53 protein-coding genes and 1 riboswitch (1 of these 54 running past the window's edge) are annotated in these 56,963 nt (G+C 51.7%); of the genes, 31 read left to right on the top strand and 22 right to left on the bottom strand.

Translation table 11 applies throughout. The annotated features are described in order from the left end of the window. Nucleotides 1–1,030: the 3' portion of a nitrogen regulation protein NR(I) gene (gene glnG, locus IOQ59_RS17870; protein WP_193954826.1), read on the top strand. The gene continues 401 nt to the left of window position 1, outside the view; 1,030 of the gene's 1,431 nt are visible here — the last part of the coding sequence; the start codon falls outside the window, past its left edge; its stop codon occupies nt 1,028–1,030. Nucleotides 1,031–1,137: 107 nt separating this feature from the next. After that, nucleotides 1,138–1,602 (top strand): tRNA (uridine(34)/cytosine(34)/5-carboxymethylaminomethyluridine(34)-2'-O)-methyltransferase TrmL, encoded by a 465-nt coding sequence (trmL, locus tag IOQ59_RS17865; protein WP_193954825.1) that lies wholly within the window; start codon nt 1,138–1,140, stop codon nt 1,600–1,602. A 20-nt stretch (nt 1,603–1,622) separates the two neighbouring features. On the opposite strand, the gene IOQ59_RS17860 is transcribed toward trmL, so the two are convergent. Continuing rightward, nucleotides 1,623–2,099: an MEKHLA domain-containing protein gene (locus IOQ59_RS17860; protein WP_193954824.1), complete on the bottom strand. Its 477-nt coding sequence runs from the start codon at nt 2,097–2,099 to the stop codon at nt 1,623–1,625. A gap of 70 nt (nt 2,100–2,169) precedes the next feature. On the opposite strand from IOQ59_RS17860, the gene IOQ59_RS17855 reads away from it, so the two are divergent. Together IOQ59_RS17855 and IOQ59_RS17850 are read left to right on the top strand one after the other, a co-directional pair. Continuing rightward, a complete protein-coding gene (locus IOQ59_RS17855; RefSeq protein WP_193954823.1) occupies nt 2,170–2,490 on the top strand; it encodes a hypothetical protein in 321 nt (106 codons plus the stop codon). A 47-nt stretch (nt 2,491–2,537) separates the two neighbouring features. Next, complete coding sequence (locus IOQ59_RS17850) at nt 2,538–3,437, top strand: M14 family zinc carboxypeptidase (RefSeq protein WP_193954822.1); 900 nt, start codon at nt 2,538–2,540, stop codon at nt 3,435–3,437. 72 nt (nt 3,438–3,509) lie between these two features. Here the strand turns inward: IOQ59_RS17850 and secB are convergent, their stop codons facing one another. Genes secB through IOQ59_RS17835 form a run of 3 tightly spaced genes read right to left on the bottom strand, consistent with a single transcriptional unit; the run spans nt 3,510 to nt 4,691 of the window. Further along, nucleotides 3,510–3,989: a protein-export chaperone SecB gene (gene secB / locus IOQ59_RS17845; RefSeq protein WP_193954821.1), complete on the bottom strand. Its 480-nt coding sequence runs from the start codon at nt 3,987–3,989 to the stop codon at nt 3,510–3,512. Between the two features lie 30 nt (nt 3,990–4,019). Then, on the bottom strand, nt 4,020–4,274 hold the full coding sequence (gene grxC / locus IOQ59_RS17840) for a glutaredoxin 3 (protein WP_193954820.1): 255 nt from the start codon (nt 4,272–4,274) through the stop codon (nt 4,020–4,022). Between the two features lie 3 nt (nt 4,275–4,277). Beyond that, nucleotides 4,278–4,691 carry a rhodanese-like domain-containing protein gene (locus tag IOQ59_RS17835; RefSeq protein ID WP_193954819.1) on the bottom strand — a complete coding sequence of 138 codons (414 nt, stop codon included), beginning with the start codon at nt 4,689–4,691 and terminating at the stop codon, nt 4,278–4,280. A 248-nt stretch (nt 4,692–4,939) separates the two neighbouring features. Here IOQ59_RS17835 and gpmI point away from each other — a divergent pair, with 248 nt between their 5' ends. Genes gpmI through IOQ59_RS17815 form a run of 4 tightly spaced genes read left to right on the top strand, consistent with a single transcriptional unit; the run spans nt 4,940 to nt 9,879 of the window. Then, nucleotides 4,940–6,493, top strand: a complete 1,554-nt coding sequence (gpmI, locus tag IOQ59_RS17830; protein WP_193954818.1) for a 2,3-bisphosphoglycerate-independent phosphoglycerate mutase — start codon at nt 4,940–4,942, stop codon at nt 6,491–6,493. 30 nt (nt 6,494–6,523) lie between these two features. Beyond that, complete coding sequence (locus tag IOQ59_RS17825) at nt 6,524–7,693, top strand: murein hydrolase activator EnvC family protein (RefSeq protein ID WP_228050996.1); 1,170 nt, start codon at nt 6,524–6,526, stop codon at nt 7,691–7,693. Nucleotides 7,694–7,720: 27 nt separating this feature from the next. Then, nucleotides 7,721–9,028, top strand: a complete 1,308-nt coding sequence (locus IOQ59_RS17820; RefSeq protein WP_193954816.1) for a S41 family peptidase — start codon at nt 7,721–7,723, stop codon at nt 9,026–9,028. A 2-nt stretch (nt 9,029–9,030) separates the two neighbouring features. After that, nucleotides 9,031–9,879 carry a divergent polysaccharide deacetylase family protein gene (locus IOQ59_RS17815; RefSeq protein ID WP_193954815.1) on the top strand — a complete coding sequence of 283 codons (849 nt, stop codon included), beginning with the start codon at nt 9,031–9,033 and terminating at the stop codon, nt 9,877–9,879. On the opposite strand, the gene IOQ59_RS17810 is transcribed toward IOQ59_RS17815, so the two are convergent. The 6 genes from IOQ59_RS17810 to coaBC form a co-directional block, all read right to left on the bottom strand. Further along, nucleotides 9,847–10,623, bottom strand: a complete 777-nt coding sequence (locus IOQ59_RS17810; RefSeq protein ID WP_193954814.1) for a sulfite exporter TauE/SafE family protein — start codon at nt 10,621–10,623, stop codon at nt 9,847–9,849. The two genes, IOQ59_RS17815 and IOQ59_RS17810, sit on opposite strands and share 33 nt — an antisense overlap. A gap of 75 nt (nt 10,624–10,698) precedes the next feature. Beyond that, nucleotides 10,699–11,304, bottom strand: a complete 606-nt coding sequence (slmA, locus tag IOQ59_RS17805) for a nucleoid occlusion factor SlmA (RefSeq protein ID WP_193954813.1) — start codon at nt 11,302–11,304, stop codon at nt 10,699–10,701. Between the two features lie 10 nt (nt 11,305–11,314). Then, nucleotides 11,315–12,217, bottom strand: a complete 903-nt coding sequence (gene argB / locus IOQ59_RS17800) for an acetylglutamate kinase (RefSeq protein ID WP_193954812.1) — start codon at nt 12,215–12,217, stop codon at nt 11,315–11,317. 105 nt (nt 12,218–12,322) lie between these two features. After that, nucleotides 12,323–13,711 carry a phosphomannomutase/phosphoglucomutase gene (locus IOQ59_RS17795; RefSeq protein WP_193954811.1) on the bottom strand — a complete coding sequence of 463 codons (1,389 nt, stop codon included), beginning with the start codon at nt 13,709–13,711 and terminating at the stop codon, nt 12,323–12,325. 25 nt (nt 13,712–13,736) lie between these two features. Further along, on the bottom strand, nt 13,737–14,192 hold the full coding sequence (gene dut / locus IOQ59_RS17790; protein ID WP_193954810.1) for a dUTP diphosphatase: 456 nt from the start codon (nt 14,190–14,192) through the stop codon (nt 13,737–13,739). 24 nt (nt 14,193–14,216) lie between these two features. Further along, nucleotides 14,217–15,422: a bifunctional phosphopantothenoylcysteine decarboxylase/phosphopantothenate--cysteine ligase CoaBC gene (gene coaBC / locus IOQ59_RS17785; protein WP_193954809.1), complete on the bottom strand. Its 1,206-nt coding sequence runs from the start codon at nt 15,420–15,422 to the stop codon at nt 14,217–14,219. Nucleotides 15,423–15,603: 181 nt separating this feature from the next. On the opposite strand from coaBC, the gene radC reads away from it, so the two are divergent. From radC to IOQ59_RS17770, 3 genes are all read left to right on the top strand, one after another. Further along, nucleotides 15,604–16,278, top strand: a complete 675-nt coding sequence (gene radC / locus IOQ59_RS17780) for a RadC family protein (RefSeq protein WP_193954852.1) — start codon at nt 15,604–15,606, stop codon at nt 16,276–16,278. A gap of 150 nt (nt 16,279–16,428) precedes the next feature. Further along, nucleotides 16,429–17,811 carry an efflux RND transporter periplasmic adaptor subunit gene (locus IOQ59_RS17775; RefSeq protein ID WP_193954808.1) on the top strand — a complete coding sequence of 461 codons (1,383 nt, stop codon included), beginning with the start codon at nt 16,429–16,431 and terminating at the stop codon, nt 17,809–17,811. Next, nucleotides 17,808–20,951, top strand: a complete 3,144-nt coding sequence (locus IOQ59_RS17770; RefSeq protein ID WP_193954807.1) for an efflux RND transporter permease subunit — start codon at nt 17,808–17,810, stop codon at nt 20,949–20,951. The genes IOQ59_RS17775 and IOQ59_RS17770 overlap by 4 nt, the downstream gene beginning before the upstream one ends. 23 nt (nt 20,952–20,974) lie before the next feature. Here the strand turns inward: IOQ59_RS17770 and IOQ59_RS17765 are convergent, their stop codons facing one another. After that, nucleotides 20,975–21,826, bottom strand: a complete 852-nt coding sequence (locus tag IOQ59_RS17765; RefSeq protein WP_193954806.1) for an HDOD domain-containing protein — start codon at nt 21,824–21,826, stop codon at nt 20,975–20,977. A gap of 15 nt (nt 21,827–21,841) precedes the next feature. Further along, nucleotides 21,842–24,589 carry a bifunctional diguanylate cyclase/phosphodiesterase gene (locus IOQ59_RS17760; protein ID WP_193954805.1) on the bottom strand — a complete coding sequence of 916 codons (2,748 nt, stop codon included), beginning with the start codon at nt 24,587–24,589 and terminating at the stop codon, nt 21,842–21,844. Nucleotides 24,590–25,059: 470 nt separating this feature from the next. Between IOQ59_RS17760 and rpmB the strand changes: the two genes are divergently transcribed. Beyond that, entirely contained in the window at nt 25,060–25,296 is a 237-nt protein-coding gene (gene rpmB / locus IOQ59_RS17755; protein ID WP_193954804.1) for a 50S ribosomal protein L28, read from the top strand. 11 nt (nt 25,297–25,307) lie between these two features. Beyond that, a complete protein-coding gene (gene rpmG / locus IOQ59_RS17750) occupies nt 25,308–25,475 on the top strand; it encodes a 50S ribosomal protein L33 (protein WP_193954803.1) in 168 nt (55 codons plus the stop codon). 402 nt (nt 25,476–25,877) lie between these two features. Here the strand turns inward: rpmG and IOQ59_RS17745 are convergent, their stop codons facing one another. Beyond that, nucleotides 25,878–26,063: a hypothetical protein gene (locus IOQ59_RS17745; RefSeq protein WP_193954802.1), complete on the bottom strand. Its 186-nt coding sequence runs from the start codon at nt 26,061–26,063 to the stop codon at nt 25,878–25,880. 279 nt (nt 26,064–26,342) lie between these two features. Between IOQ59_RS17745 and IOQ59_RS17740 the strand changes: the two genes are divergently transcribed. From IOQ59_RS17740 to rlmF, 3 genes are all read left to right on the top strand, one after another. Further along, a complete protein-coding gene (locus IOQ59_RS17740) occupies nt 26,343–26,768 on the top strand; it encodes a hypothetical protein (RefSeq protein WP_193954801.1) in 426 nt (141 codons plus the stop codon). Nucleotides 26,769–26,840: 72 nt separating this feature from the next. Next, the gene (locus IOQ59_RS17735) at nt 26,841–27,746 is read left to right on the top strand and encodes an MBL fold metallo-hydrolase (protein ID WP_228050994.1); all 906 of its coding nucleotides are present in this window, start codon (nt 26,841–26,843) and stop codon (nt 27,744–27,746) included. Between the two features lie 137 nt (nt 27,747–27,883). Further along, entirely contained in the window at nt 27,884–28,855 is a 972-nt protein-coding gene (gene rlmF, locus IOQ59_RS17730; RefSeq protein ID WP_193954800.1) for a 23S rRNA (adenine(1618)-N(6))-methyltransferase RlmF, read from the top strand. On the opposite strand, the gene IOQ59_RS17725 is transcribed toward rlmF, so the two are convergent. Then, nucleotides 28,852–30,264 carry an aminotransferase-like domain-containing protein gene (locus IOQ59_RS17725; RefSeq protein WP_193954799.1) on the bottom strand — a complete coding sequence of 471 codons (1,413 nt, stop codon included), beginning with the start codon at nt 30,262–30,264 and terminating at the stop codon, nt 28,852–28,854. The genes rlmF and IOQ59_RS17725 overlap by 4 nt on opposite strands. Before the next feature lie 140 nt (nt 30,265–30,404). Between IOQ59_RS17725 and IOQ59_RS17720 the strand changes: the two genes are divergently transcribed. From IOQ59_RS17720 to thiC, 8 genes are all read left to right on the top strand, one after another. After that, a complete protein-coding gene (locus IOQ59_RS17720) occupies nt 30,405–31,283 on the top strand; it encodes a DMT family transporter (protein WP_193954798.1) in 879 nt (292 codons plus the stop codon). A gap of 55 nt (nt 31,284–31,338) precedes the next feature. After that, complete coding sequence (mutM, locus tag IOQ59_RS17715; protein ID WP_193954797.1) at nt 31,339–32,151, top strand: bifunctional DNA-formamidopyrimidine glycosylase/DNA-(apurinic or apyrimidinic site) lyase; 813 nt, start codon at nt 31,339–31,341, stop codon at nt 32,149–32,151. A 9-nt stretch (nt 32,152–32,160) separates the two neighbouring features. Beyond that, nucleotides 32,161–33,066 (top strand): alpha/beta hydrolase, encoded by a 906-nt coding sequence (locus tag IOQ59_RS17710; RefSeq protein ID WP_193954796.1) that lies wholly within the window; start codon nt 32,161–32,163, stop codon nt 33,064–33,066. An 87-nt stretch (nt 33,067–33,153) separates the two neighbouring features. Then, the gene (locus IOQ59_RS17705; RefSeq protein ID WP_193954795.1) at nt 33,154–33,681 is read left to right on the top strand and encodes a phosphatase PAP2 family protein; all 528 of its coding nucleotides are present in this window, start codon (nt 33,154–33,156) and stop codon (nt 33,679–33,681) included. Between the two features lie 20 nt (nt 33,682–33,701). Beyond that, nucleotides 33,702–34,730, top strand: coding sequence for an MJ1255/VC2487 family glycosyltransferase (locus IOQ59_RS17700; RefSeq protein WP_193954794.1), 1,029 nt, complete (start codon nt 33,702–33,704; stop codon nt 34,728–34,730). 83 nt (nt 34,731–34,813) lie between these two features. Further along, entirely contained in the window at nt 34,814–35,713 is a 900-nt protein-coding gene (locus IOQ59_RS17695; protein WP_193954793.1) for an EamA family transporter, read from the top strand. An 876-nt stretch (nt 35,714–36,589) separates the two neighbouring features. Further along, nucleotides 36,590–36,690, top strand: a riboswitch (TPP riboswitch). A gap of 64 nt (nt 36,691–36,754) precedes the next feature. Next, nucleotides 36,755–37,576 carry a bifunctional hydroxymethylpyrimidine kinase/phosphomethylpyrimidine kinase gene (gene thiD, locus IOQ59_RS17690; RefSeq protein ID WP_193954792.1) on the top strand — a complete coding sequence of 274 codons (822 nt, stop codon included), beginning with the start codon at nt 36,755–36,757 and terminating at the stop codon, nt 37,574–37,576. A 43-nt stretch (nt 37,577–37,619) separates the two neighbouring features. Next, the gene (gene thiC, locus IOQ59_RS17685; RefSeq protein ID WP_304621446.1) at nt 37,620–39,500 is read left to right on the top strand and encodes a phosphomethylpyrimidine synthase ThiC; all 1,881 of its coding nucleotides are present in this window, start codon (nt 37,620–37,622) and stop codon (nt 39,498–39,500) included. A gap of 232 nt (nt 39,501–39,732) precedes the next feature. Here thiC and IOQ59_RS17680 read toward each other — a convergent pair whose 3' ends face one another. Beyond that, the gene (locus IOQ59_RS17680; RefSeq protein WP_193954791.1) at nt 39,733–40,539 is read right to left on the bottom strand and encodes a hypothetical protein; all 807 of its coding nucleotides are present in this window, start codon (nt 40,537–40,539) and stop codon (nt 39,733–39,735) included. 261 nt (nt 40,540–40,800) lie between these two features. Here IOQ59_RS17680 and IOQ59_RS17675 point away from each other — a divergent pair, with 261 nt between their 5' ends. Further along, nucleotides 40,801–41,691, top strand: coding sequence for an HD-GYP domain-containing protein (locus IOQ59_RS17675; RefSeq protein ID WP_193954790.1), 891 nt, complete (start codon nt 40,801–40,803; stop codon nt 41,689–41,691). A gap of 1 nt (nt 41,692) precedes the next feature. Here IOQ59_RS17675 and IOQ59_RS17670 read toward each other — a convergent pair whose 3' ends face one another. From IOQ59_RS17670 to IOQ59_RS17655, 4 genes are all read right to left on the bottom strand, one after another. Further along, entirely contained in the window at nt 41,693–43,807 is a 2,115-nt protein-coding gene (locus IOQ59_RS17670; RefSeq protein WP_193954789.1) for a putative bifunctional diguanylate cyclase/phosphodiesterase, read from the bottom strand. Continuing rightward, nucleotides 43,804–44,802: an ABC transporter substrate-binding protein gene (locus IOQ59_RS17665; RefSeq protein WP_193954788.1), complete on the bottom strand. Its 999-nt coding sequence runs from the start codon at nt 44,800–44,802 to the stop codon at nt 43,804–43,806. The genes IOQ59_RS17670 and IOQ59_RS17665 overlap by 4 nt, the downstream gene beginning before the upstream one ends. 281 nt (nt 44,803–45,083) lie before the next feature. Further along, nucleotides 45,084–45,347 carry a DUF5062 family protein gene (locus IOQ59_RS17660; RefSeq protein ID WP_193954787.1) on the bottom strand — a complete coding sequence of 88 codons (264 nt, stop codon included), beginning with the start codon at nt 45,345–45,347 and terminating at the stop codon, nt 45,084–45,086. Nucleotides 45,348–45,510: 163 nt separating this feature from the next. After that, complete coding sequence (locus tag IOQ59_RS17655; RefSeq protein WP_193954786.1) at nt 45,511–45,975, bottom strand: aminoacyl-tRNA deacylase; 465 nt, start codon at nt 45,973–45,975, stop codon at nt 45,511–45,513. A gap of 112 nt (nt 45,976–46,087) precedes the next feature. Between IOQ59_RS17655 and IOQ59_RS17650 the strand changes: the two genes are divergently transcribed. Both IOQ59_RS17650 and IOQ59_RS17645 read left to right on the top strand, forming a co-directional pair. Beyond that, the gene (locus IOQ59_RS17650) at nt 46,088–46,978 is read left to right on the top strand and encodes a CHAD domain-containing protein (RefSeq protein WP_193954785.1); all 891 of its coding nucleotides are present in this window, start codon (nt 46,088–46,090) and stop codon (nt 46,976–46,978) included. An 81-nt stretch (nt 46,979–47,059) separates the two neighbouring features. After that, a complete protein-coding gene (locus tag IOQ59_RS17645; protein ID WP_193954784.1) occupies nt 47,060–47,701 on the top strand; it encodes an MBL fold metallo-hydrolase in 642 nt (213 codons plus the stop codon). On the opposite strand, the gene IOQ59_RS17640 is transcribed toward IOQ59_RS17645, so the two are convergent. From IOQ59_RS17640 to pfkA, 3 genes are all read right to left on the bottom strand, one after another. Next, nucleotides 47,698–48,306 carry a DUF502 domain-containing protein gene (locus IOQ59_RS17640; RefSeq protein WP_193954783.1) on the bottom strand — a complete coding sequence of 203 codons (609 nt, stop codon included), beginning with the start codon at nt 48,304–48,306 and terminating at the stop codon, nt 47,698–47,700. The genes IOQ59_RS17645 and IOQ59_RS17640 overlap by 4 nt on opposite strands. A 117-nt stretch (nt 48,307–48,423) precedes the next feature. Further along, complete coding sequence (gene zapE / locus IOQ59_RS17635) at nt 48,424–49,569, bottom strand: cell division protein ZapE (protein WP_193954782.1); 1,146 nt, start codon at nt 49,567–49,569, stop codon at nt 48,424–48,426. A gap of 34 nt (nt 49,570–49,603) precedes the next feature. Then, nucleotides 49,604–50,608, bottom strand: coding sequence for a 6-phosphofructokinase (gene pfkA / locus IOQ59_RS17630; protein ID WP_193954781.1), 1,005 nt, complete (start codon nt 50,606–50,608; stop codon nt 49,604–49,606). Between the two features lie 171 nt (nt 50,609–50,779). Between pfkA and aceK the strand changes: the two genes are divergently transcribed. From aceK to IOQ59_RS17610, 4 genes are all read left to right on the top strand, one after another. Further along, on the top strand, nt 50,780–52,510 hold the full coding sequence (gene aceK, locus IOQ59_RS17625) for a bifunctional isocitrate dehydrogenase kinase/phosphatase (protein ID WP_193954780.1): 1,731 nt from the start codon (nt 50,780–50,782) through the stop codon (nt 52,508–52,510). Nucleotides 52,511–52,678: 168 nt separating this feature from the next. Then, on the top strand, nt 52,679–53,659 hold the full coding sequence (locus IOQ59_RS17620) for a TAXI family TRAP transporter solute-binding subunit (protein WP_193954779.1): 981 nt from the start codon (nt 52,679–52,681) through the stop codon (nt 53,657–53,659). 104 nt (nt 53,660–53,763) lie between these two features. After that, on the top strand, nt 53,764–56,289 hold the full coding sequence (locus IOQ59_RS17615; protein ID WP_193954849.1) for a TRAP transporter permease: 2,526 nt from the start codon (nt 53,764–53,766) through the stop codon (nt 56,287–56,289). Between the two features lie 25 nt (nt 56,290–56,314). Beyond that, nucleotides 56,315–56,740 carry a universal stress protein gene (locus IOQ59_RS17610; protein WP_193954778.1) on the top strand — a complete coding sequence of 142 codons (426 nt, stop codon included), beginning with the start codon at nt 56,315–56,317 and terminating at the stop codon, nt 56,738–56,740. Nucleotides 56,741–56,963: the final 223 nt, after the last annotated feature.

Below are 56,963 nucleotides of genomic sequence, written 5' to 3'. Positions count from 1 at the left end.
CGCAGACGCGGAGACCGAAATTATCGGCGAGGCCCCTGCGATGCAGGAGGTGTTTCGCGCCATCGGACGTTTATCGCAATCCAATATTACCGTGTTGATCAATGGTGAATCGGGAACCGGTAAAGAGCTGGTCGCTCATGCATTGCACAAGCACAGTCCGCGTCGTGAACAATCGTTTATACCGCTGAACATGGCCGCGATTCCTCATGATTTGATCGAGTCAGAGCTGTTTGGTCATGAAAAAGGGGCATTTACCGGCGCAGCCGCTGCACGGCGAGGGCGCTTTGAGCAGGCGGATGGTGGCACGCTGTTTCTTGATGAGATTGGTGATATGCCCGCCGATGCGCAGACCCGATTGCTACGCGTGTTGGCAGACAGTGAGTTCTACCGGGTGGGTGGCCACACGCCGGTGAAAGTTGATGTCCGTATTATTGCCGCGACCCATCAGAATCTGGAGCAACTGGTACAGGAGGGGCGTTTCCGTGAGGATCTGTTCCATCGCCTTAACGTGATACGTATTCATCTGCCTACCTTGTCCGAGCGTCGTGAGGATATTCCGCGTCTGACGCGCCATTTTCTGACAAGCTCTGCGGAAGAGTTGGGCGTTGAACCTAAAACGCTCAGCGATGAAGCGGAAACCTATATATGTGGTTTATCCTGGGCTGGTAACGTGCGTCAGCTGGAGAACACTTGTCGCTGGTTGACGGTGATGGCATCCGGTCGGGAAGTGCTAATTTCTGACCTGCCGCCTGAGCTGTTGGAGTCTGAGGCTGGCCAAACGGTCACCAGCAATAACTGGCAGGGAGCGTTGCGAAACTGGGCTGATCAGCAGCTATCTTTAGGGCAGAGCAGTTTGCTGGATGAGGCTGTACCGACCTTTGAGCGGATCATGATCGAGACCGCGCTGAAGCATACTGCCGGACGTCGTCGTGATGCGGCTAATCTGCTGGGGTGGGGGCGCAATACCCTGACCCGTAAGATCAAAGAACTGGATATGGATGTGGCGACAGGCAGTGCCGATCAAGAGTAATATACTGTTTGTTTAGTTTTTTAAGGGGCTGTTGAACCGCAGCAGCCCCTGTCTTACACTCCCGCCACGTTTTATCTTATTTGCCTATCGCTGCTACGGGTGTGACTATGCTGCATGTTGTTCTCTTCGAACCTGAAATTCCGCCGAATACCGGCAATATCATTCGCTTGTGCGCGAATACCGGGTTTCAGCTTCATCTTGTAGAACCGCTGGGTTTTGATTTTGATGACAAAAAACTGCGCCGTGCGGGACTGGATTATCATGAGTTTGCGGCTGTGCAAGTACATAAAGATCTAGACGCTGCGCTGGAGGCGATTCAGCCGCAGAATGTTTGGGCGCTGACAACCAAAGGCACAGGTAACTACTGCGACGCTCAGTTCCTGCCGGGTGATGTGCTATTGTTTGGCCCGGAGACGCGAGGATTGCCACCTGAAGTGCGGGAATCGCTGCCACAGGAAACGCTGCTGCGTTTGCCGATGAAGGAAGAGAGCCGCAGCCTTAACTTATCGAATGCCTGTGCTGTTGTTGTATATGAAGCATGGCGGCAGTTAGGTTTTAGTGGCGGTCAGTAAATCTGCATCTCTGCGGTTGCCTACAGCGCCGTCCATTCACTGAAGGTGGCGGCCTGACCACAGGCAACTCCTTCAGTATCCTGTAAATTCCAGACAACCGTTTTGCCCAACTCAAAGCGCTGACCTGTTTTGCTGATACGGATGCCACGATAGTCATCGATGTAGCCATCCCTCTGTACCCGTTCCAGCATCGCAGCACGTACTTCTCTCAGATCCGGTTCTGCTGAGTACCGTGATGGCATGCCGATAAACTCCTCCCACTCCAGCTCCCATAACTGCTGCGCGGTCAGGTTTGCGTAGGTAAAGCAGGGGTCAGTTGCACCATCATGGGCCAGTATCACAAAAGGGGCTTCGTACAGGGCTTGAGCCAACTCCTGTCCGGTGGCTGTAGCAGGTAGATTGTTCAGCGGATGACCCAGGCGTTCACGAAAGCTCTGGATAATGATCTGGGATAAATGAATGATCGATTCGTTTTGCCACGGTTGCATAGGAGACATGGAGCCCTTGTCAGAATGAAGCATGGACTGCGATACTAACGCTTAACATGAATAGAATGAACCTAAAATCATGAAGCAGGATGCTATAATCCTCACCCAGTTCGACCCTTTAATGTCGTCGCCAAGCTGTCTTGCAGCAGTTGACCACCTCGGCGGACGGATTCTCTTTCAGGCTGGTGAAACTCAGCGTATCAATATATTGGCACTTCAGCAGCAGGTGTTACCTTGTGTTGTGCTGGTGGATACGTTGCAGCAGTTGGCTGATTTCAGGCAAGTGCCCGCAAACGCAATGCTCAGTGTTATACCCATGCAAGCAGCGGAGATTGAATCGGTGCTGACGACAGGGGCGGCAGAGACGTTGTTGCGAATGGCGCGTGGCGAGCGCAGCTGAGGCTGCCTTGTCAGTGCGTTTTGATTGACTTAATAACAGGTACTAAGATGCGGGTGATTGTTTCCCTTCTCGCGTTGTTGCTGATCGGATCTCAGGTACAGGCCAAGGCCCAGACCGACAAGTCCGATGAAGTGGCACAGATGTGTAAAAAAATCAGTGGCCGACTGGCGAGTGTTTCTTATCAAGAGTGCTCTAATATCCAGTTCTACCAGCCGCGATTTTATTCCGCCAGTAATCAGCCTATTCTGGAAGCGCATTATGCGGCCAAACCGGGTGTGAAGAATCCGGTGCGGATCTTGTTTATTGGTGGTATCCACGGTGATGAGTTATCCAGTGTCAGCGTGACCTTCAAGTGGCTGAATAAACTGAATCAGCATCACAGTGGTTCGTTCGACTGGCATTTCCTGCCGCTGGCAAATCCTGACGGACTGCTACGTCGCCCGGCGACCCGTGTGAATGCCAACAATGTTGATCTCAATCGCAACTTTATACCGGCTGAGGCCAAGCTGACACCGCTGGAATATTGGAAGCAAGCAAGCAAGCGTAAGCGTTATTACCCGGGCGAGAAGCCGCTCAGTGAACCAGAAAGCAAAATGATTCATACACTGATCGAAGAGTACAAACCTAGCGTAATTGTATCGGTGCATGCACCTCACGGCATTCTGGATTTTGATGGTGATAAACAGCCACCACAGAAGCTGGGACCATTGTATTTACGTCACCTGGGGACCTATCCGGGATCTTTGGGCAACTATGGCTGGTACGTTAAAAATGTACCGGTGATGACGATTGAGCTACCGTATGCGGGCATTATGCCGTCTGCAACCGATATCAGTCGCATGTGGGTTGATCTGGTACGTTGGGTGCGGGTTAAAGCGCAACCTGAAAGTCAGATTGCCGAGGGGGGCGATGAAAAGGGTGTGGTTCCTGCGAGTTCAGATAAGTGATTGCCTGTATTTAGATATAAAAAAGCCGGCGCATCTGCTCCGGCTTTTTTGTGCGTGATCAGCAATCGCTGATTAGTGGCTTGCGCCTTCCGCCTGTGACTGCTGTTGAGCCAGCTGCTGTGCGTACAGTGCATCGAAGTTAACCGGAGCCAGCATCAGTGGAGGAAAGCTTGCTTTGGTCACCATGTTGTCGATCGCTTCACGTGCGTACGGGAACAGGATGTTCGGGCAGAATGCACCCAGTGTGTGGTGCAGTTCAGCTTCTTCCAGACCTGAGATGGAGAAAATGCCTGCCTGCTGAATCTCAGTCAGGAATGCAGTCTCATCTTCATTTTTAACAGTCACCGTCAGCGTCAGGACAACTTCGTACGCGCCTTCACCGAGCTGCTGTGTGCGGGAGTTCATATCCAGGTTGATCTCTGGCTGCCACGCTTTAGTGAAGATTTCTGGTGCGTTTGGGGACTCCAGAGACGCGTCTTTCAGGTAAACGCGCTGTACTGCAAACTGTGGGCCCTGTGCTTCAGCCGCCTGATTCTGTTCGTTCTCAGCCATCGTACTATCCTTAAATTTTTGAATTAGCTTTTATTCGGCCAGCAGGGCGTCAAGTTTGCCCTGATGCTCAAGTGCAAAGAGATCGTCGCAGCCGCCTACGTGTGTATCGCCAACAAAAATCTGCGGTACAGTGTGGCGGTTCGCGCGCTGCATCATCTCCTGACGAGCACCTTGCTGCCGGTGAATATCAATTTCTGTATATTCCACGCCTTTATGATCCAGCAGCATTTTTGCACGGACACAAAAAGGGCAGATTGCGGTGGTGTAGATCAGCGTGTCTTTCATGACTTACTTAACCACCGGCAGGGACTGTGCTTTCCACTCTGTCATACCACCGGACAGGCGTACAACATTAGTGAAGCCGCCGGCCAGCAGTTTCTTCGACGCACTGCCTGCTGTCTGACCCAGGTTGCAGACAACAATGATCGGCTTCTCTTTGAACTTGTTCAGTTCGTCCATACGACGATCGAGTTCGGCGATAGGCAGGTGGCGAGCGCCAGTAATATGGCCGGTCTCCCACTCTTTCTTCGGACGAATGTCCAGAATCAGAGCGCTTTCTTTGTTGATCAGCTGGGTCGCAATGGCTGGAGTGACCGCCTTGCCCGCTTTGCGGTTTTCGTTCCACAGCAACATAACCAATGTCAGCAACCAGGCTGAAACCAGAAGGACATGGTTACCAATAAACTCGATCACTTGTTCCATTGTTTTTCCCGACTCGGATGACCGCTTAGGTCTGGCGTTAAATCAAAGCCGGTAAGTATACAACGCGATCAGTGCGGGTATAAGGCGGAGAGCGAAATTCTCTGCATTTGTCCGTTTTTTTCTGTCGCTTATGTCTATAAAAGGGGCGCTCTGAATGAAGGGGGGAGTGATTCGCGTTCAGGGGCTGATATGCGTAGAATAGCGGGCAATCGGAACTCTATATTTTATGGCGGAAAGACAGGCCCACTATGACCAACGCGCGCGCACCTAAAGCTCTTATTATTCTGGATGGTTTCGGTATCGAAGCGTCCGAGTCTTCAGCGATTGAAGCGGCTAATACCCCGGTATGGGATTCGCTACTGGCGAACAATCCTGTTTCCCGTATTGCGACTTCCGGTCTGGCCGTGGGTTTGCCTGAAGGCCAAATGGGCAACTCTGAAGTGGGGCACATGAACATCGGTGCGGGCCGCACGGTGTATCAGAACTTTACCCGTATCTCTAAGGCGATTGCCGATGGTGATTTTTTCGACAACGAAGTACTCGTCGAGGGAATGGATAAAGCCATTGCGGCCGGTAAAGCGGTGCATCTGTTGGGTTTGCTGTCTCCGGGTGGTGTACACAGCCATGAAGATCACATTATTGCGCTGATCGATATGGCTGCGAAACGTGGTGCAAAAGCAATCTACCTGCATGCCATTCTGGACGGACGCGATATGCCACCACGTTCGGCCGAGCCATCGCTGCTAAAAATGCAGGCGAAATTCGATGAGTTGGGCTTTGGCGGCATCGCAACGGTTGTTGGGCGTTATTTTGCGATGGATCGTGACAACCGCTGGGATCGTGTGCAGCAGGCGTACGATGCCATGACACTGGGTACTGCTGCACAGACTGCAGAGTCTGGACAGGCCGCACTGGCGGCAGCGTATGCCCGTGATGAAAATGACGAATTTGTACAGGCCACGGTGATTAGTGATGCGTCTGGCGCAGCGTTGGCGAAGGTGGAAGACGGTGATGTGCTGATCTGTGCCAATTTCCGCCCGGATCGTGCTCGTGAAATCACCCGTTGTTTTGTTGAAGGCACTGAATTTGAAGGTTTTGAACGTAGCGTTACTCCAGCGCTATCCAGTTATGTGATGATGACCGAATACGCAGCAAGCATCGATGCTGCGTGTGCATATCCGCCGCTGACGATCACCAACGATCTGGGCGAGTATCTCTCCGGTTTGGGTAAAACCCAGCTGCGCATCGCGGAAACGGAAAAATATGCCCATGTGACATTCTTCTTTAATGGCGGTCAGGAAGCGGTATATCCGGGTGAAGAACGTATTTTGGTGCCATCCCCCGACGTGGCAACCTACGACCTGCAGCCTGAAATGAGCGCGCCGGAAGTGACCGCAAAGCTGGTTGAAGCGATTAAAAGCGGCAAGTTTGATCTGATCGTCTGCAACTTTGCCAATGGCGATATGGTGGGTCATACCGGCGTCTTTGACGCGGCAGTGAAAGCCGTCGAAGCGGTGGATGACAGCATTCGCCAAGTGCTGGAAGCGATGGCAGAAGTGGGTGGTGAGGCGCTGATTACGGCGGACCACGGGAACGTGGAGATGATGGTAGATCCGAAAACCGGACAGCCACACACGGCCCATACAATCTGGCCGGTGGCGCTGGTTTATGATGGCCCACGTGCTGCTGACATCAGCTTAAAAGATGGTGCACTCTGCGACCTGGCGCCGACCTTGCTGGATCTGATGGCGGTTGATGCGCCAGCAGAGATGACCGGCAACTCCCTGCTACTCGCTAAGTAAGGCAGGGCCGGGATCAGGATGGAGCCGTACTTGACCCGGCAATCAGTGGTGGGCTGTTTGTTGCTATTACGCAAGCTTTGCCTGCCGCTGTTACTCCTCTTTTCGCTGACCTCTGTTGCGCTTGCGGCGGATGGTCAGGCCTCTGACGCTCAGATTCGCAAACTTAAAAAAGATATTGCGAGTCTGCAGAAACAATTGTCTAAAAGTGAAGGTCAGGCCTCCAGTCTGAGCAGCAAGCTGCGAAAAAGTGAGGTGTCCATTGGCCGGATCAGTAACCAAATTCGTGCACTGGATAAGCAGCTTTCCCGTCTTGGATCCCATGCCGGTTCGCTGGAAGGCAAGCGTGATAAATTACGCAACGAGCTGAATAAGCGTGCTGTTTCCATCAGCCGACAGTTACGCGAACAATACAAACAGGGACACCAGCCCTGGTTGCAGGTGTTGTTGATGCAGCGTGATCCGGAAGAGATCTCACGCATGATGCGTTACTTTGGGATCATCAATGGTGAGCTGGCCAATCAGATTAAAAGCTTCAAATCCCGCCTTGAACAGCTGAACAATACGGAAACTGAATTGTCCGACACTGAACAGAAGATGGTGGTAAAACGCCGTCAGCTGAAGTTGGAAAGGGATGACCTGGAAAAAAAACGTAAAGAGCGTGGCAGGACGTTGGCAGCAATTCAGGGAGACATTAAGTCTGACCAGAAACGTTTAGCCCGTTTGAAAGCAGATCGCCAGCGAATGGAAAAGGTGCTGAAACAAGTTCAGCGCACAATCGATAAAGCCGCATTGGCCCGGGATGGTAAGGATTTTCGGGAGCTGAAAGGTAAGCTGGCCTGGCCAGTGACCGGTAAGATCCGCCGGGGCTTTGGTAGCGTAGCGGATAATATTCGTTATGATGGCGTTTGGATCGCCGCGAAGGCTGGGCGCGACGTTAAAGCGGCCCATCATGGGCGCGTGGTGTTTTCTGACTGGTTACGCGGACATGGACTGGTACTGATAATTGACCACGGTGGTAATTACCTCACCCTTTACGGCTACAATGAAACACTACAGCGTGATGTGGGTGATTGGGTATCTGCCGGTGAAACTGTGGCAACGGTGGGTGCCAGCGGCGGCCGGGCTCAACCAGGGCTATATTTTGCGATCCGTTACAAAGGAAAGGCGACCAATCCAAAACGCTGGCTCACCCGACGCTAGCCGCGTCTGGACTATAAGGAACAAACTATGAATCTGCATAAAACAGTGCAGCGCGCGCTGCGTTCACTGGTGATGGTATCTCTGTGTGGTGTTGCCTTTACTGCAGCGGCTGAGACGCCGGCGGTACCTGATGAAACCGCTAAGCAGCTGCCCCTGGAAGAGCTGCGTCTCTTCGCCGAAGTGTATGAACGCATCAAGAATGCTTATGTAGAACCCGTCGATGACGCCAAGCTGTTGCAGGATGCCGTACGTGGCATGCTGGCGGGTCTTGATCCTCATTCCAATTATATGGACAAGGAAGAGTTTGAAGCCCTGCAGGTGCATACCAGTGGCGAGTTTGGGGGATTGGGTATCGAAGTGGGTATGGAAGAGCCTTATATCCGTGTCATCACCCCCATTGACGACACTCCGGCAGAGCGAGCGGGTGTTAAAGCGGGTGATCTGATCACCCAACTGGATGATCAACCGGTGGCCAGTATGTCATTGGAAGAAGCGATTAATCACATGCGAGGTGAGCCGGGTGAGCCGATCGTGCTGACGATTCTGCGTGAGGGACGAGATAAACCGATCGAGATCACCGTTGTCCGTGACATCATTCATGTTGCCAGTGTGAAAAGTCGGATTATCGAGCCCGGCTATGGCTATATCCGTATCACTCAGTTCCAGGTCAATACCGGTAAAGAGTTAGTAAGACAGCTGGAGACACTGCAGGAAGACGGCAACCTCAACGGTTTGGTGTTGGATCTGCGCAACAACCCCGGCGGTGTGTTGCAGGCTGCAGTGGATGTGGGCAATGCATTCCTGTCACAGGGCACGATTGTGTATACCGAAGGCCGTTTGCCAAATTCCGATCAGCTGTTTGAAGCGAACAGTCAGACCGCACTACCGGAACTGCCACTGGTCGTGTTGATCAATGGTGGTTCAGCGTCTGCCTCTGAGATTGTCGCAGGAGCACTGCAAGACCAAAAACGTGCGGTGATTATGGGCACCGACAGCTTTGGTAAAGGTTCAGTGCAAACCATACTGCCGTTGGCGAAAGATCGCGCCATTAAGCTGACCACGGCACGTTACTTCACCCCAAATGGCCGCTCTATTCAGGCGCAGGGGATCGAGCCGGATATCGAAGTCGGCAATGCAGAACTTAAACCGTTGGGTAATGGCGGCTCTCATCTGAAAGAGCGTGACCTTAGCGGACATCTGGAGAATGGTCAGGCCGATAAAGACACTATGGCTAAACGTGCAGAAGAGCGAGAACTGCTACGAGAAGATTTCCAGCTGTTTGAGGCGGTAGCGTTATTAAAAGCCTTGTCGATTGTTAAGTTACAGGATCAATAACATTGCTATGGACTCATAAGCTGGGCCAAAAGCTCAGCCTGATGCTGTTACTCAGTGCACTGTCCGGATTGCTCCATGCGGAGCAATCCTTTGAACCACGGATGGTACTGATCATTGATGATATGGGATACAACCTGAAGCGGGGTGAAGCAGCACTGGCCTTGCCCGGTGCGGTGACGTACTCCATTCTGCCGTATACCCCCTACGCTAAGAAATTTGCAGTAGATGCGCATGATAGTGGGCGTGAAGTGATGCTGCATGTGCCGATGGCGAATACGGCTGCCAAGGCGCTGGGCCCTGGGGCGTTAACGCCTGAGATGGAACGTGAGGCCGTCATGTCCGGGCTGGATCAAGCGTTGGATGCCACACCGCACGTCAGTGGCGTTAACAACCATATGGGCAGTTTGCTGACCAGTATGGATCAGCCTATGCAGTGGGTGATGGATACACTCAAAGCACGGGATCTCTACTTTATCGACAGTCTCACGACGATAAAGTCGGTGGGATGGAAAAAGGCGCGGGACAATCAGGTGCCTTACCTGAAACGTCACGTGTTTTTAGATCATCAGAGCAATGAAGCCTTTATCCACGGGCAGTTTCAGCGGGCGCTGAATATTGCTAATAAGTTTGGGTTTGTGGTGGTCATCGGGCATCCATACCCTGAAACTTCGGCGTATCTGGCGCGTATACTGCCGGATCTGAAAAAACTGGGTGTCCGGTTAGTGCCTGCGTCAGCAATTATTCTGCCAGAGGTTAAGCGGGAGCTTACGCGCAGTGCACGGCACCGCTTGCAGCTTGCTGAGGCATCTACATTGGTCTTAGAACAGCAGCGCGAGACCATCACCGATTAGTTTGATACCTACCATAACGGTTAGGGTTTCAAAGGCGCGTTTGACCAGTTTGTTGCCGCGGCTAATGGCCAGATGTGCTCCGGTATAAGAGCCAATTATTGCGCCGATCAATAGTGCCGGTAGCCACTCCCATTGAGGTGGCTGCTGCAGGGCAACGGTGACTGCACCCGATGAGTTCCAGAACAAACCCACCAGAATCAGTACATAGGTAACGGCGCGTTTGTAGTCGAAGCCAAACCAGAAGACCATCCACAGCGTCACAAAAAGGCCGGTACCTGAGGTCAGTGAGCCGTTCAGAAAGCCGATCATAAACAGCACGATTCCACCGATCAGCAGACCCCTACCTTCACGGTGGCGGGGGGCGTAATTCATCCCCATCTCTTTTTTCGTAAACGAATAGAGCCCCAGACCTGAGGTCAGAATGCCCAGTGCCAGGATGGTCCAGGCTTCGGGCAGTTGTAGAATGACATAGGCCCCCAAGACAACGCCGGGTAACCCCGAGGCGAGAATATAGGCGCAGAAACGATAGTCCAGCGAACCTTCGCGCATATGGCGTAGGGTCGCGCCCACGCCCAGCGCGACGCTGGCGATCTTATGGGTTGCGAGTGCTACCGGAAAGCTCAGCCCCAAAAACAGCAGCACAGGTAACTGAAGCAGGCCCGCACCGCCGCCTGCCATCGCAGATAAACCGTTGGCGAAGAGGGAGAGGACAAACAGCATCAGCTGTTCCAGTAACAGGTCCATGAAAAGTCCGATGGGTATCAGGAAGGGTTAGTGGAAGTGAGGTGAAAGAGGGAGGCGAGGCGCCTCCCAGGCGGATCAGGCTGCCGGGCGAAATACCGCCGCGGCAAGACGTGGCCATTGATCATCCCACTGTTCGATTGGGCTGCGTTTAAACTCGCTGCGTACGAACTGACGGATGCGGCCTTCTGCGGTCGCCAACATCAGGTTAGCGCAAGCCCCTGCAGTGGTTTGCGTGCGCAGGCCTTCACGGGCTTCAGCTTCGCGCAGGATCTGCTTGAGCTGGGTTTCCAGCCGTTCAAAAAACTGATTCACCCGTGTGCGTAGGCGATCTGTTTCTCCGGCCAGCGCATCACCGGTCAGAATACGCGCCATGCCCGGATTTTTCTGTACGAACGCCAGCAGCAGCGTGAGGATCTGTTCACACTGCCGGACGCCGTCGGCATCCGATGCAATGATCATGTTAACCCGGCTGAAGATGGTATCTTCGATAAAACCGATCAGGCCTTCGAACATCCGTGCTTTGCTGGGAAAGTGGCGATACAGCGCGGCTTCGGATACGCCGACCTCTTTCGCCAGCGCCGCGGTGGTGATCCGGGCACCCGGATTCACCTCCAGCATCTGGGCCAAAGCCTGCAGGATCTGCTCGTATCGGGACACTTTCGGCGCTTCTTTTACTGCCATTTCAGCGCCCTTAGTGTGAGCGGTTGGTGATCAGAGTACCGACACCTTCATCGGTAAAGATCTCCAACAAGCAGGAATGTGCGACGCGACCGTCAATGATGTGCGAGCTGGTCACGCCTGATTTAACCGCGCCCAGTGCACAATCGATCTTCGGCAGCATGCCACCGTAGATGGTGCCGTCTTCGATCAGCTCATCCACCTGTTTGGTGGTCATACCGGTCAGCACGTTACCATCTTTGTCCAGCAGGCCTTCAATATTGGTCAGCAGAATCAGCTTTTCGGCCTGCAGTACTTCAGCAACTTTACCTGCAACCAGGTCCGCATTGATGTTGTAGGAATCGCCGTTTTCGTCCACACCAATCGGTGCGATGACCGGAATGATGTCTGACTGTGCCAGCATATCCAGTACCTTTACGTTCACCTGTGCAACTTCACCCACGTGACCGATATCGATAATTTCGGGGGCTTCCATCTCCGGTGTTTTGTGCTTCACTTTGAGCTTACGGGCCCGCAGCAGCTGGCCGTCTTTACCGGTCAGGCCGATGGCGCTACCACCGTTGGCGTTGATCAGGCCAACGATCTCTTTGTTCACCATACCGCCGAGTACCATCTCAACCACGTCCATGGTTTTTGAGTCAGTGACACGCATACCGTTGATGAAGTGGGATTCGATATTCAGCTTTTCCAGCAGGCTACCGATCTGCGGACCGCCACCGTGGACAACAATCGGATTGATACCGATCAGCTTCATCATCACGATATCGCGGGCGAAGCTATTTTTCAGCTTCTCGTCGGTCATGGCGTTGCCGCCGTATTTGATGACGATGGTTTTTCCAACAAAACGCTGGATGTAAGGCATTGCTTCGCTGAGCACCTCAGCGGTGGTCATGGCTTCTTTACGCGTAAGAGGCATTTTTTATTATCCTTTCTACTGCATAGGCCCGATAAACAGACCTGCTACAGAAACAGTGCGAAAAAACACCCGGCAGCGATCTGATACCGGGCGTTTCTTAAAAGATCAGGCTTCAGGAATCGTCAGAGACGGATCAACCTTGGTCAGGCGTTGCTGGAACTCGGAACGGATGCGTTCCAGTGCAGTTTCAGACTCAGCTTCAAAACGCAGTACCAGTACCGGCGTGGTGTTGGATGCGCGAATCAGGCCCCAGCCGTCCGCGTAGTCAACGCGCACGCCGTCGATGCGGTTGGCGTCACCACCTTCGAATTCCAATGCTTGCAGGCCTTCGATGATGCTGAATTTACCTTCATCAGTTACGTCGATGTTCAGCTCAGGTGTGCTCACATCTTCAGGGTACGCGTCGAACAGCGTATCAGCATCTTCGCTGCGATTAGACAGGATCTCCAGCAGGCGAACAGCGCTGTACAGGCCATCGTCAAAACCGAACCAGCGTTCTTTAAAGAAGATGTGTCCGCTCATCTCACCGGCCAGCAAGGCGCCGGTTTCTTTCATCTTGCCTTTGATCAGCGAGTGGCCGGTCTTCCACATAGTGGCTTTACCACCGGCTTCACGGATCACGTTCGCCAGCAGGCGGGAGCATTTCACATCGAAGATGATCTCTGCGCCCGGATTACGGCTCAGGATATCTTCTGCGAACAGCATCATCACGCGATCAGGATAGATAATCTTTCCGGTTGGGGTAATCACACCCACGCGGTCGCCGTCGCCGTCGAAGGCCAGACCCAGGTCGGCACCGATCTCTTTTACCTTGGCGATAGCATCAACCAGGTTGGCCGGTTTACCCGGGTCAGGGTGGTGGTTCGGGAACGTGCCGTCAACATCGCAGTATAGAGGCGTCACGTCACAACCCAGCTTTTCAAGCAGGCCCGGTGCGATATCACCTGGAATGCCATTGCCGCAATCCACAACGACTTTCATCGGACGTGCCAGTTTGACGTCGGACAGTACATGTTCCAGATACTGTGGGCGTACATCCTGCTCGCGCAGGTTGCCTTCGCCGTCAGAGTATTCCTGCGCGATGATGCGCTGCTTCAGGACCTGAATGTCATCACCGGAGAGGGTGTGGCCATCGATCATCATCTTAAAACCGTTGTAGTCACTTGGGTTGTGACTGCCGGTGATCATAACGCCGGTGCACTGGTCGTCGTGATTGGCTGCAAAGTAGAGCAGAGGAGTTGGAACGTATCCGTTATCGATCACGTTACAGCCACCGTCCATCAAGCCCTGACTTAGCAGTGTTTTCAGGTGAGGACTGGATAAGCGACCATCTGCTGCGACGTTGATGGTATTCACGTTCTGGCTCAGCGCTTGTGCTGCAAATGCGCGACCCAGATGGTAAACCGTGTCGTCGGTCAGCGCGGTGCCAACAATGCCGCGAATATCGTAGGCACGAAAGATGGTCTGATCGAGATCCTTAAGTTCGTAACGCATGGTGCAATGTCCTTTTGAAAAATAATTAGTGGCGACCCGAGGAGCCGAAGCCGCCTTCACCGCGGTGGCTGTCAGAAAATTCGTCGACAACTTCAAATTCGGCCTGTACCACAGGTACCAGTACCAGCTGGGCGATCCGTTCGCCCGGTTTTACTTCAAAGGTGGTCTGCCCCCGGTTCCAGCAGGAGACAAACAGTTGTCCCTGGTAGTCGGAATCGATCAGCCCCACCAGATTACCCAGCACAATGCCGTGCTTATGGCCCAGGCCTGAACGTGGCAGAATCATCGCGCAGAGGCCGGGATCTTCAATGTGGATCGACAGACCGGTTGGAATCAGTTCGGTCTGCCCCGGTTCCAGTGTCAGGGTGCTATCGAGGCAGGCACGCAGATCCAGACCCGCTGAACCCGGTGTCGCATACTCGGGCAGTGGAAATTCGTTGCCGATGCGCGGGTCGAGCAGTTTGACTTGTAGCTTTTTCATCATCGTTCTTCAGCGTGGCGTTCGTTATCGTGTCAGGTGGTAGGACTGAGCGATTTTTTCGATCAACTGACCGGCGAGCTGACGTTTGGACGCCTGTGGCAGTTCCTGTTCAGACCCGGAGGTCACGACAGTAACGGCATTCTCGTCGCTGTTGAATCCGATATCGCTGCGGGACACATCGTTGGCGATAATCATATCCAGATGCTTGCGCTCCAGTTTGCCACGTGCGTAACTCAGTACATCCTGAGTTTCTGCGGCGAAACCAACCGTATAGGGTTTGTGGTCATGAGTCGCAACGGTCGCAACGATATCCGGGTTTTTCACCAGATGTAGCTCCATGATCTCTTCGCTGCCTTTTTTGATCTTATGCTCAGAGATGGCTGTCGGGCGGTAGTCGGCGACGGCGGCGGCGGCGATAAAAATATCACACTGCTCCAGTCCCGACAGGGAGGCGGTCAGCATATCGTCCGCAGACTGTACTGACACACGTTCGATCCGTTCAGGCGCAGGCAGGTTGACCGGTCCGCTGATCAGCTTGACCGTCGCCCCGGCGTCTTGTGCAGCTTCTGCTAATGCATAACCCATCTTGCCGGAGCTGTGGTTGGAGATATAGCGTACCGGATCAAGAGGCTCGCGGGTTGGACCGGCGGTGATGAAGACGGTTTTGCCCGTCAGCAGGCCGCGGTCAAAACATGCGGCTGTCCGTTCCGCCAGCTCGAGGGGTTCCATCATCCGCCCGGGACCGGTGTCACCGCAGGCTTGTTCGCCGCTGGCAGGGCCAAACAGGCTGACACCACGCTCTTCCAGTTTACGTGCATTTTCCTGCGTGGTGCTATCGCGCCACATCGCCTGATTCATCGCCGGTGCCAGACAGATCGGTGCATCGGTCGCCAGACATAAAGTGGTCAGCAGGTCGTTGCCGTGGCCACTGGTCATGCGCGCCATAAAATCGGCACTCGCCGGGGCGATCAGAATCAGGTCTGCCCACTTCGCCAGTTCAATATGGCCCATACCCGCTTCAGCTTCGGTATCCAGCAGGTGCAGGTGCACCGGATTGCCGGACAAGGCTTGTAACGTTAGTGGGGTAATAAACTCGGTCGCGGCGGGGGTCATCACCACCCGAACGTCGGCACCTGCACCCTTGAGTATTCGGGTCAGCTCAGCGCTTTTATAGGCGGCAATACCGCCGGTAATACCTAAGACAATTTGTCGGTTAGTAAGTCTCTGCATACCGTGCAACCGTGATCAACTTTGAATTCTGTAAAGAGCGTGTAAGATACCACTTCAGCTTTAGGTTGCGTAGAGCAGGATGCTCATTATTACGTTTCTGACTGTATTGGTGCGGCTTACGTTGCCCCGGATCATCCGAGCCGATATCAGTCTCCATCAACACCATGACAAGGAAGTGACTATGGCGATCTGTGACTGGCCGGAAGGTGAGCGGCCGCGCGAAAAACTACTTAATCTTGGGGCACATGCCCTGTCTGATGCTGAACTTCTGGCGATTTTCCTGCGTACCGGCGTGACCGGTAAAAGTGCTGTCGATCTGGCGCGAGACTTGTTAACGACCTTTGGTGGGTTGCGTCCGTTGCTGGAAAGCTCTGCCGACGAGTTTTGTGCGGCACATGGTCTGGGTCCCGCTAAATATGTGCAGCTGCAAGCTGTACTGGAGATGGGGCAGCGTCACCTGGCAGCCACTTTAGAGCGGGAGTCTGCACTGGAAAGCCCGGCGGCCGTACGTACTTATCTGTCATCCCGTCTGCGGCATGAACCCCGAGAAGTGTTTGCCTGTCTGTTTCTGGATAACCGTCATCGGGTGATCAAATTTGAGTCTCTGTTTTTTGGCACCATTGACGCCGCATCCGTATATCCCCGAGAAGTTGTACGACGGGCGCTGGAACACAATGCCGCCGCCGTGATTCTTGCTCACAACCATCCCTCAGGTGTGGCGGAGCCCAGCCGGGCAGACAAGCAGATTACTGATCGCTTGGTGCAAGCGCTGGGGCTGGTGGATATCCGGGTGTTGGATCATATGGTGGTGGGAGATGCAGAAGTGGTGTCATTTGCCGAAAGGGGGCTGATCTAGGGCGCTCGATCCCGATGTCCGAGCAATGACGGTGGGTTGATGATGTAAAGTTTGGTTAAAGCAGATTCACTTTAGTGGCTGCTGTTATATAACTATGCTGAACAACGTACTGATCTCTTTCTTTTATCCGACGCCTCAACGGACGCCACCATGAAAAAACTGCTGCAAAAACCCATTATTCTGCTGATTGTGTTGGCGCTGGGCGTTGGTCTGACTGTAATGATGGTCAAAAGTAAACCCGCTGTGCAGCACAACAGTACCGCGATGGTGCCGCGGACGGTGGACGTGATTCGTGTGCAGTCGCTGCCGTTCCGTAACCGGGTCAGTGCGTATGGCAATGTGGAACCGGCGATCTCCCTGCAAGGCAAGGCCGAGCTGAATGGCAAAATCACTTATCTACACCCGGATCTGCGACAGGGTAACAGTATTGCTGCCGGGACGGTGGTTGCCCGGATCGATGCGGATGATTTCTTAGTCTCTCTGAAGCAGAGTGAAGCGGATTTGCAGAGCAATGAGTCAACGCTGCTCCAGTTGAAAGAGGAGCAGAAAACCACCCGCCGTGCGCTGAAGCTGGCGAAGGATAATCTGCGGGTCGGTGAAAAGGAGTTGGCGCGTATTCAGGATATCTGGAAAAAACGGCTGATCGCACGTTCGACGCTGGATGCCGAGGAGCAGAAAGTGATCCAGCTGCGTCAGTCCGTGAGCGATCTGCAGGGGCAGTTGAATACTTATGCCAGCCGATTGTCATCAGAAACGGCGAAAATCAGTCGCGCCCGCGAGCAGGTAAAAGGTCAGAAAACCACTTTGGGCCGTACCGAGATTTTGATGCCGTTTGATGCCCGAGTGGGGGAGGTGCCGGTGGAAGCGGGAGAGTTTGTCACGGCGGGCACCGTGCTGTTTGAAGCACTCAATCTGGATGGGGTCGAGATTAACGCCCAAGTACCGGTGCGGCAGATGCGTGGTTTAGTGCAGCCGTTGCAAAATCGTCAGCTGGATTTGACGGTGGATAACTTAGCCAGTGCGCTGGACGCGTTGCAACTAAAAGCCCGCGTAACCTTAGTCGGCGATCAGGCCAATGCTCAGTGGGATGCGGAGGTACTGCGTTTCACGGAGTCGATTGATCCACAGCGTCGTACCTTGGGGATTGTGGTGGCTGTGGATAAACCCTATGCCAAAGTGATTCCGGGTAAGCGCCCACCGTTGTTGAAAGGGATGTTTACACACGTAGAGATCTCTACGCCTGCGAATGATGCGCTGGTGATTCCTTATAAAGCTTTGCATCAGGGGCGGGTTTATCTGGTAGATGCCGATGGCAAACTGGAAATACGGCCGGTTGAAGTGCTGCTGTTGCAGGGTGAGATGGCGGTGATCGACAAAGGCCTGAGCGCGGGTGACCAACTGATCGTCAATGACCTGATTCCGGTGATCCCCGGTATGCCTCTGAAGGCACGTATCGATAGTGTATTGGAAACCGATTTGCGCAGTGCTGCCAGCGGTGTGGTGGCCAGCCAGCCGGGAGTCGTTGCCGAATGATTCGTTACTTCGCAGCGCATCCTACCGCCGCCAACATCTTGATGATGGTGATTCTGTTGCTGGGTGCCGTGGCTTTACCCACGTTAAACAAAGAGACCTTTCCCGAAGTTAAGCAAAATAAGGTGCAGGTATCGGTGCCTTATCCCGGCGCGAGCCCGTCTGAAGTTGAGGAGGGGATTTGTAATCGCCTTGAAGATGCCACCGATGGCATCAGTTTCCTTGCCGAACAAGCCTGCGAGGCACGTGATGGTCAAGGTACGCTCACGCTGGAGATGCAGGAATCCGGCGACATAAAACAGTTCCTGGATGATGTGAACGCGGCGGTTGATGGTATTACCGAGTTTCCCAGCAACGTAGAGAAGGCCGTTGTCAAAGAACTGGGACGTACCGAGGCGGTGTTGAGTGTGGCGATTACCGCTGAGCTGACACAACCGGAACTCAAAGCGCTGGCGGAATATTATCGTAATCGGTTGCTGGCGTTACCCCAGGTGCCGATTGTGACTGTCACCGGTTTTTCCGATCACGAACTCAGTGTGTTACTGAAGCCTGATGTGCTGCGCCAGTACAACCTCAGTGTGCAGGATGTGGCGGATCTGATCAGCGCACAGGCACTGGATCTTCCCGCGGGGGTGCTGGATGCCCGCGCGGGTTCTTATCAGGTACGTTTCGAAAACGAACGCCGCACGATCCGTGAGCTGCAGGATCTGATCATCCTCAACAGTGAAAAAGGTGGTCAGGTCCGTTTAGGCGACATCGCCACTATTGAAGATAACTTTGCGGATGAAGAGAAGCGTACGGAGCTGAATGGATTACCCGCCGCGTTGATTCTGGTGAGTAAAAATACCACCGACGATACGCTGACCGTTTTTAATGCGGTGAAAACCTTTGTTGAGCAGGAAAACGCCCGGTTGCCGGATGGCACTCAGCTGGTGATTACACAAGATGCGGCATCCATTGTGAAAGACCGTCTGAATTTGCTGTTGAGTAATGGCTGGCAAGGTCTGCTGCTAGCTACTTTTGCACTGTTCCTATTCTTTGTCTGGCGTTACACCTTCTGGGTGGCGATGGGATTGCCGATCTCTTTCCTCGGTGGTCTGGTGGTGATGAGCACTTTTGGCATCAGCATCAACATGATCTCGATGGTTGCTCTGCTGATGGCGATCGGGATTTTGATGGATGACGCGATTGTGCTTTCTGAGAGCATCGAAAGCGAGTTCCGCAAAGGGAAGGACGCGCTTAATGCGGCAATTGATGGGGTGAAAAAAGTTGCACGGGGTGTGTTCTCTTCGTTTGTCACCTCCGCGATCCTGTTTGGCAGCCTGCTGTTTTTGAAAGGAGATATGGGCCAAATACTGGGTGTGTTGCCCGTTGTATTATTGGCGGTATTAACAGTGAGTTTGGTGGAAGCGTTTCTGATCCTGCCGCATCACCTTAAACATTCGCTGGAGCATCAGAAAAACGATCAAAAGTCCCGCTGGAGAGTGAAGTTTGAGACGGGATTTGATCACCTGCGCGAGCGGGTTGGGCGTTTAGCCGATCTGGCGATCCGCTATCGTTATCTGGTGGTGGGGCTGGCAATTGTGGCATTTGTTTTCTCAATCGGATTACTGGCTGCGGGTGTGGTGAAGTTTAAGGGTTTCCCGGATATCGAAGGAAACCGGTTGGAAGCGCGGGTATTGATGCCTCAAGGCACGCCGTTTGTGCGTACTGAAGCGGTTGTCAGTGACTTGCTCAACAGTCTGGATCGCTCTCTGGCGCAATTGCCGCCGGAATCTGAAGGGACGCTGGTGAAGAATGTACAAGTGTCCTTCAGTCAGAATGCGGATGCCAACGAAGAGGGTGGTCATCTGGCCACCATCAGTCTGGATCTGTTGGATGCAGAAAAACGTCTAACGTCGCTGGTGGCGTTAAAACGTTTGTGGCGTGAAACAACACCGGAAGTGGTTGATGCTGTCTCGATTCAGTTTAAAGAACCCCAGTTTGGCCCCGCCGGTCAGGCGATCTCTATCCGTCTGCAGGGCGATGATCTGGAGCAGTTGTCCAAGGCGAGCTGGGAGCTGCAGCACTGGTTAAACGGGTATGATGGTGTGTCTAACATCATGGATGATCTGCGGCCGGGTAAACCGCAGCTTAACGTACGTTTGTTACCCGGTGCACTGGACTCAGGCGTGGATGCGCGCACGGTATCAAACCAGCTGCGGGCTGCCTATCAGGGAGTAAAGGTCAGCGATATCTATCAGGGACGTGAAGCCTATGAGGTGACGGTTAAGTTGGACAGCGCGCCGGATCAGGCGTTGGCAGACTTTGAAAACCTGACCGTATTTAATAAGTCGGGCATGGATATCCCGCTGACAGCAGTGGCATCGATACATGAAGAACGCGAGTTCTCCCGTATTCAGCGAATTAACCATCAGCGCACTGTGACCATCTCTGGGGATGTGGATTCTGAAATCGCCAATACCAGCGAGATTATCGGTGATACCCGCACCCGCTTCCTGAGCGAACTGCAACAACGTTATCCGGAACTCAGCTTCAGCCTTGAGGGCGAAGTGAAAAACAATCAGGAGACCAGTGGTTCGGTCCTGACCGGGTTTGTGATGGGTATCGCAGGTGTATTTCTGTTGCTTAGCCTGCAGTTCCGCAATTACAAAGAGCCGTTGATTGTGCTGATGAATATTCCGCTGGCACTGATTGGTGTGATCTGGGGGCATCTGCTGATGGGGTTGAACCTGAGTCTGCCGAGTATGATTGGCTTTGTGTCGCTGGCCGGTGTGGTAGTCAACGATTCAATCCTGCTGGTGGAGTTTGTGAAGATTCGTTCGAAAGAGGGGTTAAGTCTGCACGATGCCGCAGGTCAGGCAGTGCGGGACCGTTTTCGGGCTATTTTCCTCACCTCAGTGACAACCGTGGCGGGTATGTTGCCGCTGCTGTCTGAGACCAGCTTGCAGGCGCAGGTGTTAGTGCCGCTGGTGGCCAGCGTGGTCTTTGGCATGATCACCTCAACGTTGCTGCTGTTGCTGGTGTTACCGTCGGCTTACGCGATTATGGAAGACTTTGGCTTTACTGAGATCGACGAATCGGAAACAGACGAGGCGTCCTCTTCCAATCCGCCGGACGGGGCGGGTGTTACGGTTGCCTGATGTATAGGTGCTTTCCGAGCAAATCAGTTCAGGAACAGGCTGCTGGCCAGGTCATTGATCCGTGGTTGCAGCTGTTCCAGGCGGCGATATTCTGCTCGTAGGGTGGCAAACTCGATACTCAGGGTGTCTGTCTCTATCTGTGCCAATGACTCGGGTGTTGCGGTCCCCAGTGTTCTGATCAGTTGTTTACTGATACGCAGCAGTTCGGTGCCCTGCCAATGCTGAGCCTTGTATGCCGGGGTATTCTGGTGAGCCAGTACACGACTCATTGCATCGGGCAGTTGCCATTCATTACAAAGTGCTTCGGCCACGGTGCAGTAGTCAAAACCGCACGTCTCAATCAGGGCTTCACTTACGCTAAGGGAATCGTCCGCTGAACTTAGTAGGAGAGCGGCCTGTGTTTCCTGTGGCATGCTGTCCGCGAGCCAGAGCAGTCCCAGATTGTGTAGCAGTCCAAGGGTGCGCATGGTTTGTGAACAGAGCGGAGACGGCATCCCATCTTCAGGCGTCAGGCCAAACGCCGCTTCTGCGATCAGCATGGAATCCTGCCAGTAGCGCACGGGCTGAAAGGCGGGGCAGCGGTGAGGATCAAAGGGCGCAGAGACAACTAATGCGATGCTGGTACTGCGCACCACATTAAACCCCAGTCGTGTGCAGGCATCCATCACCGAGGTGACCTCAACGGATGAGCCTGACCAGGCGGAGTTCGCCAGCGCGATAAGGCGCATGCTGATACTTGGAAACTGCTCAATCACGGATGCGAGCTGCTCAAACGGAATATTATCGTCCGACAGTTGTTTCATCAGTGAGGTCGCTCCGGTTGCGAGTACCGGGATACGAAGTCTCTGGCCGTTTAAGGTCAGGGTATCAGTCATGCAGTTTAGTGTCCTTCATGCCACAGGCTTGGCTGTGGAGGTGTCCGGGTAGAGGGATTGATCTGTCGCCGGAAGCTCTAGTGCTGGAACCGGTCGGCAGAAATAATAGCCTTGCACCAGGTCGCATCCTACGCCGTGCAGAATGCGGGCCTGATCCAGTGTTTCAACCCCTTCAGCGATGACTTTGGCACCAAACGCATGCGCGGCACCGACAATCGTGCCCAACAATATAGCTGCTTCTGGCTTATCTGCCAGCGGGGCGATAAAGGAACGGTCAATTTTGATGGTGTCGATATCCAGATCTTGCAACAACGTGAGTGAGGAATATCCGGTCCCAAAATCATCCACCGCCACATGGACACCCATTTGACGCAGCGCAGTGGCATTTGCCTGACCGGCCTTGGTCTGCAGAATGCGAGTTTCAGTGATCTCAAGTTCGAGATACTCGGGTGGCAGTCCTGATGCTTCTAACGCCTGGTTTACGGTGGTTAACAGCTGCTCATCCTCGAAGTGCAGTGGTGAGATGTTAACCGCAATGGTGAAGCGCTCCTTGCTAGTCTCGTGCCAGCGAACCGTCTGCGCAAGCGCAGTCTTGAGTACCCATTCCCCCAGTGCATCAATGATGCGCAGGCGTTCAGCTGTCTCAATAAACTGCTGCGGCATGATCAGGCCTTTTTCCGGATGGCGCCAGCGTACCAGAGCTTCCACGCCCTTTAAGGTGCCGCTGTTCAAGCAAATTTGAGGCTGATAATGCAGCTCCAATTCATTGTTGGTGATGGCCTGACGCAGATCCTGTTCCAATTGCAGGCGTTCCATGGCCTCCGCAGTCATATGGGGTTGGTAACATGCGTAACGATGCTTCCCGGCATTCTTCGCCGAATACATCGCGCTATCGGCGGCTTTCATTAAACTGTTGCTGTCGCTACCGTCATCGGGAAAGTAGGCGATACCTATACTGGCTCTGGGTGTTAGTGTGCGTGTGCCGAGGATGACAGGTTTACTGATCTCGTTGAGTACGCGCTGGGCGGTGCTGGTTGCCGAGTAATTGTCTGACAAGTCATTGATCAGGATGCAAAATTCATCACCGCCAAGGCGTGCGGCAAAATCGGAGGAGCGCAGCTGTTGCTTGAGTCGTGCTGCCACCTCTTGCAACAGCTGATCTCCGGCGTCGTGACCTAAGCTGTCGTTTACATCTTTAAAGCCATCCAGATCGATATAAAAGATCGCCAGCGGACTTTGACGGCGTGCTGCCTGACTGATTTCGCGGTTTAGCTGTTCCAAAAAATGGGAGCGGTTGGCCAGATCGGTCAGTGAATCAAAGTAGGCCAGCTTTTGTATCCGTTCCTCGTTTTCCATCTTACTGGTGACATCGCGAGCAACGGCAAAGATCAATTGGTCATCCGGTGATGCGGTTCCCCGCCAGCTTAACCAGCGATAGTCACCCTTATGAGTGCGATACCGGTTACGAAAATCGGTGACTTGTTCACCGCGTCGAAGGTGCACCATTTCTGCATTGGAGCGTTGCAGGTCATCTGGATGAATCAATTCACGCAAGGGGGTTGTTAACAGGTAATCCTGTTCGAACTTAAGCGTTTCACTCCATGCCGGATTGATCTGTTTAAAGAAGCCATCAAAGCCAATGACGCAGAACATATCCACTGACATATCAAAGAAGGCGTTCACTTCACTTTCGGCAAAGCGCAGTTTTTCATGGGTAGACTGCCAGCGTAGCAGTAGATCTTCCAGCAGACGGATGGCGCCGATGGCAAGCGTGAGACCCAACAATAGAATCAAAATAGGGGCGATATAGCGATCGGTCCAGTGCAGTGGTTCACGACGTTCAGCGATCAATTGCCAGTTTCTGCCCGCAATATCAAAGTTGACCGATGCTCTGTTACTGGTGTTTACCCCGCTGATTGGTGTCCTGCCGTTGGGGAAGCTGCTGTACAGAAGATCCATCTTCGTCAAATTCGATGTGGCCGCACCGGTTTCTTTCCCGGAATCATGCAGGCAGAAGTACAGCTGGCTTTGTGTGTCTGCATCAAAAATATGCTGTAAGGCATAGGCGATGGTCAGGCCTACCGGGATAAACCCGATATGGGCATCTCGGCGTTCACGGGTGTTCAGTGTCGGGATACCAGCAGTGTACACCGGGTTGAGTAAAAGAACGCCTTTTAAACCGGATGCTTTATCCTGTGAGAGTGTCAGCGGTGCGGATAGAATCGGTTGCCCGCTGTCGCGCGCCTGTTCTGCGGCGGCCCGGCGAAGTTTATGCGCCCAGAGGTCAAAACCGTAAACGTTGTCATTGCCTTCACGAGGCTCCACCAGTACCGCAGGGAAGTATTGGGCCCGCTTGCCCTCGGGATTGAGCTGAAATGCCGGGTATCCCTGATGCTCACGTTCCGCATCGTTTATCAATCGGCGCTGTAGCATAGGCAGGTCATCAGCAGATATACGAGGAGCGTACGCGATCGCGCGCACTGCTGGAAACTGGGTGAAGAAATCGGCGCTGTTGAGATAATCCCGAAATTGCGCAGCGCTTAGTGCGGGGTGAGTGGATGCAAAGCCTCGTACGCCATCTATTGCGATGAACAGACGCTGCATTTGTGATTCGATGCGATTGGCAAGTGCATCTGTTTGCTTTTCAAATTCCCGAGAGTGTTCGGCTTCCTGGTTGCTGTAGACGAAATGAGCCGTCCAGACCGCGACCGTGAGAAACAGAGTCAGAATAGAGAGTTGTCGCAAATATTTCGGGATAGGCATACAGCTGTACTTCCGGCTGTCCAACAATAGAAATTGGTGTGTGAGGATGCCTCTTATCCTATATGTAGGAGGGCTGCGATCCTGACCGCCAGTTTAGCTCAGATTGGGGGCTGTACGCACGTGACAAAATTGTGCATGCGGGGTAGCTGAAGTTGTCGCAATGTAAGGCCTGTGGTCAAAGCGGTGAAGCGACTTAGGGGCGTTAGGCATACAGCGCGGGCATCGTTGGTGAATGACCTGCAAGCATGCATCATCACGTGTTATAAAGTCGCTGTTTATGCTGGAGTTAGTGAATGATTAATGTATAATACGCGACCTCTTATCGCACTCTGGTATGGTATTCTGTCTCGGTATAGGACGCTCCGCCTGAGAAGCAACATAATGAGCCTGAGAGTGCAGGCGTTGAACGTTGTTTCGATAATCATAATGATAAGTAGTATATCTAACTGTATTTAAAAGGGTTTTTAGCAATGGCTAAAGTTTGCATGGTCACTGGCAAGCGTCCAGTAACCGGGAACAACGTTTCCCACTCACAGCGTAAGACTCGTCGTCGTTTCCTGCCGAACCTGCACTGGCACCGTTTTTGGGTAGAAAACGAAAACAAATTCGTACGCCTGCGTGTATCTTCTAAAGGTATGCGTATCATCGATAAGAAAGGTATCGATGTAGTTCTGGCTGAAGTTCGTGCTAACGGTATCAAGGTTTAAGGAGCTGCATCATGGCTAAAGGCGCTACTGATAAAATCAAACTGGTTTCTTCTGCTGGTACTGGTCACTTCTACACCACTCAGAAGAACAAGCGTAACACTCCGGACAAGTTCGAATTTAAAAAATACGACCCGGTTGTTCGCAAACACGTGATCTACAAAGAAGCTAAAATCAAATAAGATTTTTCCTTCTCAGAAAACCCGGCCTTGGCCGGGTTTTTTTATGTCTAAAAAAAGCCAATTGGTATAAGTCGTGGGTATGTTTACCAAAGGGATGCTTAATTGAGGGTGATAAATCAAATGTCGGAGTGCGGGAGGCGAGGAGGGGTTGTGCTTCGTGCTGATCGTCGGGCACATAAAAAGGAGTGGAAATAATACCACCCCTCTTTAAATCAGTAACTGCGGCGAATTACTTCGCTTTTTTCAGCAATTTCTGCAGTTTTTTCAGCTTACCTTCGTGCTTAGCGATTTTAGCCTGGCGTGCCTTGATATCTTTCTTGATTGCTTTGACTTTGATCTTCGCCATCGGTCAGTGCTCCTTAGAGTGAGTTTTGTCTCGGATACCTCTGACACTTAAGGTTTTCAGGCCTCAGTGTCAGATTCAGTATTATTTTCTGCTACAAACTTGCGAATAAATCGACGGATCTCGCGGGCCGCGCTGGTATCCAGTTCTTCGCATAAAGAGACAAAGCTATCTCGCTCCTGATCATTAATCCGGATGACGAGCTGACTGTTCTTCTTTTTCTTTGCTTTCTTGTTCCCACTCATGTGTTTGGTCTCGGGCCTGTCCAGTGGCTGAAGAATATAGCAAATACAGCTGATACCCAACGCGTATTGTTTGTATATTGAATGTATATACATATTAGAATATATCTGTTTGGTCTGGGTCAAACGATTCAATTAATCTTCATAAAACTGTCACAATTGAGTGCAATTAAAGCAACGTGATGATGCGGCCTGCTTGACGAGACTGTGATGCTGAGCTGAATTATCAGGATGCGTATTTATGATGTAATCTGATGTAAGTGCAGGAACGGAGCGGGAGTTATGGAGCTGGGACGGAAGCTAAAAGTATATTATTTCACGGCAGTGTTCAGTGTGATGTTCTCGCTGTTGGGCTTCAGTTACAACGCGTGGCGGCTGGAGGCGACGGAAGATAACAGCAATATCCGTATGGCCGCATTTTCTGTGTTGAACACGCTGTCTGAGCTGGAGCAGCTGGTATACGCAGCACATTACGACCATGATGAAGTGGAAGGTAACCCTCGCAAAGGTTGGATCAAGGTGGGGTTAATTTCTGATCTGAGCAGTTTGATTGGTCCCAAGGTGGGTGAAAAGGCTGAAGGTCTGCGTTTATCCTGGGGGGAAAACTGGGAGCGGCTGGGTCAGGATAATGATTCGTCTGATCAAATCGTCGCTGAAATCGATGAAGTTCGGTTACAGATAAAGATGGTGATAAAGGATCTGAAATAACGTTCAATGACTACCCTTGCAGCTTTGTTGGCTGTTGGGTTGGAGTCGAATAATCAAATGGAGGGAAAGTTGATGTATCTGAAAAAACTGTGTGTATCCGCGTTAACTGTCATGATCTGCAGTGTGCCACTGGTTGCGCAGGCTGAAAACCACGGTCATAAGGCTGAAACCCCCTCTTTTCGAACGACTCAGGTGAGTGATCAGATTCTGTTGCTGCAAGGTAAAGGTGGCAATATTGCTCTGCTTAAGGGTGAGCAGGGGATGCTGATGGTAGACGATGATTATAAAAGTCTGTCGCCTGCGCTAACCCGCGAAGTGGCCAAGCACGGTGGGTTGGAGAAGTTAACTTATGTGGTGAATACCCACTGGCACGGGGATCATACACAGGGTAACCTGGCACTGGGCGAGCATGCGCAAATTGTCGCGCATGATAACGTACGTGTTCGTTTGCTGACGAAGCAGGAGATCCGCCTGTTTAACATGGTGTCGGAGCCTTATCCAGAGGCAGCGGTCCCTTCGCTGACCTACGATAGCACTCTGACGCTGCACATGAATGGCGAGACCGTTAAATTGGTGCATTATGCTGGTGGGCATACCGACGGAGACTCTGTCGTCTTTTTTACGAACGCCAATGTGGTACATACGGGTGATCATTTCTTCAATGGCTTCTTTCCGTTTGTGGATGTCGACAGCGGCGGTAATGTGTTGAAGATGGCTCAGAATATCGAAGCTTTGCTGGCTGAACTCGATGATGAAACTAAGATCATTCCGGGGCATGGACCGTTAGCGACCAAAGCCGATATGAAAGCGTTTCACGCGATGCTGGTGGGGACGGCGGCGGAGGTGCAAGCTATGAAAGATCAGGGTATGAACCTGGGGCAGATTCAATTGAAGGGCTTGAGCGATCGCTGGGATGAGTGGGCCGATGGTTTCCTGTCGAGCCGTGTTTGGATCGGCATCGTCTACGCCAGTCTGTAATTACCTTTCTTGCCGGATGAGAGTTGTCCGGCCTGCTGTCACGTGGGTTGGGCCTCAACTTATCTTCGTGCTTTTGCATTCATCATAATCTTGGCGGGCTGTTACAATACACGCTGATTCTTCTCAGTGGTTACGACATGTCCTCCAGATCCCAGACGCATTCACCCCGAAAGCCCGGTTTGCATCCACGCAACCCACACGCAGAACGCTACAATTTGCCCGCGCTAATTAAGAGCTGTCCCGAGCTTGAACCTTTTGTCGCGGAAAACCGGTTTGGTGATCTGTCGGTGGATTTCGCTGACCCTGCGGCCGTGAAGGCGCTGAACAAAGCGCTGTTACTGCATCACTATGGGTTGTTGCATTGGGATATTCCACCCAATTATTTATGTCCTCCGGTTCCGGGGCGTGCGGATTATATCCATCACCTGGCGGATCTGTTGGCGAAGGATAATGGGGGCGAGATTCCTCAGGGACGTAAAGTTATTGGCTTGGATATTGGTACCGGTGCAAACCTGATCTATCCGATCGTGGGACACTGTAGTTATGGGTGGCGGTTTGTCGGTACGGATATCGATCCTGTGGCGGTTGGTTCGGCAAAACTAATTGCAGATTCTAACCCAGCATTACACAAGGCTATTAAGTGTCGTCAGCAGAAGAACCCTGAGGATATCTTTACGGGGATGATTGGTAGCGATGAGTTATTCGATTTCAGTCTGTGTAATCCACCCTTCCATGCTTCACAGGAAGCGGCTAGTGCGGGGACTCAGCGCAAGCTGAAAAATCTCGGCAAGGCAAAAAAAGGTGGAAGAAAGGGGGCTCCGGCATTGAACTTTGGTGGCCAGAAGGCCGAGTTATGGTGTCCGGGTGGTGAGTTGGCGTTTGTTAGCCGTATGGCACAGCAGAGTGCTGATTATGCCGATCAGGTGTGTTGGTTCTCCAGTTTGGTGGCTAACAATGACAACCTGCCGGGTATATACAGTGCATTAAAGCAGGCGGGAGCGGTGGACGTCGAAACGATTCAGATGGCGCATGGCAATAAGGTCAGCCGTCTGGTTGCCTGGAGTTTTCTTACCGCGGAGCAGCGTCAGGGGTGGGCTGGGATTCTCTAAAGCCTGCCTATATCCTGACGAATCAGTTCGCTAACTCGGATCAGCGCACGGCGTAGATCCGGGTTGCCATCATAGACCGAAAAGTTCAGCCGGATGCAGTGGCGATATTCTCCTCGAGTGGAAAACAAGCTGCCGGGTGTAATGGCGATGCCTTCGCTTAACGCTTGTTGATAGATTCGGTCGCCGTCACAGCCCGCAGGCAGTTCTAACCAGCTCAGATAACCGCCTTCCGGGTGGGAAAAAGATACTTCCCGGGGCATATGACGGCACATATCTTCTGCAATCAGATCCCAGCGTTGTCGGTAGGTCCGTTTGAGTCGGCGCAGGTGGCGGGCAAAACGCCGTTCGGCCATAAACTCTGCTGATGCGTCTTGGGTTAAGCCCGATGAGGCTAGTGTCGTGACGTACTTCAGATAATTGATCTCTTCATAGAACTTACCGGGCACTACCCAGCCTATCCGAATATCCGTATCCAGAGATTTGGAGAAAGAGCTGCACAGCACGACCCTCCCGTTGGTATCAAGTGCTTTTAAGGGTGGGTGGCGGTGGCTCTGATAGTTCAGCTCACCAAATACGTCATCTTCGATGATCGGCAGTTGATAGGGTTCGGTGATCGCCATCAGTTTTTCTTGCTGGCCCACATGCATCTGGAATCCAAGGGGATTGTTGACGTTTGGGTTGAGCAAAAGCGCTTTGATCGGCCATTCTTTCAGGACCTTGTCCAACAGGCAGAGATTAATACCTTCACCGGGAATGGTTGGGATCTCGACGACTTTCAGTCCCAGTGCCTCAATGCATTGCAGCGTGCCATAAAAACTGGGTGATTCGACGGCAATAATATCGCCCGGAGATGCAATGGCGCGCAAGCTCAGGCTGATACCCTCCTGCGTGCCGTTACTGATGATGATCTCTTGCGGTTTGCAGGCAAAAGCGGACTCGCTGATGTGGTGTGCCAGCCGGCTCCTTAATAAATCACTCCCGGGAGGGGGTTGGTAATGACTGATTTTGGATTGCTGATGTGCGCGGTGGCGCGCATTTTTCGCGAGTGTTTTATACAGTTGCGCGCGCGCAGGAAACCGGGTGTCTGGATCGGCACTGCCCAGGGGGTGGAGGTCGGAACAGGAGGCCGCCCGAATAATATTGAGGGCCAGTGCACCTAGCTGCACCGGACGGGGCGATGCGGATACCTCCGGCAAGGGTTGTCCATGGCTGACAAAAAAGCCCTGCCGTGGACGTGGTTCGATCAGCCCTTCGGCTTCCAGCTGCTGGTAAGCGTGGATAACGGTGTTTTTGCTGACCGCCAGCTGCTCGCTCAGGCTGCGTAGTGAGGGTAAAGGCTCACCGGGACGGAGCTGGTAGCTTTCAATCTGTGCACGTAGGGTTTCGGTGACCTGCTCGTATCGTTTCATGGGTACAGTAAGCCATTGCTGCGCACAAATTGAAATATATTTGTCTCTGTACCCATATATTTAGCATGGTGCTGTGCCTTTTTCATGATGGCCACTGATCGTACCGTTTCAAATCACATTTGATTGACTGGGATAGGCAGATGGGACACTTGCATAAACGTTGGGTACAGGCTGTACCGTTCCTTTTCGTTGTACTTTGGAGTACCGGGTTTATTGGTGCCAAGTATGCGTCTCCTTATATCGAGCCGTTTCATGTCCTGTTAATTCGTATGTTAATGACACTGGTGGCGTTTGGTGCATTGGCATTGATTCTGAAAGCGAAGTGGCCTTCTCCTGTGCAGGCCATGCATCAGATGGTGACGGGATTTCTGGTACATGCGGTTTACCTCGGAGGGGTATTTGCCGCGATTGAGTGGGGATTACCCGCAGGCGTGACCGCTATCATCATGGGCCTGCAACCGCTACTCACGGCGCTGATGAGCTGGCAGCTGATGGGGGATAGCCTGCGACCGGTCCAGTGGTTGGGACTACTGATCGGATTTGTGGGTGTGGCGCTGGTGTTGTTGTCAGGGGAAGGTGGCGGTCAGTTTACGATTGATACGGCATCGATGATTGCAGCGGTAGCGGCATTGGTGGCGATTTCGGTCGGTACGTTGTATCAGAAACGTTTTGGTAGTGGAACGGATCTGTTCACTGGCTCGTTTTACCAGTATCTGATGACCGCGATTGCGATGGCGGTTGTTGCATTTACGTTTGAGACAGGCGAAATCAACTGGCAGCCTGAGCTGATAGGTGCGCTGTTGTGGATGGTGTTTGGCCTTTCAGTCAGTGCGATCTTGCTATTGATGCTGATGATCCGTGAAGGGGAGGCGGCGAAGGTGGCCAGTTACTTCTATCTGGTACCACCGCTGACGGCTATCGAAGCCTGGTTGTTGTTTGATGAGCAATTAAACCTGATGGGGATCGGCGCTATTGCGCTGACTGTTCTGGGGATTTACTTGGTCCTGCGCCGTCACTGACGGCAGCAGGCAGATCAGGTATGATGTTCGGCCATTGTTCATTTCCTGATCCATCATGCCCGAGTTACCCGAAGTAGAAACCACCCGTCGTGGTATCGAACCCCATGTTGTTGGGCGTACAGTTGCCCTCTTTGATGTCCGTCAGCCTAAATTACGCTGGCCTGTCCCTGAATCACTCGCTGCGTTGTTACCGGGTAAAACCGTTGAAGCGGTCAGTCGTCGGGGCAAATACCTGTTGATTCAATTTGATTGCGGACATCTTCTGGTACATCTGGGGATGTCAGGTAGTCTGCGGGTTGTCGAACGTAGTAAAGAGCCGGGCAAACATGATCATGTGGATCTGTGCCTGACCGATGGAAAAGCCTTACGTTTGACTGATCCGCGTCGCTTTGGTGCGGTTCTCTGGCAGGATGCGGATGAGGTTCATGAGCTACTCGCCCATTTGGGGCCTGAGCCGTTAAGCGACGAGTTTGACGATCAGTACCTTCTGGATAGGGCAAAAGGGCGAAAAACGGTGATAAAAACGTTCATCATGGACAGCAAAGTGGTCGTAGGGGTAGGGAATATCTATGCCAACGAAGCACTGTTTGCGGCAGGGATTCACCCCAAACGCGCTGCAGGTAAGATCTCTGCGGCACGCATGAACCGTTTTGTGTATGAGATTAAACGGGTGTTAGCCGCTGCAATTGAGCAGGGCGGAACCACCCTGAAGGATTTTGTCGGCGGTGATGGAAAACCAGGTTATTTTAAGCAGCAACTGAACGTATACGGCCGTGCGGGCGCGCCTTGTGTGAGTTGTAAACAACCATTAAAGGAGATTCGCCTTGGCCAGAGGTCTACGGTTTACTGTAGCCACTGCCAGCGGTAGGTATTCAATATGAATGTACATGTCAGTCATGCAGCGATGACGCAGGAAGGCTTACCCAGCCGCGAGCGCCTGCGGGAAAAGCTTCAGATAGGCCCCTGGTTAGAGAAACGTCAGGCGTTTCAGCTGGGTAAAGATGCGTTGCACTGTGAGCTGTACGAGTACGATGTAGCGGCACCGACGGTGTTGTTCTTGCCCGGTATCGGCACGTATTCGGAACTCTATGCCGAAATGCTGGGCAAACTCAGTGAGCGTGGTTTTAACGTGGTGGCTATTGATCTGCCAGGTCACGGATACTCCGGTGGTCCTCGTGGGCTTTATACCGTTGAGCAGGTGAACTTTGCAGTATCCATGGTTCTGGATCACTTGCAGCAGCGTTTTACCGGCCCGTTCTCTATCTTTGGTTATTCTATCGGTGCGCTGCTGGGTGTTGCTGCGGCCGAGCAGGATGAGCGAATCGAAGCCGTGTTGTGTGGCACATTATTGCTACCTGATATCGCACCGGATTTTCTACACGAAATGGGTTGGCAGTGGACCCATGCCAGCGCCTTTTTCTTTCCCTATATGAAAGCGCCACTGCGCCTGTTCGTCGACTTTAAGATGTTGTTGGCCAGTCATCCTGCAGGGGAAGAGATCAACCGGGATCCTCTGGTGGTATTTGATTACCCCTTAAAGACCTTGTCGAGTGCGTTCTCCTGTCACTGTAACGTGCTGAAACAGCGTTACCCGTTCAAGAGTGCCATTATCCATGGTGATCGGGATGAGGTCCTGCCGCTTGCGTACACAAAACGTGTTGTGGAACAGTGTGAGCACCCTTTTGAGCTGTTGGTCATGGAACAGACAGGCCATATGGTGCCGTGGTTACGGACTGATAAGTTGGTCGATATAGCCGCTAAGTGGTTGTTGAATAACCTGTAATTAAAGCGTCAAAAGGGATTCATAGGACTGTCACCTGCCCCAACCAAACTGCACGCTAAACATCCAGTGTGAGATTTGGTGGCAGCTATGAATACCCTGCGCAAGATTACCAGCTACGATGCCGTGGCTTTTTACTGGTGCCATGGCTTTACGCACATGCCTCGTTTGGCGACGTGTAGCCGTATGATCTCCCGTCTGGGCGACGGTGGTTTATATCTGGCCTTAGGTCTGTCGCTGGCGATGTTTGAGGTCCGGGACGGGGAACATTTCCTGCTTGCTGGCCTGTTAGCATTTGCGCTGGAATTGCCCCTTTACCTGCTTCTGAAGAACACCATCAAGCGTGATCGTCCTTGTGACCGCTTTGATAATTTTGATGCATTCATTGTCCCTTCTGACAAATTCAGTTTCCCATCGGGTCACGCGGCAGCGGCGTTTGTGTTTGCGACTGTCCTGAGCCATTTCTACCCATCCATGCTCGAATTAAGCTACAGCATCGCGGTGCTGATCGGGCTCTCCCGCGTGATGTTGGGGGTGCATTATCCAACGGATATTGCCGCCGGTGCGATATTAGGTACTTCTATTGCCACCGTGGCACTGAATGTTTACGCACTATAGATCCTACGGACGTTGAATATATGCGTGTACTTTATGGTGTTCAGGCGACGGGAAACGGCCATATTACCCGTGCTCGGGTGATGGCGCCTGCGTTAGAACGCGCTGGCGTTGAAGTGGATTACCTATTCAGTGGCAGGTCAGAAGATCAGCTTTTTAACATGGAGCCGTTTGGTGATTACCAGACCCGTCAGGGGCTGACGTTTGTGCAGCGTGATGGGCGGGTGAAGATACTGGAGACATTGCGTAACAACAATCCGTTACGTTGTTGGAGAGACGCAGCGGAGCTGGATCTGTCTGGGTATGATCGGGTGATCACTGATTTTGAGCCGGTGACGGCCTGGGCGGCGAAACGTCAGAAGGTGCCTTGTGTCGGAATCGCCCATCAATATGCGTTGTGCTACCCCATACCGGGTCACAACTATCAGCTGTTGTCTCGCTTGATTCAGTTGTTTGCACCTGTCGACACTGCGATTGGTGTGCATTGGCACCATTTTGACTACCCTGTATTGCCTCCGTTGATACAACCGCCGCTATTTGAGCCTACGCTGGAAACGGATAAAGTGTTGGTTTATCTACCGCTGAATCCGCTTCAGGAACTGGAAGCACGTTTCTCTGTATTCGAAGATCATCGCTTCTATATCTACTGTGGTATCGATGAGCCATATCAGCGCGGAAATCTCTATTTTATGCCGTTTTCCCGAGAAGGTTTTCAGCAGGACCTGTCCAGCTGTTCCGGTGTGGTCACCCATTGTGGATTTGGTCTGATCAGCGAAGCACTGCAGTGCGGTAAAAAAGTGTTTTCCATGCCGATCAAAGGGCAGTTTGAACAGCTATCCAATGCACATGTACTGGAAAAGCTGGGGTTGGCAACGATCGCTAAAGATTACGATGAGTCACTGCTGCTCGACTGGTTGGAGCTGGAGCAGCCTGAGCCCCGTGTAATTCCGGATGTGGCTAGTCGCTTAGCAGCCTGGATCGCGAACAACTGTTGTGAGAGTCCGGATGAGCTAACCAAACGGCTGTGGCAGCAGGATGTCCCCCGCGCCTGAAAGCCCCTGTTCTGGCAAACGTCAGTTGTCCCTTCTCTGCGGAGGCTGGCACAATGCGGCTTCTTTGTTTCTTTGGACCTGTCATGCTTACTGGCGTTCTCTTTGGTTTTGCGGCTGCACTGATGCAGTCCGTGTCCTATGTCTATTCCGCCCAGTTTATTTGTCAGCACAAGGCGACACCTCTGACCTTGCTGGTGCTGATGCATCTGGTGCTGGGTGGTATCTCTCTGCTGATACTGCCATTCCTATGGCATCCGGAACTGTTGAACGTCGGCAACTATGCTACGCCTTTGTTGTTTACCGCCCTGTTTTACGGGGTAGGTCAGATCTCCCTGTTTCAGGCGATCAGAGCCTCTGAAGCCTCACGCGTGAGCCCCTTGCTGGGACTCAAGGTGTTGGTGCTGGCGCTGATTGGCCTGCTCTGGTTTGGTGACAGTTATGAGCTTATCCAGTGGCTGGCAGTGGCACTGTGCGCTGTGTGCGCTGTCTGGTTGAGTGCCAGTGGAGGGCGCATCCACGGACGTGCATTGTTTTGGGTTGTGATGGCCTGTGTAGGCTATTCTTTGTCCGATCTGTCAGTACTTTACACCATGCGAAGCTTCGAGCAGTTGCCGTTGATCCATGCGGCAGCGGTTGGGGTGTGTCTCTGTTACCTGATCTGCGCTGTCGCCAGTCTACTGTTATATCCTCGTATCAAAGAGAAACATCTATTGTTGCAAAGCACACCCTCAGCACTGACCTGGTTGCTGGCAATGATGTGCCTGTTTGCCTGCTTTGCGGAAATTGGCGTGGTGTTTGGGGGAATCGTGCAGTCGAGTCGCGGATTGCTGTCGATTTTTCTAGGAGTGTTCTTAACGTGGGTGGGGTTCCGTTACGCTGAAAAAATGCCGGCAAAGCGCGTTTTTGTGCAACGGTTCTCTGCTTCTGCATTGATGCTATTGGCGATAGCCATGTTTTCGCTGGGCGCAAACGATCTGATCTGAATTGAAAGGTGGATGTTATTTTTAGGGGAGGGTGATACCCGTCTGCGAAAAAGAAAAGGGGGCGCTCAGTTCCTTTGAGACGCCCCCTCGTTGGCTTCCATTTTCCGTGCGGTGTACCACATAGCCAACGGTGACCGTTGCTGTGTGATATTGGCTTCCTGCCGCGGCTTCCTGCCTTCCCTTCCGCTTGCCTTGGCCTTCCTTGTTATTCATTCCATGAACAGGAGATCCACAAGACGCATTATCCTGATATGAAGTGAGCGGATATATAGGAAAAATTCCTAATTTTTAGGAGGTTATACTTAAGTAGTATTCGGTAAATGGCAAAGAATATGTGTTGTGATACAGGGGGGTTGTATCGTTCAGATATGAAAAAGGGCGCTTCGATCCATCGAAGCGCCCTTCATTGGCGTCCATATTCCATGCAGCTAATCCTTGGGCTTCCAGCCATCAGCGTCCTGCTAATCCATTCTGCTTGTGTATGCCATCCAATATATTCGTTCCATGAACAGGAGATCCACGAGATTTATTATGCTTTGGAGGTACCTCGGTTGATATAGGAAAAATTCTTAATTTTTCCTAAGAATCAAACTTTTCGATATAAGAGAGTGGCGTTTAAAGTCGTTTGGTTATTTAAAGGTGTAGTCGTTGTTCTAACGCAGAGGTTTCAGAGTGGCAGGTCGTTATTGTCTATATAGGTGCAGGGTGGTTTTGATCCGTTGACGCTGATGAGTGATATACCCAATGGTTGGGTGGCATATTTGGAATAGAGGTATGGGAAAACGCCTAATTTTCTCTGTGTTTTTCGCTGCAAGACATGAAATCTACTCACATGGATAGACAAGCTCGGTGGGACGCACATACACTAGGAGACTATTGTCTTGGTCGGGGTGCCCGTGCGCAGTGCAGGGGCTGAGAGTAAACCCGCTGAACCTGAACCGGTTAAAACCGGCGTAGGAAATCGAGATTGGAAATGACGACAAAAATTCTTATGACAGGCCTTATCATCACCTTCGGTTCACAGCATAGAGGGGGATGTTGATGCCAAATCCAGCCCAAATACCTATTGCCCTGACGATTGCCGGTTCTGATTCTGGCGGCGGTGCAGGCATACAGGCCGATCTGAAAGCGTTTTCCGCACTCGGCGTATACGGTGCTTCGGTGATTACTGCGCTGACCGCGCAGAATACTCGCGAAGTACGTGCCATCCATCGGGTCCCCGTTCCTTTTATTATCGATCAACTGGCAACGGTTTTTGATGATCTTCGGGTTGATGTGGTTAAAACCGGCATGCTTGGTGATGCTGATGTGGTTATCGCTGTTGCTAACTTCTTACGTCAGTATCCGCAGACCAAGCTGGTGGTCGATCCGGTCATGTTGTCCAAAAGTGGCGATGCGCTGCTGAAAGCAGAGGCGGTTGATGCTTTGGTTCATCAGCTTATCCCTCTGGCATCAATCATTACACCGAATTTACCGGAAGCGGCTGTCATTCTGGGATGCGACGAACCGAAGAATCTGGTTGAAATGGAACGGATGGCACGTGATCTGAAGGCGCTTGGGCCAAAAGCGGTGTTACTCAAGGGTGGTCATCTGGAAGATGAAGATCAGAGTCCCGATATTTATTTTGACGGTGAACAGTGCATCACACTGAACACTAAACGTATCAACACACAAAATACCCACGGTACGGGATGTACATTAGGGTCTGCCATTGCCGCAATGTTGGCAAAGGGTGAGCTGCCATATCAGGCGGTAGAGCAGGCCAAAAACTATATCTCTAATGCTATTGCGGCGGCGGATACGCTAGCGGTGGGCAGCGGACATGGTCCGGTGCATCACTTCCACGCGTTGTGGTCAAAGTGATTGGCAAACTGGGTAACATAACGAGAAAGTAAGCAGGCGACATATGGCAGAGAATATGAAAAACCTCAGCGAAAGTGCTCAGGTAGACCGGGACTCCGTACAGCCGTTCCCGAAATCCCGCAAAGTATATGTTGAAGGCAGCCGTCCTGATATTCAGGTGCCGATGCGTGAGATCTCCCTGGACGATACGCCCACTGATTTTGGCGGTGAAAAGAACGACCCATTGTATGTGTACGATACGTCCGGTCCTTATACTGATCCAGCTGTAGATATCGATATCCGTAAAGGTTTGGCGCCATTGCGTGAAAACTGGATTCTGGAGCGTGAAGACACCGAACAACTGGATGCGTTGACCTCTGAGTACGGTCGTGGACGTGAAGCGGATCTGCGTCTGGATACGTTGCGTTTTGATCTTCAGCGCAAGCCTCGGCGCGCTCAGTCAGGCAAAAATGTCACCCAGCTGCACTATGCACGTCAGGGCATTGTGACGCCTGAGATGGAATACATCGCCATCCGTGAAAATATGAAACTGGCAAAGTCCAAGGCGGAAGGGAACGTGGTTGCAGAACAGCATCCAGGCCATAGCTTTGGTGCAAAACTGCCAGAAGAGATTACGCCGGAATTTGTACGTAAAGAAGTGGCTGAAGGCCGCGCAATTATCCCAGCCAATATCAACCACCCTGAAGTTGAGCCAATGATCATCGGCCGTAACTTCCTGGTGAAGATCAATGGCAACATCGGTAACTCTGCCGTCACGTCCTCCATTGAAGAAGAAGTGGAGAAAATGACCTGGGGTACACGCTGGGGCGCGGACACCATTATGGATCTGTCCACCGGTGATAACATTCATGAAACCCGTGAATGGATCATGCGTAACTCCTCCGTACCTATCGGTACCGTACCGATTTATCAGGCGTTGGAGAAAGTAAAAGGTGTGGCGGAGAATCTGAACTGGGACGTGTTCCGCGATACGCTGATCGAGCAGGCAGAGCAAGGGGTTGATTACTTCACCATTCACGCCGGTGTTCTGTTGCGCTACGTGCCAATGACCGCGAAACGCATGACAGGTATCGTATCCCGCGGTGGTTCCATCATGGCGAAATGGTGTCTTGCACACCACGAAGAGAACTTCCTCTACACCCACTTCCGTGAGATCTGTGAGATCTGTGCAGCTTACGATGTGTCTTTCTCTCTGGGGGACGGCTTACGTCCGGGCTCTGTTTACGATGCCAACGATGAAGCGCAGTTTGCCGAGCTGGAAACACTGGGCGAGCTGACCAAGATCGCATGGGAATACGACGTACAGGTGATGATCGAAGGTCCGGGGCATGTGCCAATGCACATGATCAAAGAGAACATGGACAAGCAGCTGACCGAATGCCATGAAGCACCGTTCTACACGCTTGGCCCATTGACCACTGACATCGCACCAGGTTACGACCACATCACATCCGGTATCGGTGCGGCCATGATCGGCTGGTACGGTTGTGCCATGTTGTGTTACGTGACACCGAAAGAACATCTGGGCCTGCCGAACAAAGCGGATGTAAAAGAAGGCATCATCACCTACAAGATCGCAGCGCACGCAGCGGATCTGGCAAAAGGTCATCCGGGTGCGCAGATTCGCGATAACGCGATGTCTAAAGCGCGCTTTGAATTCCGTTGGGAAGATCAGTTCAACATCGGTCTGGACCCGGACACTGCACGTGCGTATCACGATGAAACATTGCCAAAAGATTCTGCAAAAGTGGCACACTTCTGCTCCATGTGCGGACCTAAGTTCTGTTCCATGAAGATCTCGCAGGAAGTGCGTGATCTGGATGCCGAGCAGGTAGCAGCCATCAACGCAAAAGCGGATGAAGGGATGCAGGCGAAATCAGCAGAATTTAAAGAATCGGGTGCTGAGATTTACCATAAGGTGTAAATAGTTTCAGAATTAGATTCTTAAATAAAAAAAGCCGCCCCTAAGGGGCGGCTTTTTTCGTTGTGGATCCCCTGCACTATCCTTAGGAGGAGAATTCGGCTTCGCAATTTATATACCACTACCACACCGCGAATTTTTGAATTATCTTTCAGCTTGCAGGGCTTTTCAAGCATTACCGGTAAACGGTTGTTTGAATAAGAGCCAGCTGGTGATGCGCTTACTTCTGATTTAATCAGTAATAGAAGTAGCGTTCAAATTCACTGCCCTTACAAATCTCAAAAATTTCATCGTAATTGGAGATCAACTCTTTCAGGTTGTCGCTGTTGAGTTTTTTATGGCTGCTACTTAATTCCAGCGGTTCAACCCCAATAAACTTAAACATATTCGCTGCGAAGTCATGTTTAGCTTCTTCGCTGGCAAAGAGATCTTCATAGCGAATTGTCAAAACCTGCTCTTCAGGGAGTTGAGCGACCATATCCAGCTGATCCTGCACAACCTGTTGTGTGCGCTGCAGGTCTGCAAGAATGGTGTTGGGGTCAAGGTAGACCTGTTTCTTCAGCTTTAGCGCGGCAGCGGCATCAACCTGAGCATGATCCGTAGACACAACACCCGTTTCATCAAGGAGTTGCACAGAAGCAAAACGACGCAAAGCATTCTCACGATAGAGGTTGATTACCCGGATATCTGGATTTTGCTTCAAAAAGTCAGGTGCGTCGCGCTGAATCAGGGTCATGGCAAAATCTTTGATGCCATAACTTGTGATGTCTGACCATTTTTTATTTACGACACCCTGACTCGATACGACTGATTTTAGACGTGCGTATGTTTGGGATAGCTGGAAATACCCCTTGCCACGATAGATAAAGTCTAAATATTTGCCCGCGTCTCCCTGACCGATCAAATATTTATTTACCTTGTAACCGGTGGTCCATTCACCGAGTACTTCACCGTAGTTAATCACATTGGGATGTTTGGTCAGCAAGCTTGATATGTAGTTGCTGCCGCTACGGCCACTGGTGAGAACGAAATGCTTGTTCATTGGGCCAACCTTTATGTTAGGGAATATTAGGGTATAGCTACATACCCCTTAAATTAGTATGGAAACTAACGATCATTCCATAATCTGTCAAGAATATTAGATTTCGCTTAAGTAAGTTTTCATTACGTAATTATTAACTGAGTAAATGGTCAAATATTCTGTTGCTGAACTAAAGGGAATAGATCATGTGCCGAAAATATAAAATCCACCGCTAACAGGCTTTAATGATTTTACCGCATATTCTACCTAAAGGAGTTCAGTATGTTTTGGCGACGTAAACAGGAACGGTCCCATAGCCAGCGACATGCGCAAGGAATGCTGACGACTCTCTACGTGATGGCCTCGATGGTTGAGGCGCGAGACCCTTATACGGGCGGCCACTTGTGGCGCGTCAGTCAGTATAGTCGACTGGTTGCGGAAAAACTGTCTTTACCCCCGGCAGACATCGCTCGGATTGGCTTAGGGGGCTTTTTACATGATCTGGGTAAGGTCGGTGTGCCGGATGATATTTTGCGCAAACCGGGAAAACTGACGGATGAAGAGTATGCGGTAATCAAGGCGCATCCAGAAGTGGGGATGCGTGTGTTGTCAGGACACCCACTGAGTAGTTTGGTGGAGGCCGCGATCATTGCGCATCATGAAACCCCGGATGGACGCGGATACCCTAAAGGTTTAAGTGGCCTGGATGTGCCATTGGATGCGCGCATTGTGGGTGTATGTGATGCGTTTGATGCGATGACCAGCCATCGCCCCTACCGCGCAGGAATGCCTCAGGAAAAGGCGCTGCAGATTATTGAGAGCAATGCGGGGGGACAATTTGATTTAAATGCAGCAGATGCGTTGCTCATGCTGGCACAAGAGGGGGCATTATCTGCCATTATTGGGCATACCGATGATGGAATTCCTTTGCAGGAATGCCCTGCCTGCGGCCCAACGATTGTAATTAAGCGCGAACAGCATCCGGGTGACCTGAGTTGTTGTCGAAGTTGCGGCAATGAAGTTTCAGTGGAGAAGTCCGATGGCAAGTGGGCGATTACCCCGACCGGTCAGATGGCAACGAAGGAGGCTTTGGCGCCCGATGCGGATAACCTGCTGATAGAAGCATTGGTTGAATCAGTGTTAGATCACCTGAAATTGCCCCAGACGGTTTGAGTTATAGACTGGTTTCAGTTAACCCCTCTGACACGGGGTTGGCTGCGGCCAGCAAACTGAATTGCTCTGCAGACATAGGTTTACCGTAGAGATACCCCTGAGCCTGGTCGCACCCTTCATGGATCAGGATGTCAGCTTGCCCTTCCAGCTCAACTCCCTCGGCGATCACTTGTAAGCCCAGACTTTTTCCCAGTGCAATAATCGCTTCGCTGATCGCGCGGTCCTCTGCATCGTCGATCAAATCACGTGTGAATGAACGATCAATCTTTAGCTTGGAAATCGGTAGCTGTTTCAGGTAGGACAGTGACGAATATCCGGTGCCAAAGTCATCAATCGCCAGTTTAATGCCCATATCCCGCAGCTGATTTAGCACTGCCAGTGATCTTTGAGTATCACTGATAAAGAAGCTCTCGGTGACTTCCAGTTCCAGGCGATGTACTGGCCAGCCGGTGAATTTTAGAATCTGGCTGATCTGTTCAGGGACCTGTCGCTCGGTGAGCTGACGGGCAGAGATATTAACGGCGAGTATACCCGGATCAAAGCCTTCATTTAGCCATTGTGCGCATTGAGTACAGGCTTTTTGCAGAACCTGTAGCCCCAGTTGATTGATCAACCCGCGTTCTTCTGCCAAAGGGATGAACTCCATGGGCGCGACTAACCCTTTCTCTGGGTGATTCCAGCGCACCAGTGCTTCGACGCCAACCAGCTTTTTGTTTCCCAGATCGTATTGAGGTTGGTAATACACGGTAAGCTGATCTTCCTGTAATGCTTGTCGTAACTCTTCTTCAAGGGACATTTTGCGCAATGCATCCTGGGTCATATCCTCACTGTAGAAGTGGAAACGGTTGCCTCCGTTCTCTTTCGCCTTATACATCGCCAGATCGGCATTTCGCATCAGGGTGGCGACATCCTTACCGTCTTGAGGGAAGACACTGATGCCAATACTGGTACCCAGATGCAGCGAGTGCTGTTTCACCAGAACCGGTTGTTGCATACATTGCAGGAGCTGTTGGGCAATGTTTGCAACATCCTGAGGATTATCCACAGGTTCGATAATCACGGTGAACTCATCGCCGCCAAGTCGGGCAACAAAATCACTGCAGCGCAGGCGATCACGAAAACGACGGGACGCTTCCTGCAATACTTCATCCCCTATATTGTGCCCTAATGAATCATTGATCTGTTTGAACTTATCCAGGTCCATAAATAATACGGCTACAGCGTTTCCGTGGCGTTCGCTTTTACGGATCGTACTGAGCAGGTTATTGCGGAAATAGGTACGGTTGGGCAACTGGGTGAGTTCGTCATGATCGGCCAATTGTCTCAGGGCTTGTTTCTGCATCTCAAGCTCTTGCGTGCGGCGCTCTACCTCAATCTGCAACTGATTGCGGGAGATCGAGCTTTCCTGCAGCCGGTCTGTCATTTGATTGAAATGATGAGCGACTTCACTGAATTCATCTCCGGTATCCATTTCAATCTGGATACGGGTGTCGCCTTCGCTCAGGTGACGAATGCCTTGATCCAACACTGAGATACGATGCTTAAATAATTTAGCGGTGCGCAGACTTAAACCGGATAACAGCAGGGTGAGTGCCAATAACAGGCCGCCTGTCAGTAAGTTGCCTTGTGTGTGCAGTTGCTTGGAGCCCTCAACCGCATATTGTTCCAGCCGCACGGTGTCTTCAGACATTGACTGGATGACTGACGAGAGCAGATTGCTGAGGTGGGTCAGGGCATCGGTTTGGGACTGGTCCTGGCCGCTCTCGTGAATTCGGATCATCTGGTCAAGTAGAAAGCAGACGCTGTTATTGCGTTTGTTCAGGCTTTGAAGGTAAACCTCCTGTTGATCCAGTGTATTGGCTGACTGACTCAGCATGACATCCAGCTCTTCATACAGTAAGCGACTCTCGCTCAGGGGAGACAAGTTTCTGTTTTGCTGATAGTTACTAAGATGTGCCCGCATTGTTTCAATACCGGTTTGTACCCGATAGGCATCCTCCAGTCGTGAAAAAATCCGGGATTGCTGATAGTCCTGCCAGAGCATATTACCGGTCAGGGCGATCGATAGAGCAACGGCGCTGGTCGCCAGAATGACAAGTCGCTGAGAAATTTTCATCGTATCAGTGACGCCGTAGGTTCAGTGGATAACAACGCAGTATCGTCGATAAATGTACGGTAGTCGGGTATGGATGCTGAGCTTACTCGGTGTTGGGTGACAGCCCAGCGTGCTTCACTCTCCAGTGTGGAGATCAAAGAATTGCTGAGCGAGAGTTTGAAAACATAGTCGTTCCAGCTGTGTGCAATGGCCTTGGGGTCGCGTTGCAGTTGCTGTGCCATGATCTGCTGTGCGTCGTCCGGATGTTTTGCGATATAACGAATGGCGTCACCGAGGGCTGAGAGTACTTTTTTGTGTTCGGTCAATTGCTTGGAAATCTGGGAGCGCATGCTGACCAGATTAAACGACAGGGTATACATGCCCCTTGCGTTGATGATGTTAGGCGGGGGGGCTGACTGTTGTAATGCTTCGTAGGCATAGGGCTCCCAAACGGAAGCCGCATCGATCTGCCCATCCAGCAGAGCCGTGGCCATTTCGTCTGGGCGTAGAGAGATCAGTTCTACGTTTTGAGGGGGAATTCCGCTAATCAGCAGCAAGCTGTGCAGGAAAAATTCACTGGCAGTGTTATGAATGACTCCGATACGCCGTCCGCGTAGCTGCCCGGGTTCGCGTATCCCCAACGAAGCGGGTGATATCACTTTAATGTCGTTATCGGATTCTACAAAACTGCTCAGGATAGAGAAATCACCGCGATCAAAACTGTTAAACATGATCACCGAATCAGACGTAGTGGCCAGATCCACTTCACCCTTTGTCAGAGCCTGAAAGCAGAGGTGCCCTCCGACATAAGGTACCAGCTCAACCTCGATACCTTGATCCTTAAAATAACCTTTGTGCTGAGCAACATAAAAAGGGGGGCTAAGCGGTGTTTGTGAAACCGCGATGCGGATAGACAGTGCTGGTGTGCGGCTGTTAAGCCCTTGTTGTACATAAATGCCGAGTGACACCACGAACAGTAGAGCAAGTGCCAGTGAAATCCGTTTTACATGCGCCATGACTGCATCCTGACTTAGCCAAATGACCAGACAATTGGAGCTATCCGAGTAAGCGCTTACTGCCAGACCGTATTATCCACAGCCCGAAGTGTTATGGGACAGTTCGTTGTATAAATGTAGTGCTTAGGTATAGATTTTGGTAGTGGGAACCTGCGGAAAATATGAGAAATCGCCGCGCCTCAATGAAAATCTATGCCTGTTTGGTGATTGAACATTCAAATTTGTACGGGAAGCCGCGCTCGATGCGTTTGCACACCTTACGCGGTTGTACGTATTCAGCATTAACCGTTTTTCAGGGGGTGATTGTCCGGTAGCTGACGCTCTATCCACAAGGCCAGTTTATGTTTCATATTCGGCTCGTTTTCCTGATCCTTTGCCAGTGGTTGAATCAAGCCATCTTGTACCAGTAAACGGTAAACGGCTGTTACCTTGTTACTGGCGCTGTCAGTTGCTTCAAATTTTCCGGCGCCACGCTTTTCGAAATAGGCTGCCCCTACGGTCAATGCCTGTCGTACCAGTTCTGCTTCGTGTTTCAGTTTTTTCATGTGCTGCCACGTCCTTTCGCTCAGATAGCAGGTATATCCCCTTTATCCGCAAATCCGGGTCGGCTGTAAAGTGGTGACGGAGTAAAAGAGTGATATCGGAGAGGAAAAGTATGCGACGACATCATTTGTCGCCGCATAGTTGGGGGTGAGTGCTGATCCGCTTTTAAAAGCTAATCCTGCCGTGAGGCTGGTTTTTCATCGAATCGAGGAAACTGTCCCGATTCATTCTGACCAGCTCGCGGTGGTCTCCGGCTTCCAGATAGCATTCTGGCTCTTCACCCAGATGGTCATCCCAGATCACAGGCAGATTATAAGTCTGACCTAAACTGGGCACCGCACCTGTTGCACAGTCCCGGAACAGGATTTTGACATCGTTCTGACGGGCTGTGGTCAGCAGGCGGTTAGTGAAATGATTCACAGCGCGCAAATCGACCTGACGGTCGGCCGGTACAACGGCCATCACAAAACCTTCATCGTCTCTCAGTACTACACCTTTGGCGACCCGTTTAGGGGGAACTTTGGCTGCGAGGGCACAGCCCATAGCGGTTTCGGCGTAAGGATGGAAAACGCGTTTGTAGGTAATATGTTGGTTATCCAGATAGCGCTGAATGGTTGGCGCAAGGGACATGGTATTCACCTCTCATTGAGGCTCCTGCCGGTTGGGGCTCCTGCACCTCTCAGTGTAGCTCATTCGCTGTGGTCTATTCTTTGAACAGAGATACTTGAAAGCGAGAGTTAGCATGGCTATTGCATTGCACACCAGTCAACGTTTGGGGAGGGAGGTCCATCAGGTAGTAGATAACCACTTGAAAAGCATAAATAAAATTCTGATGCAGGCGAATGCTGCGCAACGTGACGAGGTGGTTCATGATACCCGGACGGGGATGAAGCGGATGCGGGCATTTTTACGCTTGTTACGCGCGGGGATCGGAAAATCGGCATATCGCCTGGCGGATGAACAGAGCAAGGCGTTGGCCGGGAATTTGTCCGATAACCGAGATGCCCGGGTGCTGCTTGATACCATGGAGCAGTTGCTGCAAGAGATCTACGATCATGAATGTTGTGAACGATTACGTGGACCTGTGTTTGAGCATTATCATGCGGCCTCTTTAGACGATACCGGATTAGAGCCGTTAGAACATGCACGGACCTGTTTGCGGCGCCTGCAGAAAGAAGCACGTCATTGGCATCTGAAGACATATGATCAGAAGGCTCTGCGTGCAGCGATTGCCGGAGAGTATGACGCCGGACGTCAGCATTGGCAGCAGATTCAACAGCAACCTGAAGCCGAACAGTTGCACCGATGGCGCAAACAAGTGAAACGATTCTATTATCAGTTTTCACTGTTGTTTCCGACACATCAGCATAAACAACGGGCACGCCTGAAAATGCTGGGTGAATATTTAGGGCAGCTGCATGATCTGGCTATCTTGCAGGATTATCTGAACAGTCACCGACGTGCGTTCTGGACTGATGATTTGGTTCGCTTAAAGCACGTATCTGCAGGGCGTGAGCAGGTGCTTTTGGAACAGGTCTTGCAGCTTGCACCGAAAGCATATCGCCAGCCTTGCGGCAGTTACAGTCGTAAACTGATCCGTCGCTGGCGTGATCTGGATCAGGCAAACTCTTAGCGTTGATCATCGTTCGGTTATGCCGTCGTCATTTTGCCTCTGATATACTCGGTCGTATCAATCAGTGAGGCGCTGTACTTTATGAAATTCCGAATTATCCCTGTGACACCGTTCCAGCAGAACTGCACTCTGATCTGGTGCGAAGAAACCAACAAAGCGGCGGTGATCGACCCGGGTGGTGACGTTGATCGCATTCTGGCAGCGGTTGAAGAGGAAGGTGTAACACTGGAGAAAATCCTGCTGACACACGCTCACCTCGATCATGTGGGCGGTACTGCTGAGCTGGTGGCAAAAGCCGGTGTGCCGGTTGAAGGTCCACATATTGAGGATAAGTTCTGGATTGATGGTCTGGATCAGCAGTGTACGATGTTTGGATTTCCACCAGTGGAAGGTTTTACCCCTGATCGCTGGCTGGATGAAGGCAATGATGTACAGGTGGGTAATCAGTCACTGAGTGTGTTGCATACGCCGGGCCATACGCCGGGTCATGTAGTGTTCTTCCATCCCGGCGATCTGATCGCGATGGTGGGTGATGTTCTGTTTCAGGGCTCGATTGGCCGTACGGATTTCCCTAAAGGGGATCATCCAACACTGATCGCATCTATTCGCGAGAAGTTGTTCCCGTTAGGTGATGATGTTGATTTCATTCCGGGACACGGTCCGATGTCTACGTTCGGGCATGAACGTGAGAGCAATCCGTTTGTGTCTGATCATCGCGGTTAATTGCTGTTCTGCCGGTCAGTGGAGACACCTCCGCTGACCACAAACGCGGTCACCTGACTGGCCGCGACATCTAATCGCTCTACCTGAGTTTTTGGAACAATAATCAGGTTGCCGGCAAAGTTATACGATTGCGGCAGATAGACGGCGACCTCATCTTCCAAGCCGAAGCTCTCCATGCTTTCCCGTGTCATAAATCCCATCGCTTTAATCCGCTTATCTTCGCTTAAATATACAAGTACAGGTTTATCAAAGCTTTTGGCGTCCCCTAAGAAGGCGTTGAACAGATCTTTCAGCGCGTTATAGAGCAGCTTGATGAGCGGGATGCGTTCGAGAAAACGATCCACATAACCCATTAAATAACGGCCCAGATACAGCGACCCGAGCAAACCGGTAGCAGTAATCACGATCAGGGTGACGGCGGTGCCAGCCAGTGTTGCACTCAACCCCGGCTCCAGTGCCGGAAAGAACAGGGTTAACAGGCTGCCGATAGCAGAAAAAACGGTTTCATTCAGAGCGGTGAAGATCAGGTAAACCAGATAGATGGTCAGCATGACCGGTAGCAGAATCAGGAGTCCCTGAAAGAAAAATCGCATCAGGCTTCGCATCGTGGGTTCCTCATGGCTGGCCTGCCAATATAAGTGATGATCGCTGAGTGATAGCTTAACAGGGTTGCCGGAAGAGACCTTGTCTGGGACGAGCCGCAGGCTGGATTGAGCCGGCGGTCAGGGTTGGTGTGCTGCTTGTTGATACTCTTCCGAGGCCATCTCGGTCAGGCGGCTACGGGTACGGTTGAACTCAAAGGCCAGCAGATCGCCCTGATAGAGCGTATCCAGATCAGTCGCTGCATTCAGGAACAGATTAACCCTGCGGTCATAGAGTTCATCCACTAATGCTATAAACCGTCGGGCGGGATCATCTGACTGGCCAATCATCACCTGCCGCTCGCCGGTGGATTTTGAGCCGATGGCGCCATCTTCGGTGCCGCGGGCTTTGATGCGCTCGTATTGCTTGCCGCCGAGCAAAGGTACGTTGCTTAAAAACAACGTGTGAAAGCGGCGCGCAATATCGATGTAATCGAGATGGCTGCGCGGGCCTTCGCAGAGGGCGTTAAAATCAAACCAGATCACATCAGATGTTGCCGCGATACAGGGGATAGGGCGTCGACAGACCAGAATATCTGTATCGCGGCTGTGGACGTGTTCTGCATGGGGTTGGAATAAGTCGCTGAGTGATGCAGGACTCTCAACAAAAAACGCTGCTTTGTGGGTGAGCGCACGCAGACGGTGATCCTTCTCTCCCTCCATCGCTACTTCGGTCATATTATCCCGCAGACGTCTGACCGTAGGCTCAAAACGATCTTTATGGATATCACCCCGATACAACTCTTCCGGTGGCCGATTAGATGTGCAGACTAATGTCACGCCTTGTCTGAACAGATGTTCAATCAACCGGCCCAATAACATGGCATCACCGATCTCAGCTACTAGAAACTCGTCGAAGCAGAGTACGCGGTATTTCTGTGCCAGCCCCTTGGCAACTTCTTGCAGAGGGTCTTCGTGACCGGAGTAGTCTTGCAGTTGCTGGTGGATCAGCGACATAAAACGGTGGAAATGCAGACGCAATGCACAATCGTTGCCGTAATCCTCCTGTAACGAGTCGCAGAACAGATCCATCAGGAAGGTTTTACCCCGACCGACCGGTCCCCAGAGATAAAGACCGCGTGGCAGCGTTTGACTGCGTTTCTGATTCAGCAGGTGTTGCAGCTGGCATAAGTGCTCCAATGCATGTCGTTGCACAGGATCGTCATCGTAGCCCTGTGCTAGGTAGGCCTGATAGCGCTGCTGGAGAGGTAAGTCACGGATGGTCATGGGGACGCATCTTAGCGCCCCGGGAAGCTGATAGCTACTTGTGTAGCAGTGAGCTCATGGCGATCCATTCGCTGGCGAGGGGTTTCTTGCGCTCGAGCACCTCTTTCAGCGGAACATCCAGAACTTCACCTTTTTGCACACCCACCATAATGCTGGAGTATCCCGCCCGCAGGTAGTCGACTGCGGTTGCGCCCATGCAGGAGGCTAATACCCGGTCATGCCCTGTTGGACTGCCACCTCGCTGAATATGGCCAAGAATACAAACCTTAGGCGATTGACCGTTCTCTTCGAGTTGTTGTGCGATGCGGTAGGTGAGCCCCGGTCGTGGACCTTCGGCTACAACAATAATCCCGCTGGAGCCTTCGCCTTTGACGCGGTTGTTGGCCAGTTGAAAGCAGAGGCTTTGGATCTTAAATTCGACCTCTGGAATCACCACCATCTCCGCACCGCAGGCGATGCCGACCTGAGTGGCGATAAAGCCGGAATCTCGTCCCATGACTTCGACCAGAAACAGCCGTTCGTGGGAAAGGGCTGTATCACGAATACGGTCGATCGCATCCAGAGCAGTGTTGACCGCCGTATCAAAGCCGATGGTATCGTCGCTGCCGTGGATATCATTGTCGATTGTGCCGGGCAGCCCCACAACGGGGATGCCCGACTCTTCGGCTAGCAAGGCTGCACCTGTGAGGGAACCATCACCGCCAATGACAACTAAGCCTTCAATTTCTCGCTCGCGTAGAATCTCAGCCGCCTGATGGCGCACGGTAGGGTCTTTAAATGCCTCGCAACGGTCACTTTTTAGCAAGGTCCCGCCGCGTTGTACGATGTTGGTGACGGAGCGGGAGTTCATCTCCCAGATATCTCCGATGATTAATCCGCTGTAGCCCCGATTGACCCCATAGACACGAATGCCGTGACTTAATGCGGCACGAACAACGCCACGGATTGCGGGGTTCATGCCCGGTGCATCGCCACCGCTGGTTAATACCGCAATGGCTTTGAGTTCTTTCACTGCATCAAGCGCGGGTAGCTTATACATCCAATCTCTCCTATCGTGTAATCCACTGGCAGCTCTTCTAATGCTCAAGCCTAATCCCTTAAGTTGACGCTTATATGGCATAGGCAAAAAGTAAAAGGCTGGGCTGTGGCAGGTCATCCATACCTTACATTATAGAGTGGCTGAGTGTTTTGGCCGCAGAGGGTAAGACCGATGGTGATGTTGGCAGAACAGATCGCACAGGATATTTTGCAGAGTTTCTCTGACTACCGTGCGCATTTTCATCGTATTACCGCAGGTGCGAAGGCGCGTTTCGAGTTAGCCGATTGGGGCGCGGTTCAGCACGCCTCGACTGAGCGTATTAATCTCTATGAGAGTATGTGCCAGGATGCGGCTGAAGCTTTACAGCGCTCGGTGGGTGAATCGGTACATACCTCTGATCTTTGGCTGCTTGCGAAGCAGGCCTATATCAATCTGATCGTCTTACGCGATGATTTTGAATTGGCCGAAACCTATTACAACTCAATCTATTGTCGTTTGTTCGGGCATTTGCAGCTGGATGATCAGCATATGTTTATTCACAGTTCGATGGCGGGTCGGATTGTGGATTCCGGTGATGAAATCTATCGAACGTATTATCCCGTTCGTGGATTACAGGTGATGATATCGACGTTGCTGGACGATGTGGCCTTTGATATCCCCTGGGAAAATAAACGGCGGGATATTCGCAATATTATGCGGCATGTGCGCAATAACATGGCGGATGAATTTAATGATGCAGAAAGCACCTCTATCGAAGTGGTTAAAACGGTCTTCTATCGAAACAAAGGGGCTTATATCGTCGGCCGTGTACGTACCCAAGACAAACAGTTGCCGTTTGTATTGCCGCTGCTAAATAACGAAGCGGGTGGTCTCTACGTGGATACGCTGATCACTGAAGAGAACGATGTATCGGTGATATTCAGCTTTACCCGGGCGTACTTTATGGCCGACGTAAATGTTCCATCAGAATTCATTCGGTTTATGCAGTCGATCCTACCGATGAAGTCCGTAGCAGAGTTATACAGTTCTGTTGGGTTTTATAAACAGGGCAAGGCTGAGTTCTATCGTACTTTTATTGAACACCTGAAAAACTCTGACGATGAATTGATTGTCGCGCCCGGTATCAAAGGCATGGTGATGACGGTCTTCACTTTACCCAGTTATCCACTGGTGTTTAAAGTTATCAAGGACAGCTTCTCCTCCTCGAAATATATTGCCCGTAGTACGGTGATCGAAAAGTATCAGCTGGTTAAGCGGCATGACCGGGTTGGGCGTATGGCGGATACCATGGAGTTTACCAATTTCAGTTTCCCGCGTGCGCGCTTCTCGGATGAGCTGATCGATGAATTGCAAAAGGTGGCGGGATCCTCTGTAGAAATTGAAACGGATAGGGTGCTGATCAAACATCTCTGGACCGAACGGCGGATGACGCCGTTGAATATCCATATTAACGAAGCGTTGGCGAACAAGGATGAGTATGCCGTGTTTCATGCAATCAACGAGTTTGGAAAATGCATTAAGCAATTGGCCGCAGCTAATATCTTTGCCGGTGACATGTTGTTTAAAAACTTTGGGATCACCCGGCACGGACGGGTCGTTTTTTACGACTATGATGAGATTATGTATCTCACCGAGTGTAATTTTCGCGAGATCCCTGAGGCGCTGTATCCCGAACAGGAAATGATGGATGAACCTTGGTATTCAGTCGGACCAACCGATGTGTTTCCGGAGGAGTTACACATCTTAACCCGATGTGATCGTACGGTTAGAAAGATCTTTAATGAACTCCATCAGGATCTTCTCGATGTGAAGTTCTGGCGTGAAATGCAGAATCAGGTCAGGGCGGGAAATATTATGGATGTTTTTCCTTACCGTAAGGTAAAACGGTTTCTGCGTAATTGAAGGTGTGTCGTGTCAAAAACAGTGCTTGGGTGTTTTACATGAATTGAAATCATAAATAGTGCTATTTAGTCGTGTTTTATTCTTGAACACTTAGCACTTGTGTCTACTATTTAACAGTCAGCTCTCGTTATTAAAGAGCTACTTAAAAATAAGAACAGGGAGACTGCTATGACGATCAAGAAGACAGTTACCTCAGCACTACTGGCGTTTGGGGTAGGTGTTGCTGCGATGGGAGCATCTGTGACCGCTTCCGCCGAACAGTTCATCACTATTGGTACCGGTGGCGTAACTGGTGTTTATTATCCAACTGGTGGTGCAATCTGCCGTCTGGTGAACAAAGGACGTAAAGATCACGGTATCCGTTGCTCGGTTGAGTCAACCGGTGGCTCTATCTACAACCTGAATACGATCCGTGCCGGTGAGTTGGATATGGGGGTTGCGCAGTCTGACTGGCAATACCATGCCTATAACGGCACCAGTAAGTTCAAAGACAAAGGCGCAAACAAAGATCTGCGTGCAGTATTCTCTGTACATCCCGAGCCGTTTACGGTTGTTGCTCGCGCCGATTCAGGTATCAAAACCTTTGATGACCTGAAAGGTAAACGCGTCAATATTGGTAACCCTGGATCCGGTCAGCGTGGCACGATGGAAGTGCTGATGAACGCCAAAGGCTGGACAATGGATGATTTCGCGCTTGCATCTGAACTGAAGGCATCTGAACAGGCCAGTGCGTTATGTGACAACAAGATCGATGTGATGGTTTACGTTGTTGGGCATCCAAGTGGTGCGATTAAAGAGGCGACCACCTCGTGTGATAGCAAACTGGTTACTGTGGATGGCAGCGCAGTGGAAGGTTTAATTAAGGACAACTCTTATTACCGATCTGCAACCGTGCCTGCGGGTATGTACCGTGGTAATGATGCTGATGTTGCGACATTTGGTGTCGGTGCAACGTTTGCAACCTCTGCTGCCGTACCCGAAGAAGTGGTGTATCAGGTGGTAAAAGCGGTATTCGAGAACTTCGATACTTTCCGTAATCTTCATCCAGCGTTCCGACACCTGAAGAAAGAAGAGATGGTAAAAGACGGTCTGACAGCACCATTGCATCCAGGTGCAGCGAAGTACTACAAGGAAGCGGGTCTGCTTTGATTCGCAGCTAAAAACGGGGGCTTCGGCTCCCGTTTTGTGTTTTCTGATCTGGAGCTAATGTGACTGACAAGCCAACCCCACATGTTGATCCTGATGTTCAAGAGATGGTTGCACAGGCGGATAGTGGCGCACGTGCGCCGCGTGGTCTGCCCGGCAAGCTTCTCTGGGGTGTTGCGTTGGCATGGTCGCTGTTCCAACTGTGGTATGCATCACCACTGCCCTTTACGCTGAACTTTGGCGTGTTTAACGATACGCAGGCACGTTCAATTCACCTCGGCTTCGCCATATTTCTTGCCTATACGGCTTTCCCCGCACTCAAAAGTTCACCCCGATTTTATATTCCGATACAGGACTGGGTATTGGGTTTGGTCGGTGCGTTTTGTGCTTCGTATCTGGTGATCTTTCATGCTGAGCTGGCTGATCGTGCCGGTGCGCCCAATAGACTGGATCTTGTAGTAGCCGTGTCGGGAATGCTGATCCTGTTAGAGGCAACCCGCCGTGCTTTAGGGCCTCCGTTGATGGTGGTCGCGACAATTTTCCTGATCTACACCTTTGGCGGTCCGTATATGCCGGATGTGATCGCCCATAAAGGGGCAAGCCTGAGTAAGGCGATGTCCCACCAGTGGCTGTCCAGTGAAGGTGTATTTGGGGTCGCGCTGGGTGTTTCTACCAGTTTTGTCTTTCTCTTTGTGTTATTCGGTTCACTGCTGGATAAAGCCGGTGCCGGTAATTACTTCACACAAGTCGCGTTTTCCCTGTTGGGACACATGAAAGGCGGACCCGCAAAAGCCGCCGTCGTATCGTCCGGGTTAAGTGGTCTTGTGTCTGGGTCATCGATTGCCAATGTTGTGACGACCGGCACGTTTACCATTCCGTTGATGAAACGGGTTGGGTTTCCCGGTCAAAAAGCCGGTGCAGTCGAAGTGGCTGCTTCGACCAATGGGCAGCTGACACCTCCGATTATGGGCGCGGCCGCGTTCCTGATGGTGGAGTATGTTGGGGTTTCGTATATCGAAGTCATCAAACACGCGATTCTGCCTGCGCTCATCTCTTATGTAGCGTTGATCTATATCGTGCATCTGGAAGCGCTGAAGGCCGGCATGAAAGGGCTGGAACGTCCTTACAAACCCACTCTGGCTGAATCGTTGCTCACCTGGAGTATGGTGATATCAGGTGTGTGTATTCTTTCGTTGGCGATCTATTACGGCATGGGGTGGTCTAAAGAGGTGCTGGGTGACGGAACCTACGCGCTGATCGGTATCGTAATGCTGGCGGCTTATTTGGCATTGATTCGATATGCTGCTCAATATCCTGAGTTACACATGGATGATCCAAATGCCGCGATCGTCAAACTGCCGGAAGTGGGGCCGACGGTGAAATCTGGTCTCTACTTTCTATTGCCGGTTGTCGTATTGGTTTGGTGCCTCACCGTTGAACGTCTATCACCGGGACTGTCAGCGTTCTGGGCTACCGTATTTATGACTGCGGTTGTGGTTACCCATAAACCTCTGAAATCGATGTTTCGTGGTGATCATCACTGGAAGGATTCTGGGGCTGTGGGTATTCATGACCTGCTGGACGGTTTGGTCAGCGGTGCGCGCAATATGATTGGCATTGGTGTCGCAACGGCTGCGGCAGGCATTGTGGTGGGGACTGTCACGTTGACGGGGATCGGACTGGTCATGACTGAGTTCGTGGAGTTTATCTCTGGCGGTAACGTGATGTTGATGCTGCTGTTTACCGCCATCATTAGTTTGGTATTGGGCATGGGATTGCCAACAACGGCCAACTACATCGTTGTCTCCACATTGATGGCTCCGGTTATTGTTACGCTGGGGGCTGAGCATGGCTTATTGGTGCCTTTGATAGCGGTCCACCTGTTTGTGTTTTATTTCGGAATTTTGGCTGATGACACGCCCCCTGTGGGGCTGGCGGCTTATGCTGCCGCGGCGATTGCGCGTTCCGATCCGATCAAAACAGGTATCCAGGGTTTTACCTATGATATCCGCACGGCCGTACTACCCTTTATGTTTATTTTTAATACTGAGCTTTTGTTAATCGGTGTTGAAGGTCCTTTTCATCTGTTGATGACCGTCTTGTCGGCAACAGGTGCGATGCTGATCTTTGCTGCGGCGACACAGGGGTACTGGCTGGTTAAAAGTCGTTGGTACGAAACGGCTGTGTTATTGCTGGTGGCGTTTTCTATGTTCCGCCCGGGCTTCTGGTGGGACGAAGTTTATCCGCCACTGGAAACTAAACTTGCCGTTCAGATAGAAGAGATTGCGGGGACGTTACCTGAGAACCGTTCTCTGCGTCTGGCTGTGGCGGGTGACACGATAGATGGCAATTACGTGAAAAAAATTGTCGAATTGGAGTTGGGCGCAGCCGGGGATGGCGCGCAACGCTTGCAAGAGGTTGGACTGATGTTATCTGTCGGTGATGAAAAGGTCATGGTGGATATGGTGGGCTTCGATAGCGCAGCGCAAAAGGCGGGTATCGATTTCGGCTGGGAAATCCTGGCGATCGAAACTCAAGCTGAGCGACCTCCGAAACAGTTGGTGTATATCCCGGTACTTATATTGTTGGCAGGTTTGGCCGCCATGCAGCTGCGTCGTCGAAAAACTGCCTGATAGCTAATGTCATAGGGTGAATGTAATGTTTACTAAGGCTCTCTTCCCCGTTGATCTGGAAGATATCGTGACGGCGGAGCATGCACTTAAATACCTCAATGGAATACTCAGCAAAGGGCAGGAAATACACCTTCTAGGTGTTTTACCCGGGTTTAATATGCCTGTGGTGGCATCGTATTTTCCCGAAGGGGCAATAGAGACAGCGATTGCTGCAATGGAACATCAGTTGACTGAACTGGCGGAACTGAATTTAGCCGACAACGTTCATTGGGAAGTACATGTGGCTGAAGGTGCCCCTCATCGCGAGATTGTGAAGACAGCAAAACGATTGGATTGTGACTTGATTGCGATTCCAAGCCACAATCACAGTTTGGTAGAAAAGGTACTGCTGGGTTCTGTGACCGCCAAAGTGGTGGAGCAAGCGAGTTGTTCGGTGTTTGTGATGCGCTGACCAATATTGATCTACAGATTTGTTTGAAAAAGGGCGCCGTCAGGCGCCTTTTTTGTGTCTGATGCTTTGGTTTGATTGTTATTTAATCAGGGTTGGTTGTTTGTTGAACTATTTAAGGTTTTTTTGCGTTTTTTTGAAGTTTTTTTACAAAGGCTGTTGACCCCCATGCTGAGGTCTGTAGAATGCGCCTCCTCGCTTGAGACAACAGCTTCTTCGGACAGCA

Source organism: Pontibacterium sinense (assembly GCF_015209595.1).
GTDB classification, from domain to species: domain Bacteria; phylum Pseudomonadota; class Gammaproteobacteria; order Pseudomonadales; family Balneatricaceae; genus Pontibacterium; species Pontibacterium sinense.
Note: the sequence above shows the minus strand (reverse complement) of the source record. Positions and strands in the feature narration are given on the sequence as shown.

What these genes read in the sequence shown, in the direction of transcription:
- trmL (WP_193954825.1), top strand. Translation starts at nt 1,138, where the DNA reads ATGCTGCATGTTGTTCTCTTCGAACCTGAAATTCCGCCGAATACCGGC.
- IOQ59_RS17860 (WP_193954824.1), bottom strand. Translation starts at nt 2,099, where the DNA reads ATGTCTCCTATGCAACCGTGGCAAAACGAATCGATCATTCATTTATCC.
- IOQ59_RS17855 (WP_193954823.1), top strand. Translation starts at nt 2,170, where the DNA reads ATGAAGCAGGATGCTATAATCCTCACCCAGTTCGACCCTTTAATGTCG.
- IOQ59_RS17850 (WP_193954822.1), top strand. Translation starts at nt 2,538, where the DNA reads ATGCGGGTGATTGTTTCCCTTCTCGCGTTGTTGCTGATCGGATCTCAG.
- secB (WP_193954821.1), bottom strand. Translation starts at nt 3,989, where the DNA reads ATGGCTGAGAACGAACAGAATCAGGCGGCTGAAGCACAGGGCCCACAG.
- grxC (WP_193954820.1), bottom strand. Translation starts at nt 4,274, where the DNA reads ATGAAAGACACGCTGATCTACACCACCGCAATCTGCCCTTTTTGTGTC.
- IOQ59_RS17835 (WP_193954819.1), bottom strand. Translation starts at nt 4,691, where the DNA reads ATGGAACAAGTGATCGAGTTTATTGGTAACCATGTCCTTCTGGTTTCA.
- gpmI (WP_193954818.1), top strand. Translation starts at nt 4,940, where the DNA reads ATGACCAACGCGCGCGCACCTAAAGCTCTTATTATTCTGGATGGTTTC.
- IOQ59_RS17820 (WP_193954816.1), top strand. Translation starts at nt 7,721, where the DNA reads ATGAATCTGCATAAAACAGTGCAGCGCGCGCTGCGTTCACTGGTGATG.
- IOQ59_RS17810 (WP_193954814.1), bottom strand. Translation starts at nt 10,623, where the DNA reads ATGGACCTGTTACTGGAACAGCTGATGCTGTTTGTCCTCTCCCTCTTC.
- slmA (WP_193954813.1), bottom strand. Translation starts at nt 11,304, where the DNA reads ATGGCAGTAAAAGAAGCGCCGAAAGTGTCCCGATACGAGCAGATCCTG.
- argB (WP_193954812.1), bottom strand. Translation starts at nt 12,217, where the DNA reads ATGCCTCTTACGCGTAAAGAAGCCATGACCACCGCTGAGGTGCTCAGC.
- IOQ59_RS17795 (WP_193954811.1), bottom strand. Translation starts at nt 13,711, where the DNA reads ATGCGTTACGAACTTAAGGATCTCGATCAGACCATCTTTCGTGCCTAC.
- dut (WP_193954810.1), bottom strand. Translation starts at nt 14,192, where the DNA reads ATGAAAAAGCTACAAGTCAAACTGCTCGACCCGCGCATCGGCAACGAA.
- coaBC (WP_193954809.1), bottom strand. Translation starts at nt 15,422, where the DNA reads ATGCAGAGACTTACTAACCGACAAATTGTCTTAGGTATTACCGGCGGT.
- radC (WP_193954852.1), top strand. Translation starts at nt 15,604, where the DNA reads ATGGCGATCTGTGACTGGCCGGAAGGTGAGCGGCCGCGCGAAAAACTA.
- IOQ59_RS17775 (WP_193954808.1), top strand. Translation starts at nt 16,429, where the DNA reads ATGAAAAAACTGCTGCAAAAACCCATTATTCTGCTGATTGTGTTGGCG.
- IOQ59_RS17770 (WP_193954807.1), top strand. Translation starts at nt 17,808, where the DNA reads ATGATTCGTTACTTCGCAGCGCATCCTACCGCCGCCAACATCTTGATG.
- IOQ59_RS17765 (WP_193954806.1), bottom strand. Translation starts at nt 21,826, where the DNA reads ATGACTGATACCCTGACCTTAAACGGCCAGAGACTTCGTATCCCGGTA.
- IOQ59_RS17760 (WP_193954805.1), bottom strand. Translation starts at nt 24,589, where the DNA reads ATGCCTATCCCGAAATATTTGCGACAACTCTCTATTCTGACTCTGTTT.
- rpmB (WP_193954804.1), top strand. Translation starts at nt 25,060, where the DNA reads ATGGCTAAAGTTTGCATGGTCACTGGCAAGCGTCCAGTAACCGGGAAC.
- rpmG (WP_193954803.1), top strand. Translation starts at nt 25,308, where the DNA reads ATGGCTAAAGGCGCTACTGATAAAATCAAACTGGTTTCTTCTGCTGGT.
- IOQ59_RS17745 (WP_193954802.1), bottom strand. Translation starts at nt 26,063, where the DNA reads ATGAGTGGGAACAAGAAAGCAAAGAAAAAGAAGAACAGTCAGCTCGTC.
- IOQ59_RS17740 (WP_193954801.1), top strand. Translation starts at nt 26,343, where the DNA reads ATGGAGCTGGGACGGAAGCTAAAAGTATATTATTTCACGGCAGTGTTC.
- IOQ59_RS17735 (WP_228050994.1), top strand. Translation starts at nt 26,841, where the DNA reads ATGTATCTGAAAAAACTGTGTGTATCCGCGTTAACTGTCATGATCTGC.
- rlmF (WP_193954800.1), top strand. Translation starts at nt 27,884, where the DNA reads ATGTCCTCCAGATCCCAGACGCATTCACCCCGAAAGCCCGGTTTGCAT.
- IOQ59_RS17725 (WP_193954799.1), bottom strand. Translation starts at nt 30,264, where the DNA reads ATGAAACGATACGAGCAGGTCACCGAAACCCTACGTGCACAGATTGAA.
- IOQ59_RS17720 (WP_193954798.1), top strand. Translation starts at nt 30,405, where the DNA reads ATGGGACACTTGCATAAACGTTGGGTACAGGCTGTACCGTTCCTTTTC.
- mutM (WP_193954797.1), top strand. Translation starts at nt 31,339, where the DNA reads ATGCCCGAGTTACCCGAAGTAGAAACCACCCGTCGTGGTATCGAACCC.
- IOQ59_RS17710 (WP_193954796.1), top strand. Translation starts at nt 32,161, where the DNA reads ATGAATGTACATGTCAGTCATGCAGCGATGACGCAGGAAGGCTTACCC.
- IOQ59_RS17705 (WP_193954795.1), top strand. Translation starts at nt 33,154, where the DNA reads ATGAATACCCTGCGCAAGATTACCAGCTACGATGCCGTGGCTTTTTAC.
- IOQ59_RS17700 (WP_193954794.1), top strand. Translation starts at nt 33,702, where the DNA reads ATGCGTGTACTTTATGGTGTTCAGGCGACGGGAAACGGCCATATTACC.
- IOQ59_RS17695 (WP_193954793.1), top strand. Translation starts at nt 34,814, where the DNA reads ATGCTTACTGGCGTTCTCTTTGGTTTTGCGGCTGCACTGATGCAGTCC.
- thiD (WP_193954792.1), top strand. Translation starts at nt 36,755, where the DNA reads ATGCCAAATCCAGCCCAAATACCTATTGCCCTGACGATTGCCGGTTCT.
- thiC (WP_304621446.1), top strand. Translation starts at nt 37,620, where the DNA reads ATGGCAGAGAATATGAAAAACCTCAGCGAAAGTGCTCAGGTAGACCGG.
- IOQ59_RS17680 (WP_193954791.1), bottom strand. Translation starts at nt 40,539, where the DNA reads ATGAACAAGCATTTCGTTCTCACCAGTGGCCGTAGCGGCAGCAACTAC.
- IOQ59_RS17675 (WP_193954790.1), top strand. Translation starts at nt 40,801, where the DNA reads ATGTTTTGGCGACGTAAACAGGAACGGTCCCATAGCCAGCGACATGCG.
- IOQ59_RS17670 (WP_193954789.1), bottom strand. Translation starts at nt 43,807, where the DNA reads ATGAAAATTTCTCAGCGACTTGTCATTCTGGCGACCAGCGCCGTTGCT.
- IOQ59_RS17665 (WP_193954788.1), bottom strand. Translation starts at nt 44,802, where the DNA reads ATGGCGCATGTAAAACGGATTTCACTGGCACTTGCTCTACTGTTCGTG.
- IOQ59_RS17660 (WP_193954787.1), bottom strand. Translation starts at nt 45,347, where the DNA reads ATGAAAAAACTGAAACACGAAGCAGAACTGGTACGACAGGCATTGACC.
- IOQ59_RS17655 (WP_193954786.1), bottom strand. Translation starts at nt 45,975, where the DNA reads ATGTCCCTTGCGCCAACCATTCAGCGCTATCTGGATAACCAACATATT.
- IOQ59_RS17650 (WP_193954785.1), top strand. Translation starts at nt 46,088, where the DNA reads ATGGCTATTGCATTGCACACCAGTCAACGTTTGGGGAGGGAGGTCCAT.
- IOQ59_RS17645 (WP_193954784.1), top strand. Translation starts at nt 47,060, where the DNA reads ATGAAATTCCGAATTATCCCTGTGACACCGTTCCAGCAGAACTGCACT.
- IOQ59_RS17640 (WP_193954783.1), bottom strand. Translation starts at nt 48,306, where the DNA reads ATGCGAAGCCTGATGCGATTTTTCTTTCAGGGACTCCTGATTCTGCTA.
- zapE (WP_193954782.1), bottom strand. Translation starts at nt 49,569, where the DNA reads ATGACCATCCGTGACTTACCTCTCCAGCAGCGCTATCAGGCCTACCTA.
- pfkA (WP_193954781.1), bottom strand. Translation starts at nt 50,608, where the DNA reads ATGTATAAGCTACCCGCGCTTGATGCAGTGAAAGAACTCAAAGCCATT.
- aceK (WP_193954780.1), top strand. Translation starts at nt 50,780, where the DNA reads ATGGTGATGTTGGCAGAACAGATCGCACAGGATATTTTGCAGAGTTTC.
- IOQ59_RS17620 (WP_193954779.1), top strand. Translation starts at nt 52,679, where the DNA reads ATGACGATCAAGAAGACAGTTACCTCAGCACTACTGGCGTTTGGGGTA.
- IOQ59_RS17615 (WP_193954849.1), top strand. Translation starts at nt 53,764, where the DNA reads ATGGTTGCACAGGCGGATAGTGGCGCACGTGCGCCGCGTGGTCTGCCC.
- IOQ59_RS17610 (WP_193954778.1), top strand. Translation starts at nt 56,315, where the DNA reads ATGTTTACTAAGGCTCTCTTCCCCGTTGATCTGGAAGATATCGTGACG.